The following is a 57,671-nucleotide window of genomic DNA, read 5'->3' on the forward strand; positions in this document are numbered from 1 at the left end:
TCATTCGCCGCGAGTTCGACTTCAGCGAAGGCGATGCCTTCAACCAGGAAATGATCACGCGGGCCAAGCGTCGCCTCGAGGCACTCGGTTACTTCACCTCCGTCAACGTCACGACGCAGCAGGGCAGCTCGCCCGACCGTGTTGTCATCGTCGTCGATGTCGAGGATCAGTCGACCGGTTCGTTCGGTATCGGTGCCGGTTACTCGGCCGGTGGCGACGGGTTGATCCTCGAGACCTCAGTGGAGGAAAAGAATTTCCTCGGACGCGGCCAATTTCTTCGAATTGCGGTGGGCGGAGGGCTCAACAATGCCCGTACCTATTCGCTGTCGTTCACCGAGCCTTATTTCCTCGGTTATCGTCTGGCGGCCGGTTTCGACATCTTTCGTAACGAAACGTCTGCGAACACTGACTACAGATATTCAGAGCAGGGGATCACGTTGCGCGTGGCGGCTCCGATCACCGAAGATCTGGCAACGACACTCCGCTACACTTACAAGGAGATCCAATACAGTAACGACGGTGCATATGGAGCTGATGGCCATCCATTCACAGCCGACGACAGATTGTCGGCGCCGTATGTCAATCTGATCGACCATGGCAGATACGTGCAGTCATCTGTTTCCCAGACGCTGACCTACAATACGCTCGACAGCCAGTCCCTGCCGCATGAGGGGACTTATGCAAGCTTCACACACGAGTTTGCGGGCCTCGGCGGGGATTCCCAGTTCTACAAATTGTCCGGCCGCGCCCGTTACTTCCATACGCTGTCGACCGAAGCCGACCTGATCGGGTCGCTGGCCGTCGGCGCCGGTCATGTCATGGGCACGGGCGACAACCTCAACGTCTTCGATCAGTTCACCATCGGCGGTCGCCAGATCCGTGGTTTCAAGAATGACGGCATAGGTCCACGTACCAGCGATCATGGAGACGCGCTGGGCGGTACGACCTACTTCAACGCTTCGGCTGAACTGTCTATGCCGATGCCGGCCGTTCCGCAGGATATCGGTCTTCGTCTGGCAGCCTTTGCCGATGCCGGTACGCTTTACGGCAACGATGTCGACAAGCTCGGCTCGGCGGTCGAAGGCACGGGCATGTCCCTGCGTGCGTCGGTCGGTGCGGGTGTGATGTGGGCTTCGCCGTTCGGTAACCTGCGCTTCGATTACGCAATTCCTGTCGTCAAGGAAGACTTCGACAAACCTCAACAATTCCACTTCAGCATGGCGAACCAGTTCTAACAGTGTCTTGTCTTAGTTCGGCGCGTCAATCCTGTTCACCAGATAAGCACGCTTGCCCCGTTTTGCCTCCGGGTTGATCCGTAACTCAACGAGGCCATCGGCGACGAGCTCGTTTATCGCCCGATAGGTCAAGGTATCGGATATCCCGGTTTTGTTCGCTATTTCGGGAATGCGGGAGCCGTTGCCGCCCCGCTTAAGGTATCCGATCACCCTTTGCTGTCGAACTTCCGACGGGTGCAGCGCGCGGGGAAGCTGCCGACCGGCATCCGTTGCAACATATCGCCCTTCAGACGATCGCTGAACAAGGCCTCCAAGTTCAAGGACACGCATGGTCGAGCGGTCACTGCCGGTTGGCCTGAATCCATTGGCCGCCCGTGAAAGCTGCAGAAGCTTTTCCTGTCTTCGCGTGATCACGCCCGGAGCACCTTTTCGTCATCTTGGGTGGTCACGCCGGTCAGAAGTGCAGCGCGACGCCGAGATTGACGGCATTTGTCAAAATCCGGGTTTTCAACGTATCGCCACTGTCGATGGATACGTCGTTTACAAAGCTGTAGTTGCCCTTGTACTCGACAAAGGTCGACCACCGCTTGCTGATCCGGTAATCTATGCCAGCTTGTGCCTGCAGGGTCAGGCCGCCAAATTCGTAGTCCGATGTATTGCCGGATGAACGGGTCACTTCGACATGCGGGATATTGATGCCGGCACCGGCCCCCAGATAAGGGGTCCATCGCCGACTGGTGTCCTGGAAACGGTACAAGCCGTTTACCGTCAAAAGGTTGAGGCCGTCGGTAAACTCGAAATGGCTCCAGCCCGGCGTATTGCCCAGTTTGCCGTAGACCTTTGCATGGGTATAATCCAGGCTTATTCCCCAGTTGGATTTCGCAAAATCATCCAGCCAGTAGGTCGCGCGGAAACCATAATAAGGGGGGCTGGCAAACGACTTGCCTTGCCAAACCGGATCGAAATCTGCTCCGTCAGAGGTCTTTACATTGCTTCCTGTAGCACCCTGCACGCCGCCGTAGATCGAAAGCTGCGTTTCGGCCGATGCTTCGCCGGCAATTGCCAAGGCGGATGAGATGATCATCGACGCCAGAAACCCGCGTAGTGACACGATCATGAAAATAGCCTTCTGAACATATTCAGGTTGAAGCCATTTCTTGGTTTCCTGACAGGAAACTTAACGCTCGACGGTGTCGACGAATTTTCCCTTGGGTACAGAATATCGGCGCGACAGGTGCGGTAAGTCCGACACAGTTACAGATACCTGTTCGCCAAATGGCTTGCAGTTTCACCCGGACAAGGATCGTTGCTATCTGAAGCTTCGGCATGGGGTGGCCGACTTCATCCTCTCAGAAATCTCGTCATTGGCGCCGATAACCCGGAGCCGGTATCATCGACGCTGATGACAATCCCGGTCGGCGTATTGCTGACCGTGAGATTTCCAGTCTCCTTCCGGTCTAAATTCAGACTGTGGTCGATCAGTTGCCGTCGCCTCGAAAACAAGGCTGGGATCTCCGGATATAATCGGCATCACGTTCAGCTTGAGCGAAAGCTGCCGTGATGATCATGCGACGACGGCCGAAGCGCTGAAATAGCCACCCCATGGCAAAACTGCGGCCAGGCCGACCGGTGAACCGGCGATGCTGATCGTAAATCCGGGCATCGCGCCACGCGCTAAAATTTCCGATTTTTCTTTCGGACGGATGCGTAAAATTGATTAAGGCGACGGAGGGACTTCGTCGATCGATCTGCACTCACTGTCGATAGCCCAAGCACGATTGTCTCGAGATACATCATTATGGCTCCATGAAGCGGAAACCGGTCTGCTCGCCCGCGGGGCGCCAAGATTGTTATCGCCGCTGCGTCCCTGAAAGCAGGAGCTTTGGTTGCGGATAGCAAGATGATCGGCACATTCAGCCTGATTGCCTCATTCACAGCAGTCGCCCCTTCCCGGTGGGCACTACCTTGGACCATCATGATCATTACGTCGCCTTGCTGCATGGAGAGAAGCTGTTCTCCTATGCCAATGCCGGTCTTGTTTAGACAATAGGATGGAAAACCACTGCGCTCGAGGAGGCGCGCCGCGTATTCGGCGAGGATTCCGGAAGCGCCTATGCCGAAAACCGCGATGCGATTTGCTGCACGAAGAATGCCGACAGCTGCAACGATTGATGCACGCCCTTCGTCGCTTATCAGGCACTGCGTTGCTTCGGTATGGCTTTCGGCGACATAGGATATCGCAGCGTCAAGATCTGTATTGAGATCCTGGGTGGTTGCCTCCATCTTGTCCGCCGAAGACAGCGTTTCCACTCCCGCAGCGCGCAATTCCGCCTTGAGGTCGCGTAACCCTTCAAAGCCGAGAGCTTGCACCGCACGGATGACGGTAGCATCCGATGTATCGGTCTGCGCGGCGATTTCGAGCGCAGATAGGGATAACACGTGTTCACTGTTGTCTTTGATGTAGAGAGCTACCGCCTTCAATCCGGGGGAAAGCTGTTCGAGACGAGCCGAAAGACGTTCACCGAGACGATCCAACGGTCTTTTTGCAATTCGCTTCATTGCCGCCCTGTTTGCCTGTCGGTCCAAAAGAATCTGTCGCCTGCCTGGCTTGCAAGGCGACAGAAATGTGTAGCGCGGACAGACCGTTACTAGAAGTCCATGCGCACTGAAAGCGATGCTTCGAATGGTTCGCCGATCTGGTTGCCGAGGTTTGAGGCATAGATCGATGAAGTGTAGTAGGTCTTGTTGAAGATATTCTTCAGGTTGAGCTGGAACGTCACCGGCCGCTCCGCCTGTATCGTATAGGCCGCAAAAGCGTCCGCCAGCACATAACCAGGGAGGAAATATGCGTTGCTGTAAACACCTGCCCGTTTGCTCCTGCCGCGCACGCCGCCGCCAACCTTGAGCGTGTTTTCTGTTCCGAAGACCTCGCCGAAATCATAGGTGAGATAGAGAGATGCGGTGTGTCTGGCGACATTGACCGGCCGCTTGCCGGCGTATTCAACATCTTCGATGATCTTCGCGTCGGTATAACCGTAGCTGGCGATCATGCTCAAATTATCGGTCAGCGAGCCGGCAACATCGAATTCAAAACCCTGCGAACGGACATGGCCTGCGGTACGGGCGATCGTTTCGCCGGCTGGATCGATCTCGTTATAAAGCACGTTTTTCTTGTCGATACGGAACAGGGCAGCTGTCGCGGTAACCCCGCCAAACAGCTCGAACTTGGTGCCGATTTCGTACGACACGCCCTCTTCCGGCGGCAGTTCGCCGATATAGGAGGCAATCGATGTCTGCGGCATGAAGGACGTCGCCACGTTGCCGTAGAGCGACCATGTCGGGCTCATCTTGTAGACGATGCCGGCACGCGGGGTGACCTCGAAACCATTGGCATCTGTGCCAACCTTGAAGGGGCGGCCTCTGCCGGCATATTGCGTGTAATATTGAAACGTCATGCCGCCAACCAGGATCAGATCGTCGGTCAGATGGAGGGAGTCCTGCGCGTAGGCTGTGTAGAGTTTCTGCTGGATGGTCTGATCGCTGTCCGATGCGACAACCGTCGTGCATTTCGGCAGTGTGCCGTAGACGGGGTCGTAGATATTGATGGAGTCCTCCACCGTTTTGCATCGTATCATGTCCGAGCGCAGGAGATCGTAGTAGCTGTAGCTGGCGCCGAGCAATATCTCGTTCTTGTAGCCGGCGATGTCGACATCTCCGACCACATCGGCCCGCAACGCGTGCTGGAACTGTACCGAGCCGTCAGTCGCGTCTGCCCGCCGATCGACATTGCCGGAGACCGGATCGTAGGACATGATGCGGGCCTGATTGTCCGAATATCTGTCTCGGCTGTAATTGTAATCGAAGCGCAGCTTCCAATCGTCGCTGAGATTGTGTTCGACATTGAGGCTGACGAGGTCCGAATCGCCCTTTGTGACATTGTAGGGCTCAGTGAACTGGATCTCAGGATCCGTCGTCACGGCGTGACCGGTGGTCAGATCGAAAATCTGACCACGATCGAACGGCTGTATATAACTGCGATGGCTATACATCAGATTGACGGTGGTGTCTTCGCCGTACCATGCAAGCGACGGGGAAAGCAGCCATTGCTCGGTCTTGCCGTAATTTCGCCAGTAGTCGACATTTTCGTATGATCCGATGAGTCGATAGGCGAAGTCCGTGTCGCCGATTGGCCCGGTCAAGTCGAGCTGCGTCGATCCGCCGCCGAAGCTGGAGCCCGTTGTCGATACAGAGCCGCCGAATTCCTGTTTTGGCCGCTTGGTGATGACATTGATCACACCGCCCGGCTCCTGGATGCCGTAGAGGGCTGACGACGGGCCTTTGAGGACTTCGACACGATCCGTCGTGGCGTTGAAACTGCGTGGCAGAACCGTGCGCAGGCCGTTGGTCAATACCGATCCGTCGCGGTTGTCGCCGAAGCCGCGTCGGATGAAGGCATCCTGCGAGCCTGCAAGCGTATTCGTCTGGTTGATGTTGCTGACATTGTTCAGCACGTCGTCGAGCGATTTGGCGCTCTGATCCTTTATCACTTCGCCACTGACCACGTTGACGGCCTGGGGAATATCCAGGATCGGCGCGGTGCCGCGCATGGCCGAGCTGTTTTCAACCGGCTGATAGCCGTTTGTCTCTCCGTCTCCAGACGTCGTTATGACAATCGGCGTAAGTGCCGTATCCGATGCGGCGGCCTTTGCCTTTTGATCTTGGTCGACGGATTGCGCTGTTGCGCTTTCCTGCCCGGTCGCGTTGCCCGTCCCCATCGCGAGCCCGATCATCACGGCTGACGCCAGCGTGCCGTATTTGTCGAAGCGCCTGCCCCTGTTCTTATCCATTGAAGTGCCCCCTAGATGCGACAAGAATGTAGTTGAAGCAAATAGACAAACATGAATGTAGTAGTCAACTTAAGATTTTTTGATGCGCTGAAATGCACGGATACGAGTATCCGACTGAAGTGCCGGTGTAATCCTGAATAAGTTTTTTGCATGAATTCGGCGTAGAACCCTATCGTCAGTGGATCACCCATGTCTTGGCGATGGAGATGTGCCGATTTGGAAACTGGTTGTCACAATTCGACGTTTGCTACATTATCTGTGAGTGTAGTGGCGTAAAGCGGCATGACAGTGGGCGCCGATATTTTCTCTCGCGCCGTGTTGCGAGTGAGGGAGAGCTTTACCGACAACGGAAAAATGCCGCAGTGAAGACTGCGGCAGCAATTTTTACAGGTTGAGGGAACAGTCCCCCGCCACAAATCCGGCCTGAACCTCAGAACGACATCTTCACTGACAATGAGGCCTCGAACGGATTGCCGATCTGGTTTCCAAGATAGGCGCCGGCCGTATACAAAGATGATGTGTAATAGGTTTTGTTGAAAAGGTTCTTCAGGTTCAACTGGAAGGCGATCGGACGCTTTGTCTGAAGCGTATAAGTCGCGAAGGCATCAGCCGCCACGTAGCCGGGCAGGTAATAGTCGTTGCCGTAATTGCCCGGAGCCTTGCTGCGTCCGCGAACGCCCGCGCCAACCTTGAGCGTATTGTCGCCAAATACCTCGCCAAAATCATACGTGAGATAAAGCGATCCGGTATGTCGCGCGACATTGGCAAGGTTTTTGCCCTGATACTGTGCGTCCTCGACCACTTCGTTGTCGTTATAGCTGTAGCTGGCAATCATGCTCAGATTGTCGGTTAGCGAGCCGGCAATGTCGAATTCGAAGCCCTGCGACATGACTTTGCCCGAGGTATTCGAAATGCTGGTCGTGGTGCCATCCGCGTTGTTTATCGTCTCGTTGTAGAGAACGTTTTTCTTGTCGATGCGATAAAGCGCGGCTGTGGCCGTGAGCCCGCCAAACAGTTCGAATTTGGCGCCGACCTCATAGGATTTGCCGGTTTCAGGCGGAAGCTCTCCGATCACGTCGGCAATGGATGATTGCGGCATGAAGGAGCTTGCATAGGTCGCATAGAGCGACACATCAGGCGTGATCTTGTAGACGACGCCTAGGCGCGGGGTGACTTCAAAACCTTCGGCATCGGTTGCGACGATGAACGGGCGTCCCTTGCCCGCATACTGATTGTAGTGCTGCAGCGTCAGGCCGCCGATCAGAATCCACTGATCGTTGAGATGCAGTGCATCCTGGACATATGCGGTAAGTGATTTTTGCTGGATTGTCTGATCGCTGTCTGCCGCGCTGACGGTCGTGCATTTCGGCAATGTGCCGTAGACCGGGTCATAGATGTTGAAGCCGCTGACGGCCTTGCAGCGGATCATGTCCGACCTCAACAGATCGTAGTCGGTGTAGTTGGCGCCGATGAGAAGATCGTTTTCGAAGCCGGCAATTTCCACATCGCCCTGTAGATCCATCCTTACTGCATGCTGCTTCTGCGTGGAATCGTTGGTCGAGTCCGCCCTGCGGCTCAAATCACCCGTTTCCGGATCATAAGACATGATGCGTGCTTGATTGTCGGAATAGACATCCTGGCTGTAATTATAGTCCAGCCGAAGCTTCCATTCGTTCGAAAGATCGCGTTCCACATTGACGCTGAAAAGGTCGGAGCGTCCGTCGGTGATGTTGTAGTCTTCTGTGAACTGGGTTTCGGGGTCGGTAGTAACCGGCTTGCCCGTGTTTTTATCGAAAATCTGTCCGCGATCGAACGGCAACAGATAGTCGCGATGCGTGTAGGAGATGTTGACCGAGGTATCCTCTCCTTTCCAGGAAAGCGATGGCGAAATCAGCCACTGTTTGGTTTTGCCGTAATTGCGCCAGTAATCGACGTGTTCGTAGGAGCCGATCAGGCGATAGGCGAAGTCGGTGCCTTCGATCGGGCCGGTCACGTCGAGCTGGGTCGAACCACCGCCGAAACTGGAGCCCGTCGCTGTGATGGAGCCGCCGAATGTCTGCTGCGGCTTCTTGGTGATGACGTTGATGACGCCACCGGGCTCCTGAATGCCGTAAAGCGCCGAGGATGGCCCTTTCAGAACTTCGACGCGATCGGTTGTCGCGTTGACGCTGCGCGGCAGAACGGTGCGAAGGCCATCGGTCAGCACCGAGCCGTCGATTTTTTCACCGAAACCACGACGCATGACCGCATCCTGCGTGCCGCCCAGAGTGTTGGCCTGGTTGATGCTGCTGACATTGTTCAGAACGTCGTCCAGCGTCTTGGCAGCCTGGTCCTCGATAACCTTGTCGCTGACGATATTGATGGCTTGCGGGATATCCAGAAGTGGCAGGTTGGTGCGGGTGGCCGAAGTATTGGCGAGAGGCTGATAGCCCTTGGTTTCGTCGTCGCCGCTGCCAGATACGACGATCGGCGCGAGTGTAGTATTCGACGATGTTGCTTCTGTCGTTGCGCGACCCGTTTTGACAACCTGTTTCGGTTTGGCGTCAATGTTTTGTTCTTGAGCGGCCGCCGCAGTCGCCAATCCGATAACGACCAGCGTGGCAAGCATGCTCGACCCCTGGAGCAGGCGGCGTTTGGTGGCATTCATAATATGGACCCCGATGCACTGAAAATGTAGCGAGGTCATAATCAAACATGAATGTAGTAGTAAACTTTATTTCACGGCTCCGAATTTCATCACTATGAATTTGCAACTCAAGCGACAGAACCGCAACCACGCAAAGCCGGAATTGGTCCGTGTTTGGCGAAAACTGTTGCAGGCCTGCCGCAATAAGCGTTTTTCGACGGACGTGGATGCTCTGCTGCGAAATTACCGTCCACACCAAAACTTGACTACTACATTCAATAAAACGATGTAATGGGCGGACATCGCGACAACTAGCACGGATCGCGATACTGAAAGCATGTAAAGGTCATCAGGCCATGACGCCCCAAGACAATCATGGCGACAATGATGTGACATTTTCGATGTCGTCCGCTCTCACCATGGACAACATCAGCGCTGGCTACGGAACCAATGTTGTCCTGGAAAACATCTGCGCCTCTCTGCCGCGTGGTGGAATGCTGGCGCTTGTCGGGCCCAATGGCTCAGGAAAGTCGACCTTGCTGGCGACCATCGCGCGATTGATCAAGCCGACTGGCGGGCAAGTTCTCCTCGACGGCAAGTCCGTCCATCGTCTTGCTACCCGAGAACTGGCGCGCAGGCTTGGTATCCTGCCGCAAAACCCGACCTTGCCGGAGGGGCTACGGGTTTTCGACCTGGTCGCGCGTGGCCGGTTTCCACACCAGGGCCTCTTCAAGCAATGGAGCGAAGCGGACGAAGCGGCGATCGAGGCGGCAATGCGCATGACCGACACGCTGCAGTTCGCGGACCGGCAGGTCGACGATCTTTCCGGCGGCCAGCGGCAGCGCTGCTGGATCGCCATGGCAATGGCGCAGGAAACCGAGATCATCCTTCTAGACGAGCCGACGGCTTTTCTGGATATGCGCTACCAGGTCGAAATCCTCGATCTTCTGCACCGCCTCACGCGCGAAAATGGCCGTACGGTGGTGGTGGTGCTGCATGACCTGAATTGCGCGATCACCTATGCCGACCAGATATTGTTCCTCAAACAGGGGCGTCTCGCCTCCGATGCGCTTGCCCCTGCCAACTGCACGCCAGCACTTATTTCGGATGTTTTCGATGTCGAGGTTGTGGTCGCGCAGCATCCGCAGACCGGGCGTCCCTTTGTGATGCCGGTCAGCGCCCGGACGGAAAAACCGCGATGAGAAGCGTTTCCATCCGCAGCGGAATTCGCGAATCCTCGATGTTGCGCCGAATCGCGACGGCCTTCGTGGGGACAACGCTCCTGCTTGTTGTGCTGGCCATCGTCCATATCGGGGTAGGGGCCAAATTTGTGGGGCCGCAGACGGTGGTGTCGGCTCTGTTTTCCTATGACCCTACCAACCTCACACACAAGATCATTGTCGATCTGCGCCTGCTGCGCTTGCTGAGCGGTATCACTGTCGGTGCAGCCCTTGGTGTTGCGGGTGCGCTGCTCCAATCCATCGCCCGCAATCCTATGGGAGAGCCGCACATTCTCGGTCTCAATGCAGGCGCCGCATTTGCAGTGGTGCTGGTGACTGCGCTTGGAAGCACGATGCTTACGGGGCCGCTTGCCCGTCCGCTGGTTGCTGCGATCGGCGCGGCCACGGTGTTCTGCCTCGTCGTTTCCATGGCATCCGCTGGCCGCAGCGGCCTGACGCCAATCAACGCAACACTCTGCGGTATCGCCTTTTCCGCCTTCGCATCGTCCCTGACAGCCGCCGTCCTCATCATGGACGAGCAGACACTCATGGAGTTGAGGATCTGGCTTGCGGGCGATCTTGCCGGGTTGACCTATCAGGCGCTTGCCTATGCGGCCGGATCGGTCGTGGTGGGGTTTGCCGCCTCGATGCTGCTTGCACCCTATCTGAATGTTCTGGCACTTGGAGACAAGGTGGCGACCGGGCTCGGGGTATCCGTCGCGATGGTGCGGGCCGGTGGTCTGGTCTGTGCCGCGTTGCTGTCGGGGGCAGCCGTCTCGCTCGCCGGACCGGTCGGGTTCATCGGTCTCGTGGTTCCGCACATCCTGCGTCCCGTCGTCGGCAACGATATCCGTGTCCTGCTGCCGCTCTGCGCCATCGGGGGGGCCGCACTTCTTCTGGCCGCCGATATCGCAGCCCGCACACTCGTGGCTCCGCAGGAATTGGCGACCGGCGTGATGACGGCCATCGCCGGAGCGCCGGTCTTCATCTATCTGGCAAGCCGGAGCTACCGATGAGTGATCTGTTGCAGAAAGTCGGCTATCGCAGCGTCTCGATCGCCGGTGCCTCGTTCCTGCTGCGGCCGCGTATCCTGCTTGCCTGCCTGCTGCTGGCGATGGTTGTGCTCGCCGTGGCGCTCGCATCGCTGCCTGGCGGCAGTTTCGATCTGCCACTGCCCGATCTTGTCCGCACTGTCTTCGAGCCCGACGCTGCGAGTGCGCAACATCGCTATATTGTCTGGGATATTCGTCTGCCGCGTATTCTGATTGCCATTTTAAGCGGTGCCATGCTCGGCCTGTCCGGTGCCGCCATGCAATCCATCACCCGTAACGGGCTCGCTGATCCGGGCCTTATCGGCGTGAAGGAAGGGACGGCCGTCATGGTGCTGTCCCTCATCATTCTGTTTCCTCAGAGCGCGGTACTGTGGCGCCCTGTCGCTGGCATGCTGGGCGGGCTGTTCGTGGCGGTCCTAGTCATCGCGCTTGCCAGGGACATGTCGAAGGTGCGCTTCATCCTGATCGGCATCGGTGTCTCGTGGTTCTTTTCGGCAGGGCTTGCCGTCTTCATGACGACCGCAAACATCCGTGATGTGCAGACGGCGATGGTCTGGCTTTCAGGTAGCCTGCATTCAGCCACCTGGCCGTTGGTGATGGTCGCCTTTACCTGGTTGATCGTTGGCGCGACGCTGCTTTATGGCACTTCCCGCGCTTCCGATGTCGTGCTGCTCGGCAGCGAGACAGCGGTCGGTCTCGGTGTGCGGCTGAGGACCATTTCCTTCGTTCGCTTCGCAGGTCCGGTGCTCCTGACGGCCGCGAGTGTTTCCTGCGTCGGCAGCCTGGGTTTCGTCGGGCTGATCGCTCCGCACATGGCCCGTTTCCTGATCGGCGGAAACCAGGCGGCGCTGCTGACATCAAGCGCGTTGACGGGATCGGCCCTCGTCCTGATCGCCGACACGATCGGCCGGTTGGCTTTCGCGCCACTGCAGATACCGGCCGGCATCGTCATGTCGGTTCTGGGTGTTCCGTTTTTCCTCCTGCTCCTGTGGCAAAGGAGGGATCGGCTCTGATGATTTTGAAACCCCGTATCAATGTGAGAGAAATCATGAGGGTATCCCGCTTCAGCCTCGCGCTTGCCGCTCTGATGCTCCTGTCCGGTCTCGGGCCGGTCGCAGCAGAGGAGATGCGCAGCTTCGTTGACGATCTTGGTCGCGACGTGCAGGTTCCGGTCCATCCAAAACGCATCGTCTCCCTGCACGATCTAGACATAACCATCCCGCTGATCGAGCTGGGTGTGCCGCCTGTCGCGAGCCACGGCCGCACTGCACTTGACGGGCGCCATTTCCTGCGGTCGAGCGCGCTCCTGACAGGGGTCGATTTCGACAATTCCGACATCAAGTTCATCGGCACCGCGAATATCGATATCGAGGCGCTTGTCGCGGCTAAGCCGGACCTGATCATCACCGAACCGTCGCGGGATACCCCGATCGAGCAACTGGAAAAGATCGCCCCGACAGTCAGCATAGACCATCTGATCGGTAGTGCGCCGCGTATCTATGCCAGGCTTGCCGAACTCACCGATACGCAGGACAGGCTGGCGATCCTGGAACGACGCTACAAGGAGCAGATCGAACAGCTCAAGCATGTCGTGGATACAGGATCGACGACCGTCTCGGTCATCCAGGCCACGAAGGGCAAGGTCACGGTCCACCATACGTACCGAACGCTTGGCCGGGTACTGCGCGATGCAGGTTTCAAATTTCCCGAGCTCGTCGACAGCATTCCTGACGGAGAGCGCATGGACGTCAGCGCCGAGCGGCTGCCCGAACTTGATGCGGATTTCGTGTTTGATACCTATCGCTCCGACGGCGGCGGCAAACCGGCGGATGAGATTGCGGAAATGGAGAAAGTCCTGCCTGGCTACTGCCAGTTCCTCAAGGCATGCCGGGAAGGTCGTTATATCCTTCTTTCACGCGAGGAGACGATCACCAACTCCTTCGGTGCGTTGAGCCTGATGGTCTCGGCGGTCCAATCGCATATAGGTGGTCGGCCGATGCCTGAAGCCAAGCGATGAGCGACAGCGTCGAAGATCGTTCGGCATTGGCGATTGGCGTCCGATCAGGCCGCGGATGGCGCGTTTCGCCGCGCAGAGCGATTTTCCTCGTTCATTGGTTGCTTGGCATAAGCCTCGGCCTCGTACTCGCATTCATGGGCGTGACCGGCGCGACGATGAGTTTCGAGGACGAAATCATGAATGCGCTGAGCCCGCACGCGCGGGTGACTGTTGCTGCCGAAGCGCCGTTGTCGGTGGACGAGCTGCTTGCGATCGTGCGCGACCGCCTGCCGAACGACAGGGTTAGCGCATTGCAGGTCGAGGGCGAGCCGGCCCATGCCTATACGATCACGGTTCTTCGCCGCCCGGCAGATGGCGGCCGAAATCCGCGTATCTTCGTCAACCCATATACTGGCGAGCTGTTGGGAGAGGCGACCGGAGCGGAGTTTTTTGCCCGCATACGCACGCTGCACCGCTATCTGACGGGGTCAGGCACGAGTAATGATGTCGGCCGCCATATTACCGGTGCAGCTGCCATCGCCGTTGTTTTCTTCGCCGTTTCCGGCCTCTATCTGCGCTGGCCGAAGCGACCGCTCGACTGGCGCTCATGGTTCCGGCTCGACTTCAGCTTGCGCGGTCGCGCCCTGTTTCGCGGCCTTCACAGCATTATCGGCAGTTGGCTGGCGATCTTCTACGTCACTAGCGCGCTTTCCGGTCTCTGGTGGTCCTATGACTGGTATCGCAGCGGCGTAATCTGGCTGCTCTCCAACGACACCGAGCAGACAGAACCCAGGAGGCCGAAGCCCGCCGATCCCCGCGCGGCGGGAACAGAGGAAAAAGCAAAGCAGCAGCAGGATCCGATATCCCTGCAAATTTCCTTAAACGCTGTTCGCAGCCTGTATGGTGATCAGCTTTCCAGCGTGATCCTGATCATTCCCCAGCCGGGAAAGCAGGTTCGTGCCCGCGTTCTGACCCAGAATGCCCCGAATGACCGGGCTCTTGACGACCTGCAGATCGAGCCGAAATCGGGCAAGGTCATCACGCGCACGTTATATGATGACCTGAATGTTGGCGAATGGATCATTGCCAGCATGGATCCTATCCATACGGGCATTGCCTTCGGTCCGCTCTGGCGGGTCATGAGCCTGATTGCAGCGCTGGGTCTGCCATTTTTTGCCGTGACCGGCATCATTCTCTATATCGACCGCCGCAGAAGTGCGAAGGTCAGCATCGCTTTCGCGGCGCCGCTGGAAAGCCGTAATCAGCCAAGCCTTGCAGGGCCGTTGATCGTCTATGCGTCGCAAACGGGGGCCGCAGAGCGGCTGGCCAGAAATGCGTTTGATGATTTTCGCGCTGCTGGCGTGGACGCGCGGCTGGCGGCGATCGGCGAAATCGATCTCGACAGGCTTGCTGCTGAAAGGCAGGTTCTCTTTGTCGCCAGCACCTGTGGTGACGGACATGCGCCTGATGGAGCACGTCGTTTCGAACGGCAGGTCATGACTGCGGCGCGTCGTTTTTCCGACCTTGACTACGGCGTTCTCGCGCTTGGAGATCGTCGCCATGCGGATTATTGCGCCTTCGGAAGAAGGCTGGATGCGTGGCTGTACGAGAGCGGTGGACGCGCGATTTTCGATCGCATTGACGTTGATGCCCATGATCCGGGATCGCTTTCTCTCTGGCAACGCCACATCGAAACACTCGGCGCTGCGTGCCGTGCTGTCGACATCAGTCGTAAGGGATTTCTAACTTTTCTGCTGACCGGACGCTGTCACTTGAACCCTGGAAGCGCCGGCTTGCCGGTATTTCGCATCCGTCTTTCGCCTGAAAGCGGCAGATGCGGATGGATGCCCGGCGACATCGCAGAGATCGTACCGGGCACGGCGGCCGCAGCCCATGCCGACGATGCACCCTTGCGCGAATATTCGATCGCATCGATCAAAGAGAGCGGTACGCTCGACCTCGTCGTGCGGCAGGTGCGTGATCCGTCGGGCGGGCTCGGAATAGGATCCGGCTGGCTGACAGAGGAGCTCGTCATGGGCGATGCCATCCATCTTCGCATTCGCCGGAACGGCAATTTCCATCCGCCACCGCTCGACCGGCCGATGGTCCTCATCGGCAATGGCACCGGCATCGCGAGCTTGTATGCCCATATCGCCCATCGCGCAGCCGAACAGGCGGCGGAAAGCTGGCTGTTTTTCGGCGAGCGCAATCACGATGCCGACTTCCTGCTTCGGGATGATCTGGAGAGGCTGCGTGCGGAAGGCGCACTCGCGAGGATCACAACTGCGTTCTCGCGCGATCAGCAGCAACGGATCTATGTGCAGCAGCGCCTTCGACAGCACGCTGAAGAGCTGTGCGGCTGGGTTGATCGCGGGGCGGCGATCTATGTCTGCGGCAGCAGCGACACAATGGCTCCGGCCGTCGACGAAACGCTTCGAAGCGTACTCGGCGAGCCCCGCATGACGTTACTTCACGCGCAGGGCCTCTATCGGCGAGACATTTACTGAATTTGAAACAGGAGATCTCTTTGGAACATCTTGCCCCATCATCGGCTCATCGACAGGAGCATTGGGCGGCGCGGCCGGTCGATCCTCTCATTCCCCGATATCGGCCGCAGACGGTCCCCATGCCGACCGCCGCAAGCTGGCTGACGGATTTGGGTGCCGCCCGCATCAGTGGCTCAGATCATGGGCGCTGGATCATCGAAGGCTGTTGTGCAGCGTTTCGCGAACTGCATCCGGAAGCAGCCTTCCATGTGGATCTGCGCGGAACGCCTTCGGCCATGGCCTTTCTGATGAGCGGCCGGTCGATGCTCAGCGTGATGGGGCGCGAGATCACGCCAGTCGAGACTATCCCTTACCGAAAGCTGATCGGCGCTCCGCCGGTCGCAATTCGCGTCGCTCACACGGCGGAAGAGACCTCGCAACATCTGGCGACGTCGCTTGCGGTCTATGTGCACCGTTCCAACCCGCTGAAGCGGATCACGACGGCGCAGTTGGCGCAGATATTCTCGGTCGGCAATCCGCAAGGCGATTATTCTCGTTGGGGGCAACTCCAACTCGGCGGCGAATGGGCAAGGCGCCAGATACACCCTTTCGGAACCCCCGAATATACGGGGTTCGGTACCTATATGCAGGCGCATCATCTTGAGGGGCGTCCCTTGAGCCCTATCTATGAGCGCTATGTCGGCACTGATGATGTTCTTCTTCGGCTGACAAGCGATCCGAGCGGGATTGCCGTCGCTGCGATCGGCCGTGAGACGGATGATATCCGCCTTTTGCCCATCGCCGTGGACGAAGACGGGGCCTATTCGCATGGCTCCAGTGATGACGTTCAGAATGACCGATATGCCTTCGGCCGGTTCCTTTATTTCTACCTGCCCCAGAAGCTGGGAGAGCCGGTGGATCCGTTTACGGCGGAATATCTGCGTTATGTTCTGTCCTTCGAAGGCCAGAGCATCCTGGCCTCGCAGCCGCGCGGCTATATTCCGCTGCGTGCTGACGAAGTCGTCGTGGAACGGGCGAAGCTAGACCATATCCTTTCCAGCGGGAGCAATTGACATGACCGATCCATCCGTCCGAACCGCCTGTGATGCCGAAGAGGACGCGACTTTCGTCATTTCGATTGCCGGCAATGACGGTATGCAGCCGTTGATCGAGAAGCTCTGCCAGCGTTTCCGCCAGAAGCATCCGAATGTGGACTTTCGCCTGACGATGGCCGGATCATCAACGGCTTTTCCGGCGCTGGCGAGCGATAGCTGCATGATTGCGCCGATGGCGCGCACTCCCTGGGCCGCCGACCGGACATCGTTCAAATCCGCCAAGGGATATGCCGCCAGTGTTGTCCATATCGGCTATGCGGGACACGGTCCGCGCCGCGATGCGAAGACGCCGCCTTCGATCTATATACACGCAAGCAATCCCCTCGAAGGGCTTGCAATGCCGGATCTGGTCCGTGTCTTCACCTCGGGATCGCCCGAAGGAGATCTCGGCTTCTGGCGCCAATTGGGGCTTGGCGGAAAATGGGCCGAACGGCGCATCCATCTTTACGGTTTGCGGGATGATGGGAAATACGCGTCCGGCTTCCGCACCACGCATCTGGAGGGTAGGGATTATGCCGGCCGTTACGAACCCTTGCCGGATCGGACGGCTGTGCTGGAGGCGGTGGCCGATGATCCTTACGGAATGGGAGCGGTTGGCTGGTATGATGCGGCCGGATTCGCAGAAGAGGTTCGCATATTGCCTCTGTCCAGGCAGCGGGGCGACGCGTTCCGGTTGCCGAGCCACGAGGATGTATCAGCCGGTGCCTACCCGCTTTCCTCGCCTCTCGGCCTCTATTTCGACCGCGCTCCGGACGCGCCTCTTTCCCCAGAACTGAAGGCATATCTCGAGCTTGCGCTTTCTGAGGAAGGACAGGCGATCGTCGACGAGTTTAGCGCCGTGCAGCAGGGCTACATTCCTTTATGCGGCAAGGATCTGTTCGTTGAGCGAGAGCGACTGTCGGAATTGTAGCGTGGCCGTAGCATTGTCCGTTTGATGAATGTCATCCGGCATATCTCCGTCGGCGTGAAGCCGACGGGTTTTTTGCTGGAATAGAACATGCCAGCATTGAACTGCGGCAGGTTCTGCCACGTTTCGTGGGTTCATCCGACATTTGTGGTGATCGTCAGAACCCCGTCATATTGGCCGGTAGTGATAGGTCGCCAACGGCCTCTACACGGGCTCGCGGAACATTGCTTCGGTGATCAGGGCCTCCGGAAAGATCGCCTCGGTACCTGCCGAAACATTCTCCGCCGTGTTCTGAGGTATTGAACGGAAAAGTCCTGAGATCGGTTTGCTGCATGAATGGAGCTGTCCAAGGCCTTCCAAGGTGAATTTTCTCACATGTGGGATTGTCGCTGGAGCCAGCGTGCGACCTGATTGCGTTTGGATTCGAGATGACGCTTGAGGATCGCGCCGAGCCGGGGGCCATCCCGCGCCTCAAGTGCGACAATCATCTCCTCGTGTTCGCTGATTGCTGTCTGCCATTCGTCTTCGGCGATCCGTGCAATGAAACGTAATTTGATGATACGGGTGAAAATGATGCGGCGCATTTCCTTCAGCGGTCCGTTATTGGCCACGTCGAAAATGGCATCGTGTATCTGCCGATTGTAAACATAGTAGCCATCGAGATCATCGGCAGTGCGACAGTCCAGCATTGAGGAATGCATCGCGCGGATAGCATTCAACTGCGCGTCGGTTATGCGGGGAGCTGCGAGTTCGCCGGCAAGCCCCTCCAGCGCGCCGATAACGGCATAGCTATCAAGTATCTGCTCTTCAGTGATCGTCGCAACACTTGCTCCGCGATTGGGTGTCAATAACACCAATCCCTCGGCAGCCAGCGCACGGATGGCTTCCCGCATGGGCGTGCGTGACACATCAAAGCTCTGGCACAGATTCTTTTCGATCAGCTTGGATCCGGGCGCCAATTCGCCGCGTTCGATCATTTCGCGCAAACGGTCCACAATCTCCAAATGCAGGCTTCGCCGCTCTATTGGCCTAACATTGTGCAAGAAATGATGTCCTCGTGCAAAAAATAATCGGCCACTGCTTAGGTTTTGGACGTCAGGCATGCTTCGCTTGATTTATCTCATAAACATCCGCAATCACCCTTTACAAAATTATGTATACAAAATTAAGTTGGCCCCAATTGCATAAAATGCACACGAAGAAACTTCTTCAAGGGGACACATATGAAACGACTTCTAGGCTGCGCGACCGCAATCATGCTGGTATGGGGTGGATCGCCGGCAGCGGCTGGGCCTGATGACAATTCGCTTGTTTGGGCGTCGGATAGCATGCCGTCGAGCATCGATTTCTATACGCATACTATCCGCGAAGGGATCGTGCTCGGGCACCATATCTGGGACACGCTGATCTACCGCAACAACAAGACCAATCAGATCGAACCTCATCTGGCGGAATCGTTCAAGTGGATCGACGACACGACACTTGAATTCAAATTGCGCCATGGCATCAAGTTCCATGATGGCAGCGATTTCACGGCGGATGATGTCGTCGGTACTGTCGACTACGTCACCACCCATACGACGGTCCAGTCGATCTTCTTCCTCGCAGGGGCCGAAAAGGTCGACGACTACACCGTGCGACTGAAGACCAAGGGAAAGTTCCCGGCGGTCCTCGAATATCTCGCCAACGTTCTGCCGATTTATCCCTCCGACTATTACGCCAAGGTGGGCCCGGAGGGCATGTCGCGCAAGCCGATTGGCACAGGCCCCTACCGTGTCACTGAGATTGTCCCCGGTGAAAGCATCAAGATGGAGGCGTTTCCGGATTATTTCGGCGGTGTGAAGGGCAAGCCTTCGATCCAGAAACTTGAATTCCGCCGGGTATCCGAGTTCAACACCCAGGCGATCGAGCTCATGACAGGCAATCTTGACTGGATCTGGCGCGTTCCACCGGACGCGGTTCAGCAATTCTCGGGCCAGTCGCAATTGAAGGTCGAGTCCGGCGATACCTTGAGGATCGGTTTCATAGGCATGGATGCGGGCGGTCGCACCGGTGACGGCCCATTGAAGAATGTGGAAGTCCGTCGGGCGATCAACCACGCGATCAACAGGGATGGCATCCGCGAAGCGCTGATTGGTCCCGGCTCGCAAACCATCAATGCTGTTTGTGCACCGCCGCAGTTCGGCTGCGTCAGTACGGACGTCAAGGCTTATGACTATGACCCTGCAAAGGCAAAGCAGATGCTTGCCGCCGCCGGCTATGCAAACGGCTTTTCCATTGATTTCTACGGATATCGGGATCGGCCCATCGTCGAAGCCATCATCGGTGATCTGGCAAATGTCGGGATCACCGCAAATCTCACCATGCTTCAGGCCTCAGCAATTGCAAAGGCCAGAACCGAAGGCCGCACACCGATGTGGTTCCAGGCGTGGGGATCGTCTTCCATTCTCGACGTGAGCGCGGGCCCCGGGTACTGGTTTGACGGCTCGACCGTCGACTATGCGAAAGACGAAGAGACTACGGCGCTCCTCAATCAGGGCAATACGACCATTGATCCGGACGCCCGCAAAGCCGCTTATGCCAAGGCGCTCACGCGAATTTCGGATCAGGCCTTCACCGTTCCAATTTTCACCTACTCGCTCAACTACGTCTACAACAAGCAGTTGAATTTCACGCCGGTGCCGGACGAGACACCGCGCTTCTTTGAAGCAAGCTGGAATAAGTGACTGTTCTGTCCCGCGCTGCAAGTGGCGCGGGACCCTCCAATATCCGGTGAGACATGCTGCGCTATCTGATGCAGAGGATCGGTCTGGCGCTGCTTGTCTGCGTAGCCGTTTCGCTTCTGGCCTTTACTCTCTTGAATGCTTCTGGCGATGTCGCAATCGCGATTGCCGGCGAAGAAGCCACCGCCGCACAAGTCGATGCGATACGCGAACAAATGGGCCTCAACCGGCCATTGTTGGTCCGCTATGGTGAGTGGCTGGGAAATGCAGTCCAGGGTGATTTCGGCAATTCCCTGTTCTTTCACCAGCCGGTCGGGGAACTGATCGCAGATCGACTGCCGAAGACAATGACGCTTGCCCTGATGTCGCTTGCGGTCATGCTTTTACTGTCGGTTCCGCTAGGGGTTATCGCCGCGTTGAAGCCCAATAGCGTCTTTGACCGGGCGGCGCTTCTCATCGCGGTGCTTGGCCAGGCGATGCCGAACTTCTGGTTCGCCTTGGTGCTGATCGTGATCTTTTCACTGACGCTGGGAGTAATGCCGCCTTCCGGTTCAGCAACCCTCAAACATTATGTGCTGCCGGCCATAGCGCTTGGCTATTATTCAACACCACCGATGATGCGTCTCATCCGCCAGGGCATGATCGAAGCGCTGTCGTCGGATTATATCCGCACGGCCAGGGCCAAAGGGATCGGCACCATCAAGATACTTTTCAAGCATGCGCTGCGTAACGCCGTCATTCCGGTCGTTTCGCTCTCTGCCGTTCAGTTCGGCAACATGCTGGGCGGGTCGGTCGTCATCGAAGCAGTGTTCGGCATCCATGGGCTGGGCTTTCTCGCCTGGGAATCGATCTCCCGCATGGATCTGCCGGTCGTGCAAGCCGTGTTGCTGATCGTTGCCATCTTCTACATCGTCATCGTCCTCATGGCAGACTTCATCAATGCCTGGCTCGACCCAAGGATTCGTATCCAATGACCAGCCTCGAACTCTCATTGCCCAAGCCGGGTACCGTCCGGCGCAAGGGATTTTTGTCGCGGGCCATGGCAAACCCTGGTTTCCTGTTCGGAGCCATCCTGCTGGGGCTGATCGTGATCATGGCTATCCTGGCACCTCTGCTCGCACCCTATGATCCGCTGGCGCAGAACATGATCAAGCGGACCGTGTCACCGTTCTGGATGTCGGATGGCAGCTGGGCTCATCCTCTGGGCACCGACGGGCTAGGGCGAGACTATCTGAGCCGCATCATCTACGGCGCACGGATTTCACTACTGATCGGGATATTCACCATCATCTGCTCGGGGATCATCGGCACGGTGATGGGCGTGCTGGCCGGCTATTTCGGCGGATGGGTAGATCTGGTGATCAACTTTTTCATCATGACTCGACTGACACTGCCTGTCGTGATGGTGGCGCTGGCGGTGGTTGCGCTGTTCGGCGGGTCACTGATCGTCGTGGTGCTGGTGCTGGGTTTGCTGTTGTGGGATCGCTTCGCCGTCGTCATGCGCTCGGCCGTCATGCAGATCCGCAATCAGGAATATATCCAGGCAGCGCAGTCTATGGGCTACTCCACGCCCAGGCTGCTGTTGAAGGAGCTTCTGCCAAACATATTCGACCGGCTCGCCGTTATTGCGACTTTCGAAATGGCACATGCAATCCTGTTGGAAGCGTCACTGTCGTTTCTTGGATTGGGTGTGCAGCCGCCAACGCCATCATGGGGCCTGATGGTCGCAGAGGGACGACAATATCTGCTGTTCGACAGCTGGTTGATCATGATCCCGGGCATAGCGATCTGCGCGCTGGTGCTCGCAATCAACATGATGGGCGACGGTCTTCGTGACGCAATGGCCCCTGAAACAAGAAACTGAGAGACTGACATGACCCGCTTGAACGTAATTGCCAATGCCGGTGCCTATGTAAGTGACGGCGCATTCGTTGCCGACCTGCAGGCACGCCTCTCGATCCCATCCGAGAGCCCGCGCGAAGATAGCGGTCCGGATCATCTTCGTTATCTGAACGAACAGATGCGGCCCCTGCTCGAAGGCATGGGATTTAGCTGCCGGATCCTGCCTAACCCGAAGCTTGAACGCATTCCCGCACTATTTGCCGAGAGGATCGAGGATCCGGCTTTGCCGACAGTCCTGACCTATGGGCACGGGGATGTCTTGTGGGGCATGGCCGGGGACTGGAAAGAAGGACGCAGCCCGTGGGATGCGACGCTTGCAGGAGACCGGATCTACGGTCGAGGCACTGTCGACAACAAGGGGCAGCACACGATCAATCTCGCGGCTCTCGATCTCGTCCTGAAGGAGCGCGGCACGCTCGGCTTCAACGTCAAGGTTCTGATCGAGATGGGTGAGGAAAGCGGATCACCGGGTTTGGCAGAAATGGCCGAGGAACACCGCGATCTTTTGAAGGCAGATGTGCTGATTGCCTCGGATGGTCCGCGTGTTTCAACGCATGTCCCGACCGTGTTTCTTGGTGCCAGAGGCGGGCACGGGTTTCATTTGATCTGCGACCTTCGCGAGGGAGCGCATCATTCCGGCAATTGGGGCGGACTTTTGCCGAACGCCGGCATCCGCCTTGCGCACGCCCTCGCAACGATCACAGATGCAAAGGGACGCATCGCCGTCCGTGAATGGACACCCGGGAAAATTCCGGAAAATGTCCACACCGCATTGAAGAAGATCGAGCTGGAATTTGGGCCGGATGATCCGAAGACAGACCCATCATGGGGCGAGCCGGATCTCGTGGGCGCCGAGCAGGTTTTTGGATGGTGCAGTTTCGAGGTGCTCGCCTACACGTGCGGTCGTCCGGAAGCGCCGGTGAATGCCATTCCCGGAACGGCGAAAGCGACCTGCCAGCTTCGTTATGTCGTTGGCGTCGATCGCGAGCGGATACTGCCAGCCCTGCGCGAACATCTCGACGCCCACGGTTTCGGCGACGTTCGGATCGAGCCGATGGCCCGCGGTTTCTTCCGCGCGACACGCACCGACCCGGATAATGCCTGGACCCGCCTGGTTGTCGCGTCGATTAAGGAGACCACCGGCAGAGAACCGGCATTGCCCCCGAATTTCGGTGGCTCCCTCCCAAATGAGGTGTTTGCCGAAACGCTTGGTTTGCCGACGATCTGGATCCCGCATTCGCATCCGTCCTGCTCGCAGCATGCGCCGGACGAGCATATGATGGTCAGCGTTGCGAAGGAATCTGCCCAGATCATGGCAGGCCTGTTCTGGGACATCGGGGAGGGGAAGCTGCAGAAATGACGGAAGCCCTTCTCTCGGTTCGAAATCTGGCGGTGGATCTGCCCAAGAGCGGCGATCGCCCGCACGCCGTCAGCGGCTTGTCCTTCGACATTCATCCGAACGAGATCGTCTGCGTGGTGGGAGAGAGCGGTTCGGGCAAATCCGTTACCGCCTTTACCGCTATGGGATTATTGCCAAAGGCCTTGAAGGTGTCCGGCGGCGAGATGCTGTTTGAGGGACGCGATCTCTTGAAGATGCCGCGCAGAGAACATGCACGTCTGCGCGGCAGGCGGATCTCGATGGTCTTCCAGGAGCCGATGACAGCACTCAATCCGTGCTTTACCGTTGGCGACCAGATCGAGGAGATCTTCCGGACACACACGAAACTTTCAGGCGCCGAATGCAAGGGGCGGACGATGGCGCTGCTTGAGGAAGTGCGACTTCCAGATGCGCCGCGGGTCTACGCAAGTTATCCGCACCAGCTGTCCGGTGGACAGCGTCAGCGTATCGTCATAGCCATGGCGCTGGCGATGGACCCCAAGCTGTTGATCGCGGACGAGCCGACAACCGCGCTGGACGTTACCACGCAGGCGCAGATCCTGTCGCTGTTCAAGACACTGAAGACGACCCACAATGCGGGCATTCTGTTCGTTACACATGATTTCGATGTGGTTGCCGAGATTGCCGACCGTGTTGTCGTCATGCAAAGCGGCATTGTCGTTGAGCAAGGGAATGTCGACGACGTCCTGAATAATCCGCAACACCCCTACACGCGCAAACTGATCGCGGCTGTGCCGCGCAAGCGCGAGGAGGCTTCTCCGCCACTGGCAGAAGAAATCGCGCTTCAGGTAAAGGGGTTGAGCAAGACTTATCATGTCGCTCGTACTCTGACGCGTAGCGCGCGAATCGTGCATGCGCTCCACCCGGCGGATTTCACGGTGCGCAGAGGCGAGACGCTTGGCATCGTTGGAGAAAGCGGCAGTGGGAAGACCACCCTGGTGCGCTGCCTGATCCGGCTTCTCGATCCTGACGGTGGCGAAATCTGGATCGGAGACCGCAACTTTGCGCAAGGGTCGCGCGGGAGCCTGCGCGCAGCGCGCAAGGATATCCAGATCGTCTTCCAGGATCCTTATGGGTCGCTTAATCCTCGCCGGTCGATCGGCGAGCAGCTGATTGGAGCGCCGATGAATTTTGGCGTGTCACGTTCCATCGCATGGGAGCGGGCTAAACGGCTGATGAAGATCGTGAAACTGGAGGAGGATGCACTCTATCGCTTTCCTTCACAGTTTTCGGGTGGTCAACGTCAGCGCATCTGCATAGCGCGGGCGTTGATGGTCGAACCGAAGGTCCTGATCGCCGATGAAGCCGTCTCGGCGCTGGATGTATCGGTGCAAAAGGAAGTGCTCCAGCTTCTCGCCGACATCAAACGCGAAATGGGCCTGACGATCCTGTTTATTACGCATGATTTGCGCGTCGCATCGCAGATATGCGATAATCTGATCGTCATGAGCCAAGGCCGGATCGTCGAACGCGGCACGGTCGATCAGGTGTTTGGTGATCCCAAGGATGCCTATACGCGGCAGCTTCTGTCTGCCATGCCCGGACGCGGCTGGGATGTGCCAGAGGTAGCTCTGCAAATCTAACGATTTGAGTTGATTGTAATTTCACCCTGATTTCGGTCTGTATGCCAAATTTGGCGAAGCAAGGCTGGAGAATCTTCTTTGTCGGTGCGCTCGGCGGGTGATTGCCAAGCGACAGGAAATAATTAACAGCGAGTATAAGCTGACAGCCGTGCGGCAGGCCAGTCTTCTCGGGTTCGGCCGATGCCCGCATTCATCTCTTGGCTGGCGAACGTCGGGTCAACCTTTCTTCAAAGCGCTGACGCCGATAATGGCGGCAGCATAGTCGAGGCCGAAGCCCACTTCGCAAAATTCCCCAAACTGATCAGGCAGACCGCACCTGCCGTGCTCCCGGCGGGCTCCGTCAAGTCGGGCCGTCCGTTTCAGGCTGCCACAAAATCACTGAGCTTTCTGATAAGCAGTGTACCGACCGTTGCTCCGGCATCCTGTAGGCCAACCGTCTTTTCCTGGAAAGCTGCAGCCTTGCCGTGCTGGGCGACCAGGGTCTTGGTTCTTTCGAGCGCCTCTTCGGCAGACGTTGCCGCCGCCGCGAGAGCCGTAGGAAGAGGGGCGTTGGCTGCAGCCTGTTCTTCTAGCGTGCGCGCGACGGGATCGAGAACGTCGACGATTGTCTTGTCGCCGACCTTTGCCTTGCCGCGTTCCGCGATCCCGTCACGATACGCCACCCAGAACAGGGCCATTTCGGCAGTGCCGAGAGCAGTCGCGGTGTCCACCGCCTTGCTGGCGCGCAGGAAGCCCGTTGCGGTCAGGGTGCCCATGGTGGAAGGTGCCGTCCGCGCCATGATGGCGCCGGCGGTGCGCAGAAGCTTGGCGATGCCAGCAGCCTCGCCTTCGGCTGCAACGGCTTCGGCCGCTGCAGCGAAGGATTTGGCCATGGTGATGCCGAGATCGCTATCGCCGACCTTGCCGTCGAGAGCGATCAGGAATTCGCGCTGTTCGGCAAAAAGCTGCTTCCAGGCATCGAACAGGCGGATCAGATCGGCAGCTGTAATGGCGTCCATGATCATGGTCCTCAGGCTGAGAAATGTTTGAAGAAGGGGGTGTGGGCCGGTGCCGCGACGAGGCGGTCCAGTTCCGCATCGAGATGCAGGATCGAGACGGATGCGCCCGCCATCTCCATCGACGTGGCGAATTCGCCGACCCACACATGCTTGGCCTTGACCCCCCGCCCTTCGAGCAACTGCGCGACGCGGCGGAAAAGGATGTAGAGCTCTTCCAGCGGCGTGCCGCCGAGGCCGTTCATCAGGACTGCGACCTCATCGCCGGACTTGTAGTCCTGCTCGGCAAAGATGCGTTCCATCATCTCGTCGATGACGGCATCTGCGGTGCCGAGCGTCTTGCGGCTGATGCCCGGTTCGCCATGAATGCCCATGCCGATCTCCATCTCGTCGTCACCGATCGAGAAGGTCGCATGGCCGATTTCAGGCACCACGCAACTCGAAAGCGCAACGCCCATGGTGCGGGTACGCAGACGCGCCTTTTCGGCCAGCCGGTGAACTTCGTCGAGAGACAGGCCCTCGGCGGCTGCGGCCCCTGCCGCCTTGTAGACGAAATAGATACCTGCCACGCCGCGGCGCTTGTGTTCCTCGCCGACCTTGGACGAGGCGACGTCGTCATTGCCGACGCATTGCTTGACCTGGATGCCGTCGAGATCGGCAAGTTCGGCGGCCATGTCGAAGTTGATGATGTCGCCGCTGTAATTGCCGTAGATGTAGAGAACGCCAGCGCCCTGATCGATCGCCTTGGTGACCTGATACATCTGTTCTGAGCTTGGCGACTGGAAGACGCCGCCGACGGCTGCGCCGTCCAGCATGCCGTCACCGACATAACCGAGGAAAAGCGGCAGATGGCCGGAGCCGCCGCCGGTCGCGATGCCGACCTTGCCGGTCTTCGGTCTGGAGGTGACCATGCAGCGCTTGTCGTCTGCCGTATATGTCACGTCCGGATGGGCGCGGTAGATGCCCTCGAGCATCTCATCGACGAAGTTTACGGGATCGTTCAGAAATTTTTTCATGGGTTCCTCCGGAAAAGCTTATTTCTTGCGCTGGCGCGTCACGAAGAACGCTGCTGCCAGCAGGATGAAGATGCCAACCACGAGCCGCTGCCAAGTGCTGGGAATACCGACCAGCACGAGCACGCTGTTGATGACGACGATCAGAAGCACGCCGAGAATGGTGCCGAGCACCGTGCCGGTGCCACCGGTGATCTTGGCGCCGCCGAGCACGACCGCGGCGATGACGTTGATCTCGGTGCCGACCAGATCGAAGGGATTGGCCTGGCGGTTGGCGCAGACATGGATGATACCGGCAAGCCCCGCGAGTGCGCCGGCATAACCGAAGATGAAGATGTGCAGTTTCTTCAGATCGTAACCCAGCCGGCTGGCAATATTGGCATTGCCGCCCATGGCAAAGATCGCGCGGCCCATCAAGGTGCGGTTGAGGATCAGCCAGGTAACGAAGGCGGCGATCGGCAGAACCAGGAAATAGAAGGGCAGGGTAATCGTTGCGCCATTGGCGGATTCGAACTGCAGAAGCGGAAGGCGACCGAAGGCGCCCATCTGCGGCGGCAGCGACATGATCCAGACCGTGCCGATAAATGATAGAAGAAAGCCGCGGAACAGATATTGCGTGCCGATCGTGACGATCAGCGACGGCACCTTGAGATGATGCACGAGCAGGCCGTTGATGACGCCGAGCAGCGCCCCGCCAACCGTCGCGATCAACAGGATCACGGCAATCGGCAGGCCGGGCAGATAGTTCTGCACCAGCACGGTCAGCGAATACATGGTGAAGGCCGCGATCGCGGTGAATGACACGTCGATGCCACCGGCCGCGAGAATGACGAGGACGCCAAGCGCAAACAGCCCCATCACCACGCTGGCGCGGCCGATATCGACCAAAGTCGACGGCTGCAGGAAGGCCGGATTGGCGATCGCCACGATGATGCAGATCGCGACAAGCAATGTGGCGGTTATCGTTTCCGGCCGCCGACGTATCAGTTCCCCGATGCTGAAGGGCTGGCGCTCGGTCTGGCTTTGCTGCAGTTCTTCCAGTCGCGAACTATTCATTGTGTCGTCTCCAGCTTGGACATCAGCATGGCGTGATAAAGCTGGTCCTCGGTCGCCTTTTCCGCGTCGAATTCGGCAACCACCTTGCCGCCGTTCATCACCAGAATGCGGTCGGCGTTCTGCAGCAGTTCGGGAAGGTCGTCGCTGACAATGATCAGCCCGATACCCCGTTCGGCAAGCGCCTGTATGGCCCGGTAGATCGTATCCTTGGAGCCGACATCCACGCCGACGGTCGGGCCATGCAGCACAAGCAGCTTCGGTTCGATGCTGAGCCAGCGGCCGATCAATACGCGCTGCTGGTTGCCGCCTGAAAGAGCACCGACCGGCAGATCGAGATCCTTGGTGTTGAGGCGCATTTCTTCCGATAGCCTGGCGGCGGTCTCGCGCCCGGCTTTCTTGTCGATGACGCCGAAACGGTTGCTGAGCCGCGTCAGGATCAGCGCGATCTCGTTTTCGAGGATGGACTTGTCGAGGAAAAGCCCTTCCGCTAACCGGTCCTCCGGCACGTAACCGATGCCGTGATCGATCGCATCCGCGGGCCGGCGGATCGTCACCTGCCTGCCATCCAATGTGAGCGTGCCGGATCGTGCCGGCGCCACGCCGGTGATCGCCATCGCCAGTTCGTTTCTGCCGGAATCCGCCAGACCGGTAATGCCGAGGATCTCGCCCTTGCGCAGGCTGAAATCCAGCCGTTCAACGCCGGCGGCACTCAGGCCTTTGACGGAAAAGAGTTCGCCATTCATGGGTTTTGCCGTGCGATAACGAGCGGAATCGATCGTCCGGCCGGTCATGAGTTCGGCAATCTGTGTCTTCGTGTAGTTTTCGATCGGCCCCTGGGCAACGCATTGACCGTCGCGGAACACGACTGCATTGCCGCCGATGCGATAACATTCGTCCAGCTTGTGGGTGACGAACAGCACGGCGACGTTTTCCTGCCGCAACCTGTCGACGACGCGAATGAGATTATCGACCTCGCGGCGGGTGAGCGAGGTGGTGGGCTCGTCCATGATCACCAGCTTGGCGCGCGTGGCTATGGCGCGGGCGATCGCCACCAGCTGGCGTGCCGCCAGCGGCAGATCGGACACGATCGTGTTGAGAAATGTGCGGTTGTTCGGCAAGCCGACGGTCGTCAGCGCCTTTTCGGCAGTTTCCTTCAGCCGCTTGCGATCGAAGAAACGACCGAGCCGGCCTTGGCCGGACACCAGTTGTTCGTTCAGCGCAACATTTTCCGCCACCGTCAGGTTGGGCAGCAGCGAAAGGTCCTGATAGACGGTCTCGATCCCGGCGCTCAGCGACCGGATCGGCGTCATCCTCGAATGGGTTTCGCCCTCCAGAATGATCTCGCCGGCACTTGGCGGGATTGCGCCGGACATGATCTTGATGACCGTGCTTTTGCCGCAGCCGTTTTCACCGAGCAGGTGATAGGCCTGGCCGAGATCGAGCGTCAGGTCGATGCCGCGCAACGCATGCACTCCGCCGAACCATTTCTGGATATTGCGAAGTTCCAGAAACCGGCCCGATGTCTGTTGGGTGTTGGAAGTCGCCGACAATGGAAAGTCCTCTTTCATTGCGCATCGCCGCTGAGGGCGCGCCTGGTCCGGCCGGCACGTGGATCGCGCCGGCCGGTATTGTCTGGAGGATTAGAACAGGTGTTCCTTGTAGGTCGCCTTGTCAGCGAGAACCATGCCATTGCCGATGATCAGCAGGCCGTCGCCGGCACCCTTCTTGACGCTGACTTTTTCATAGCCCGGTACGCCAAGGTCGGTACCTTCCTTGACTTCCTTCTTCTCGAGCAGAAGCTTGGCAACGGCATTCATCGCCATGCCGGCCTTTTGCGGATCCCAGAAGCCGATCGCGGTGATTGCGCCGGATTCGAGCAGGTCGGCCGACGGGTTCGGCAGGCCGGTGCCGACCAGGCACACCTTGCCCGAAAGGCCGGCTTCGTCGATGGCGCGGCCGACGCCCAGAACGTCGTTCCCGGCGGATGTCTGGAAACCCTTGATGTCGGGATGCTTGCGCAGGATTTCCTTGGCCTTTTCATAGGTGCCGTTGGCATCGTCGAAGGATTCGTTGTTCGGATCGACGAGCTGCATGTCCGGATGTTTCTTGGCGTTTTCTTCGCCGGCCGTGACCCACTGGATATGAGTGCGGCTACCGAGGGAACCCACGAAGGTCGTCCACTTGCCCTTGTTGCCCATGCATTCGGAAAGACGAACGTTGAGAGCCGTGCCGTAATCACTGTTGTCGAAAGCCTCGACGTCGGCCTGGGTGTTCTTCTGGTTGTCGGCCTCATGGGTGACGACGACGATGCCGCGATCCATGGCGCGCTTCAGCGTGCCCTCGATGACGGCCGGATCCATCGGAACGACGGCCAGAGCGTTGACGCCCTTGGCGATCAGATCCTGGATGATCTGCAGCTGCTGGGCCGCATCGGCGGTTGCCGGGCCGCTCTGGGTGGCAACGACATCCGGGTTGGCCTTCTGGTAGGCCTCGACACCGGTGTTCATGCGGTCGAACCACGGAATGCCGCTGATCTTGACGACAGTCGCGATGACCGGCTTCTGCTGGGCCATCAACGTGCCGGCTGTGCCAGAGAGAAGGGCAGCGACTGCGACGCCGCCGATCAGAAGATGTTTCGATACTGCTTTCATTTTCTCCTCCACGAGATCCCTCAGTTGTTTGGCTTCGGTGCCTGAGGGCCGGGCGCCGAAGATTTTGGGTGTCCTTTGAAAGGCATCAGGAAGCCAACGACGTCGTAGCGACCAACGGCCAGGAAGGTGAGCAGCAGCAGGCCCCAGGCGAAATCACGCACGAAGTTGGACAGGCCGCCGAAATTCAGGAGGCTCGACATCAGCTGCAGAGCGATGGCGCTCAGCACAACACAGACGATCCGACCGTAACCACCTTCCGGCTTTACCCCGGCCATGACCACGATCAGGATCGCGATCAGCAGATAGGAACTGCCATAGTCGAACTTCACGTTGACGTTGCGGGCAGCGATGATCATTCCGGCGGTGCCGGACAGCATGCCGCTGAGCGCATAGGTTCCGACGATGATGCCCGTGCGCGGGAAGCCGGCATAAACGGCAGCCTTCGGATTGGTACCCATCAGCATCAGCCAGAGCCCGTAAGGGGTGAATTTCAGCACGGCTGCAATCACGGCTGCGACAACGGCGAAGATCAGGAAGCTGATCGGCATGCCCAGGAACATGTCGTTGCCGATGCGCGACAACAGATCCGGGCTGCCGACAGTCGTCGCCCTGCCGCCGGACACCACCACCGCAAGCCCCATGAATGCCATCTGCGTGCCGAGCGTGCAGAGGATCGGCGTGATGTTGAGCTTCGAGATCAGCAGGCCGTTGATCATTCCGCCGACAAGGCCGACGCCGACAGTCATGGCTATGAATGCCAGGCTGAAGGCCGTTTCGCTGTTGGTGCTCGACAGGAAGGAGGACACGACGACCGCGGACAGGACGCCGGAAAGGTTGGCAAGCGCAATGCCGGACAGGTCGATGCCGCCATTGCCGGCACACATGGCCAATGTCACGCCGATTGCCAGCAGGCCGATCTCCGGGACCTGGCTCGCCATGGACTGAAGATTGAACACAGAAAGAAACGTACCGCCCGAAATTGCGGCACCCACTGCGAGCAGAACGCAGTTGATCACGACAAGCATGACCAGCTGCTCGCCGGTTTTATGCATGGTCTCCTCCCATGTTTAGTAAACAAGCGCGAGCTTTACTAAATGGCTACCAAAGCATTTTTCGCTTAGCAAGTGGTTTTTTCGTCAATTTTTGCCGTTGCACGGCGCTTTGAATTGTCATAACCGTCAAGTATGCAGTTGGAGTGTTTACTAAACAGATTTCAACGTTTGAACCGATTTAGGGGTCCCTAAAGCGCATGAAGCCGACGAAGAGACTGACAATTCGGGATATTGCGGACGCTGCCGGCGTTTCGCCGGCGACCGTCTCTCTGGTGCTGAACGGCAAGGGCGATATTTCGGGCGTGACTCGTGCCCGGGTGCTGGAAGCGGTTGCTCGGCTCAATTATGTCCCGCGCAATCTCAAAGGCGGCAATGAAGGTAGCGGCGAGACGCTGCGTTTCCTCAAGATTTCCAAACATGGTCACACCGTAAATCGCGATCACAGCGTTTTCATTTCGGACTACATCGACGGAATGTCGGCAGAAGCGACCCGGCGGAACTACACGCTGGAAGTTGTCAGTTTCGAAGGACAACCGATCAGTACGGTAGCGGAATCGCTTGCCGGCGCGCCGATCAGCGGGGTGATCGCACTCGGAACCGAGCTTACTGAGGATGACATAAGGCTTATCCAGGGCATCGGCTTTCCGACCGTTTTCATCGATACGTTCTACGATGTCGTCGATGCCAATTTCGTCGACATGAACAATGAGGATGCCGTCTATAAAGTGCTGTCACGTTTTCGCAGCCACGGCTTCGAACGGATCGGTTTCGTCGCCAGTCACGTCGACACGACGAATTTCCGGCTGAGGCAGGATGCGTTTTTCAAGAACATGGCACGGCTTGGCCTCAAGGTGCGCGAAAGCGATGTTTTGTCGATCGAATCGACCCATGACGGCGCATATGAAGATACTCGTGTCTTGATGGAAGGTGGGCTGGATCTTGCCGACTGTTATTTCTGCACCAACGACATCATCGCCTATGGGTTCATGAAGGCGCTGAAGGAATTCGGCGTCCGGGTTCCTGCCGATGTTTCGATCATCGGCTTCGACAACTTGCCGCAAAGTGCCACGACCGAGCCGTCGCTGACAACGATCGAGGTCTCCAAGCGTAAGATCGGTTATCTCGCGGTGACGATCCTCGACGATCTCATCAACGCTGCCGAAAGCCAACCTTCGGTGAAGATGCTGGTGGGGGCGGATCTGGTATTGCGGGCCAGCGACGGTCAGGATGCTGCGCAATCGGCGCCGGTGCAGCAGCGACTGCGTGCGGCAAGGAGGCAGCCGGCGGAATAACGGTCTTTCGGCCCACGGGTGGAGGCTCGTGGGCATGGATTTTTCAACAGTCTTATTGGGAGGAGACGATGGAATATCGCGTTCTGGGAAAGTCCGGGCTGAAGGTCTCGGCGATTTCGATGGGAACCTTTTCCTTCGGTGGGGTCGGGGCGTTTGCCCGGGTTGCTGATCAGGGCGTCGATGATGCCCGGCGGCTGATCGATGTCTGTATCGATGGCGGCGTGAACCTGTTCGATACGGCAAACATGTATTCGCTCGGACGCTCCGAGGAAATTCTCGGTGAAGCACTGAAAGGTCGGCGCGACCGCACACTGATCTCGTCCAAGGCGCGTATGCGGATCGGCAACGGACCGAATGACGAGGGTGTGTCGCGCTTCCATCTGATCCGCGAATGTGAGCGGAGCCTGAAGCGGCTGCAGACGGACCATATCGATATCTATCACATGCATGAATGGGATGGCGTGACGCCAGTGGAAGAGATGCTGTCGGCGCTCGACAGCCTCGTTCAGGCTGGCAAGATCCGCTATATCGGTTGCTCGAACTATTCCGGCTGGCATTTGATGAAGGCGCTTGCTGTTTCCGACCAGCGGCATCTGCCGCGGTTCGTCACGCAACAGATCCATTACACTCTGGAGGCGCGCGAGGCCGAATACGAACTCCTGCCGATTTCGGTCGATCAGGGGCTTGGTGTGATGGTCTGGAGCCCTCTCGCCGCCGGTCTTCTATCCGGTGCATTCGGTAGAAACCGTATTCCGGAGGGGTCACGGCAGGCTGCGGGCTGGTCCGAACCACCGATCCGGGATCAGGAAAAACTCTGGGCAATCATCGATGTTCTTGACGATATAGCCGCGGCCCGCAATGTCACGGCAGCGCAGGTTTCACTCGCCTGGACGTTGACACGACCGGCGATCAGCTCGCTTGTCGTTGGCGGGCTGACGGAAAAGCATTTCCGCGACAACATTGCAGCCGTCGACCTCAAGCTGGACGCAGAAGAGCTTGAAAGGCTCAATAGGGTCAGTCGGGTAGCCTATATCTATCCCTACTGGCACCAGCATAATTTCGCTCGCGACCGGTTTAGTGCCGGAGACTGGGCGCTGCATGGCAGTTACGAAGATATCGATCTCGTTTGATTGCGCGCTCGGGCGCAGTGGTCGGGCAGCCTGGATCCCCCACAATCGTCCGCCCGAGTATGTTTCCGAAAGCCAACCTCATCAACTCAACGTCTGATGAGCCGAGATTGCGGATTCTTGGGATCCGACATTGTGTTTCGTTTGACGCAAATAGCCGCTCAAACGCCCATGCAAATCGGGTTGGCGGCAATGAGGGCAAGACTGACAGATCGTGAGTTTGTGTTATTCGGGGTATCGGAGGCCCATCGCCATCAATTCCTTCGAACTTTTCTTGCCGTCAACCGGATTTCAGGGCGCCGGTAAAACATCCGCAAGGCCCCGGTCCCAACGGGGCTCGGAGCCGAAGCCGGCCACCAGGAAATCGATGAAGGCCCTCACCTTGGCCGGCGGGCGGCGGTTGGCGGCGTAGACGACAAAGACGCCCGGCAGTTCGGTCGGCGGATGATCGAGCTGCAGCGTGACGAGCCGTCCGGCGCGGATTTCGTCGCCGATCAGGAAGGTCGGCTGATAGACGATGCCGTGCCCGGCGACCGCCGCCGCCACCAGCGCATCGCCGTTATTGGCGTGGAAATTCCCCGAGATCGGCATGATGATCGCGCCATCAGAACCGAACCGCCAGCGATTTGGCCCGACCGAGGTTGAGAGCGTGTAACCGAGGCAATTATGCGCCGACAGGTCCGCGACAGTCTTCGGTGCAGGATGGTTTTCGAGATAGGTGGGTGCTGCGGCGACCAGCAGCCGGCAGCGGGCGAGCTTTCGCGCCATCAGCGTCTCGTCCTCGATCTTTCCGATGCGGATGGCGATGTCCCAGCCCTCTTCGACAAGATCGACGGTGCGATCGCTGAGCCCCAGTTCGACGGTAAGCGCCGGATGCAGGTTGGAAAGCCCGGCGATCAGCGGAACGAGTTCGCGCACCCCGAAGGAGACCGGCGCATTGACCCGCAGCGTGCCGGTCACCTCCATCCGCTCGGCCGCGGCGACCGCATTGGCCTCGGCGAATTCGGCGAGGATCCGCTCCACACTTTCGAGATAACGGCGGCCGGCTTCGCTCAGCGTCACCTTGCGGGTCGTCCGGTGCAAGAGCTTGACACCCAGCCGATCCTCAAGGGCGGCCATATGTTTGGTCGCCATGGTCTGCGACATGCCGAGCGCCCGCGCCGCGCCCGAAAGGCTGCCGACCGAGGCAATCTTGGCGAAAACTTCCAGTCCCGCAACGCGATCCAGCATGGTTACCTCACTCTCACGGTGTGAGCTGTATTCATCGGATGCCGGATTATCACATCCGGCGGCAGGATGCACAGTGCCGTTCATCGCACCCGACGATCGACACCTGTCTTTTCGTCCAGGCGCTTCAACGACGATCCGAGTGGAGAGCAGCGTGCTCGTAGATGGCAAGTGGACAGAGGACTGGCAGCCGGTCCAGGCAAAGGATGCCAAGGGCGGTTTCGTGCGCCAGACCTCGAGTTTCCGCAACTGGATCACCTCGGATGGTTCGGCCGGTCCGACAGGGACGGGCGGTTTTGCGGCGGAAAAGGACCGTTATCATCTCTATGTCGCGCTGATCTGCCCCTGGGCCTCGCGCACGCTGATCGGCCGCAAGATCAAGAAGCTCGATGAGGTGATCTCGGTGTCGGTCGTCGAACCGCAGCTGACCAAACAGGGCTGGCGTTTCGGCACCTATCCCGGAGCGAGCGAAGACGTCGTCAACGGCGCCCATTACATGCATGAGATCTACACGAAGGTCGATCCGCATATCACCGGCCGCGCCACGGTGCCGGTTCTGTGGGACAAAAGGACCAGCACGATCGTCAACAACGAATCGGCCGATATCCTGCGCATGCTCAACAGCGGTTTTGGCGCCTTGGCCGACGACGGCGTCGATCTTTATCCCGAACATCTGCGCGAGGAGATCGACGGGCTCAACGAGCGGATCTATCCGCGCCTCAACAACGGCGTCTACCGCGCCGGTTTCGCCACCACCCAGGTCGCCTATGAGGAAGCCTTTGCCGACGTGTTTTCGATGCTCGACGAGCTGGAAGCGCGGCTTGAGGGCAAAACCTATCTGGCTGGCGAACGTCTGACGGAGGCCGATATCCGCCTCTTCGTCACGCTGGTGCGTTTCGATGCGGCCTATCACGGCCTGTTCAAGTGCAACCTGCGCCGGATCGCCGATTACCCCAACCTGTCGGCCTATCTGCGCCGCATCCTCTCCGTGCCGGGCGTCGCTGAAACCGTCAGCATCGATCATATCAAGCACGGTTATTATTCGATCGCCAGCCTCAACCCGGCCGGCATCGTACCGGTCGGCCCGGCTCTTAACTTTGACGACCTGCTGGCCTCCACGAAAGGCTGAAGACGGCGCTTCGCCGCCTGTTTGGCGCAGCGCTTCCGTTTGGTGACCATCCAGGATTTTTGCAGACCATGTTGACCCAGATCTTTCTCACCACCGTCCTTCTGCCACTCGTTTTCGGCATCGTCATCGCGCTTGCCGGCAAGGGTGGTACGTCGCGGGCACTGGTGCTGACCGCGCTGCTGATCCCGATTGCTGCCGCGATCGCCAATATCACGATCGAAGGTGTGCCGCCCTTTCCGCCGATTGCCGCCAAGCAGAAACTGCCAGTCCTGCTGTTTGCCGGCGGCGTGGTTGCGGCGGTTCTGGCGGTGTTGCTGCGTCAGTCGCTGACACGCTGGATTACCGCCATCGTCAGCATCGTGTCGCTGGCCATCCCGGCTTGGTGGCTGGGACGCAACGTGATCATGGCCAATCCAACAAAGGTGACGACGCTTGTCATCGTCCTCGTCATTCTTGCGGTCGAAATGATCGCTGTCGTCAGCCGCCGGGCAAACCGGCCGGCCGGCGCTCCGCTTCCCGCGGCGTTGCTTGCCACCGCCATCGGCACGGCGCTTGCCGCCGTCACCGGCGGTTACATCGGCATGGCGCAGATGAACGGCGCGCTGGCCGCATTGTTCGGCGGCTGGCTGCTTATCCGCTACATCGCCTATCTGCGCGGCAATGACGATGCCTTCGCGCTTCAGGGTTTTGCCGCCCTGTCTTTCATCTGGACGGCCGCCATCGGCGTGGCGATGACGGTCTTGTTCACCCCCAATGCCAAGCCGGCGGCACTGGTGCTTTCGGTTCTGCCGGTCGCCGTCTTCCTCGTGTTTTGCAGGATTGGCGGGCGTTTTGCCGCCCTGCCGCGCTTCGCCCAGCCGCTCGTCTTCGGCATCCTGTCGGGACTTCCCGCCATCATCGCCATTCTCGTCGCCTTCCTCTGACGGCGCCGGATACGTCCGCACTGCATTTCAGCCCTTCATTCTCATCCATCCGCTGTTGCGGACAACATCGCCCCCTTAGCCAAATTCCAAAGGAGAAACCATGAAACGTCTCGCTCTCGCCACTGCCTTTGCCGGCCTGCTGATGACCGGTTCCGTCTTCGCCGCCGACAGCTATGCGATCGACCCGACCCACGCCTGGGTTGGCTTCAAGACCAACCACGGCGGCTGGTCCAATGCCCATGGCGCCTTCAAGACGGTTGCCGGCACGATCTCCTTCGACAAGGCCGACGTTACCAAGAGCAGCGTCGAGATCACCCTCGACACGGCAAGCCTCGACACCAATAACGAACAGCGCGACCACGACCTGAAGAGCCCCGACTTCCTCAATGCAGAGGAATTCCCACAGGTCACCTTCAAGAGCACGTCGATCGAAAAGACCGGCGACAAGACCGCCAAGGTCACCGGCGATCTCACCCTGCTTGGCACGTCCAAGCCGATCACGCTGACTGTCACCTGGGGTGCAGAAGCGCCGCTGCCGTGGGACAAGAACACGATCAAGACCGGCTTCTCCGCCACCGGTTCCTTTAACGCCGTCGATTTCGGCATCTCCAAGATGACAGCTTTCGGTCTCGGCCCGAATGTCGCGCTCGACATCGACGTCGAAGCCATCAAGAAGTAATCATCGGCGAAGGGGCCAAGGCCCCTCGGTCGCAGCATATCGATAAACGGCTGGTCGCTTGCGGCCGGCCGTTTTCCGTTCTGATGAGCCATAGCGCGACTTGCAATAACTCACAAAATCGCGCATTTGTGAGTTATAGAAAAGGAGCCTATGCCTCATGCCGTGGAACTGGCAGCATCCAGACTGGCCGAATTTCACCTATGACAGCGAAGCCATCGCGCCGCTGGAGCAAAAATTTCTCCAGTCGTCGGGTGAGGTGATCGGCGCGGTCCGACATTTCAGCGAGGATGACAGCAGCCAGCTGCGGATCGAACTGCTCAGCGACGAGGCGGTCAAGACCTCGCAGATCGAAGGCGAGTTTCTCGACCGGGCAAGCGTCCAGTCGTCGCTGCGCCGGCAATTCGGCCTCAACAGCGATGATCGTCCGGTCCGCCCGCAGGAGCGCGGCATCGCCGAGATGATGGCGGATGTCTATCGCAACTGGTCCGGCGCGCTCGATCAACAGCAACTTTTCCAATGGCATTCGATGCTCATGGCTGGAAACCGTTATATCGAAACGATCGGCGCCTATCGCCGCCACGATGACGCGATGCAGATCGTCTCGGGCCGGCTGGACAAACCGGTGATCCATTTCGAAGCGCCGCCATCCTTGAAGGTCGCGCCGGAAATGGCGCGTTTCATCGACTGGTTCAACGGTTCGGCGCCGGGCGGGCAGGGGCCGATCGCAGCACTTACCCGTGCCGCCATCGGCCATCTCTATTTCGAAAGCATCCATCCTTTCGAAGATGGCAATGGCAGGCTGGGGCGTGCCTTGGCGGAAAAGTCGCTGGCGCAGAATATCGGGCAGCCGAGCCTGATCTCGCTCGCCTTCACCATCGAGCGCGACCGGAAATCCTATTATTCGGAACTGGAGCGCCACCAGCGGCAACTCGATATCAACGGCTGGATCGCCTATTTTTCGCAGACCGTTCTCGATGCCCAGCAGGCGACCATCGAACGCATCGGTTTCTTCATCCGCAAGACGAAATTCCACGATCGGTTTCGCGGCCGGTTTAACGAGCGCCAGGAAAAGGTCATCGCCCGCATTTTTCGCGAGGGCATTACCGGCTTCAAGGGTGGCCTGAGCGCGGAGAACTATATTTCCATCACCGCCACATCGCGGGCAACCGCGACACGCGATTTGCAGCACCTCGTCGAGATCGGCGCCCTGACCCGCACCGGAGAACGGCGGCATACCCGTTATGCCCTGCACCTGCAGGACTGACGGGCCTATTGGGGCGCTCGCATTTGAGGCCTGCCGCCGTCGCGGAACCGTTTCGGAGAGCAACCGACGATCCGGGTGAATGCGGTGCTGAAGGCGCTTGGGGACTGGAAGCCGACCTGCAGGCCGACCTCGCCAATCGTCAGGTTGCTCGATCGCAGCGCATCCTTTGCCAGCGCTATCCTCCACTCTTGAAGATATTCGATCGCACCGATTCCCATGATGCTGCCAAACCGATGGGCAAAGCTCGATCGTGACAGGCCGCACAGCCGCGCCAGGGCCGTCACCGTCCATGGGTGCAACGGATCGGCGTGAATGGACGTGAGTGCCGGCGCAATCTTCGGGTCTGCCAGACCGGCAAGCAGGCCGGTCCGCTGCGCGTCCATATCGATCGTCACCTGCCGTAGTGCTTCGAGCAGGATCAGTTCCATCAAGCGTGCGACGAAAAGCTGGCTGCCGAATGCCTGAGACCTGCTTTCCTCTTCGTTCATCGTCAGCAGCGCCTTCAAATGCCCGGAGGATCGCGGATCGGCCGAATTCAGCCGGACGACCTGCGGCAGAAGTGTCGTCACCAGCGCCTCGTTGGCCGTATCGAAGACGAACCGGCCGCCGCGGAGAACCGTGGGTGTCGCGCCCGTGCCATCGCCAATGGTCATTGCCGAAAGCCCGGTCGCGGCGATGATCTCGTCACTGCCGACCGGTTCCGCGCCGGGATCGGAGGCAAGCGTGAAGGGCGTGGATGTCCGCACGAAGGCGAAATCATGCTGTCTCAGCGTCATGGGCTCGGCGCCGGGCCGCAGCAGATGACAATCCCCGCTTTCGACCCAGCAGAACAACAGATCGTCGCGCTGACAGAAGCTTACACCCCATTGCCCATGAGCGTCGATGCGCGCCCAGAGGGTCGTTTTTGGCCGAAGGAGACGGATCAGGTCCGAAAGCGGATCGCCCTTATATTGGACGATCGATAAACGATCTCGGCCTTTCAATTATCGACTGTGCTCCGATTGGCACCTAGCTTGCGGACATCACTCTAACGCAACGGAGACCGTCATGACAGCGGATATTCAAACGCTCTGGGCCATCTATTCGGATGCCTGGCGCCATCTTTCCCCACAGGATCGTGCCACCATGCTTGCGGCAAGTGTCGCGGACGGCGTCACGTTCACGGCACCCGGCGCCAACGGCCAGGGTGTTGCCGATCTCACGACCATGCTGGAGGAATTCCAGCACACATATCCCGGTGCCTATTTCGACACATCGGAGCTGATCGTCCAGAACAACCAGTCGCTTGCAAGCTGGTCGATGCTCGACCAGAGCGGCGCGGTGATCCTGACGGGCAACAGTTATGCCCGTTACGGCGACGAGGGGCGTATCGTCCATCTTGCCGGCTTCTGGCAGAGTTGACGGCAACTGCGCTCTACAGGCAAGCCGGCCGGGCGATCGGCTCTATCCCGATGTAACCCGGAAACTCTCGCGATAGCGCAGCGGCGTGGTTCCGAGTTTGCGTTGAAACGCATTGCGCATCTGGTCGGTGCTGGCAAAACCGCACTCGAAGGCGATGACCTTGAGTGCCTTTTCGGTTGCCTCCAGCAGATTGCGCGCCTGATCGATACGGATGCCTTCGACGAAATCGTGTGGCGTGATGTCCAGTTCCTGGACGAACAGCCGGGCGATGCTGCGCGGGCTGACGCCGGCAATGCCGGCCAGACGTTCCACCGGAAACGCCTCGCCGATATGCTCCATGACATAGGCCTGAACCTTGCCGAGCGGGGTCTCCGTTTCGCTGGGCGGCAGGAGCAGCGGACTGAACTGGGACTGACCGCCCTGGCGCTGCGCCACGACGACCAGACCCTTGGCGCAGGCAAGCGATACCGCCGATCCATGGTCCTCGCCGACAAGCGCGAGGCTCAGATCGATGCCGGCCGTCACACCGGCCGATGTCACGAGGCGATCGTCGCGCGCATAGATCCGGTCGTGCTCGACACGCGCGGTCGGGAATTTTTCCGCCAGCGCTGCCGAGCATAACCAGTGGGTGGTCACCGTCCGGCCATCGAGTAGGCCTGCATGCCCGAGCGCGAATGTGCCGTTGCAGATCGAGCCATATCGTCTCGCCAATACGCCCCAGTCGCGCAGCCATTCCGACATCGTCTCGTCCGCTTCGCGGTCAGGCAGGCCCGGCCCGCCGGCAACAAGCACCGTGTCGAACCGGCGGCTGGCCTCTTCAAAGCTCAGGTCGGGCGTCATCCACATTCCGTTCGAACTGCGAACCGGCGCGGTGTCTCCAGCCACCAGCAGGCAACGATACCGCTCGTCCTCCGGCAGGAAGCCATTGGCCGCCGCAAACACATCCAGAGGCCCGGCAACATCCAGCGCCTGAACGCCGTCGTGGATGACCACGGCTATATCTCTGGAAGCCATCAGCGTCTTTTCCTTCTCAGCGCCGGTTGACAGGGCGGCTCCAGCCGGTCGGTTTTTCGACCGCAGACAGGAGCCCGGCAGTTTATCGCGCCAGGTTGGCAGTTTCCCGGCGTATGCCGGCATTGCCGCCGGCCCGCATTCTTGCGATCAAGAAGGGGCAGGACGCAAGGCCGATCGGCCCCGTTCCAAGCGTCAAATTCAACGAATTAACATGAACCAACGGATCCCCCTTTTAGGGGCGGCCGATGCACGTCCATCGACAGGAAGACACTGACATGGCACAGGAAAATCGCTTGACCGTAACGGACGCCCTGTTTTCGGCTTCCAGCATCGACGGGGTTTCCATTCCCGACAGCGCGCTCTGCCGCGCCATCACCGAATTCGTTCGCGATACCGAAACCGAACTGCTCTTTAACCATTCGAGCCGGGTATATTTTTTCGGTGCGATCGCCGGTCGGCAGCGTGGCCTCAGCGTCAACCGCGAACTTCTCTACGCCGCAACGATGTTTCACGACATCGGCCTGATGCCGTCGCATAGCAGCGCGGATCTGCGTTTCGAGGTCGATGGCGCAAACGCCGCACGCGATTTCCTGAAAGGTCACGGCGTCGATCCGTCCGACATCGAGAAAGTCTGGACCGGCATTGCGCTGCACACCACGCCCGGCGTGCCGGAATTCATGCATCCGGTGATCGCCCTGACCACCGCGGGCGTCGAGATGGATGTGCTGGGCCTGACCTATGACCTTTATGCCGCAGATATCCGGGAGGCGGTGGTCGCCGCCTTCCCGCGCACGCTGCAGTTCAAGGAAGACATCATCCAGGCCTTCTACGACGGCATCAAACACAAACCTCAGACAACCTTCGGCAACGTCAAGGCGGACGTCATCTCCGACAAGGAGCCGCATTTCTGCCGCGGCAATTTCTGCTCCGTCATTCGATGCTCGGGCTGGATGGCCTGACCACCTCGTTCACACCCCTATACCCCAAAGGAGAAAGACAATGATTTCCAATATTATTCTGGTTCACGGCGCATGGGCAGACGGTTCCTGCTGGTCCAAGGTCATCCCGATGCTGGCCGCAAGCGGCATGGCAGTGACCGCCGTCCAGCTTCCGCTCTCCAGCTTCGAAAACGACGTTGCCGCAGTGCGCCGGGCGATCGCGCTTGTCGAGGGCGATGTCGTTCTGGTCGGACACAGCTATTCCGGTGCCGTCATCGGCGAGGCCGGCAACGATCCGAAAGTGTCGCGTCTCGTCTATATCGACGCCTTTGCCCCCGACGCGGGTGAATCCGCCGGATCGCTGTTTGCCCAGTTCGAATCCGCGCCGCTCAACGCCGAAATCCGCCCGGATGCGGAGGGTTTCCTCAAGCTCACGCCAACCGGCATTTCCACCCTCTTCGCCCAGGACCTGAGCGAAACCGAAAAGGCCGTACTTTACGCCACGCAGGGGCCGATCAACGGTGCGGCACTCGGCGGAACCCTGACACAGGCGGCATGGCATACACGGCCGACCTATTACCTTATCGGCAATCTGGATCAGGCGATCCTGCAGGCCGATCAGGAACGCATGGCCGCCCGGATGAACGCCATGATCGAACATGTGGATTCGAGCCATGTGCCGATGCTGTCGCATCCGGATGTCGTGACCCGCTTCATCCTCAAGGCCGCAGCCTGAGCGGCATTTGATCGGCCGCCGCTATCGCGACCCGGCAATAAAGGATTGCTTCAAATGAAGATCACATCGAACGGCATAGACCTTCATGTCGAGGACAGGGGAGGGGGAGCGCCCGCTCTCCTTTTCCTGCACTATTGGGGTGGCTCGTCGTACACCTGGCGGCATGTGACAGCCGCCTTGCCGGATGATTTCCGCACCGTCGCGATGGACCAGCGCGGCTGGGGCCGGTCCGACAAGCCGGAAAGCGGTTATGATCTGGCAAGCCTTGCCGACGATGCGCAGGCCGTGATCGACGGCCTGGGACTGGACCACTATGTCGTCGTCGGCCATTCCATGGGTGGAAAGGTCGGGCAGCTTTTCGCCTCGCGCCGACCATCGGGCCTGGCGGGGCTAATTCTGGTGGCGCCATCGCCGCCCTCGCCCATGGCGCTGCCGCTTGAGGTTCGGCAGTCCATGGTTGGCGCCTATACGAGCCGTGAGACCATCATTGCGACGGTCGAGCAGGTGCTTGCCGGACGTCCGCTTGAGCCGGAAGATCTCGAAGGCGTCGTCGCCGACAGCCTGCGAGGCGCCCCGGCGGCAAAGCTTGCATGGCCGCTTGCCGCAAGCCAGGAGGGTATCACGGCAGCCGTCGCAGATATCGCCATTCCCACCACCCTCGTCATTTCCGGCGATGAAGATCGCGTCGATCCGCCATCGACCTTGCGGCAGGAATTGCTGCCGCGAATCCCGCAGGCGAGAATGCATCTGCTTCAGGGCGTCGGCCACCTTTCCCCGCTGGAGGCGCCGGCGGAATTGGCGGCCCTGATCCGCTCCTTTGCCGGGCCTCTCCTTGGGAGGACCTGAGGATCTCTTCGGCTTCGATCTGATTGATTGGGAAAACCAATGTCTGGCGTCAAGAAATCCTGATTGGACAGCGCCGATATCTGCTCCAAATATCCCCCTGGAGGATGTGGAGGAGAATGGGACGGCCGGCGACGGGGCATAACTGTCCGCGCTCGCGATGGGTGCATCCCGACTATCACCAAAAACACTTTCCGCCGAACTGCGCCCGGGATTTGGAGAGGGTGCGGTCGGTCTTGCCTTGTTCGGTCGTTTATTGGGATCATGGGAGGATACCCGATGCTTAATCTCTTTTTCAGGCGCAGTTGCCGGCAGACATTTTTTCTCGCGGCAATCGCCGCGATGACGCCGCTCACCATTGGCATCCATCCGGCAGCTGCCGACCAATTTGTCGCATCGACGGCAAAAACCGTGGTCGAGACCAACAAGGGCAGCCTTGTCGGCGCCGTCGATGGCGACGTCTACAGTTATCTCGGCGTGCCTTACGCGCGTGCCGATCGCTTCATGCCGGCAGAAGAGGTCAAACCCTGGCAGGGCGTGCGACCGGCGGTGACATATGGCGAAAACTGCTTCATTCCGCAGATGACGTCGGTGGCCGGCGATGAGCTGTTCAATCCGCATCGCTACATGCCGATGAGCGAGAATTGCCAGTTCCTCAATGTCTGGACGCCGGGGATCAAGGACAAGAAGAAGCGCCCGGTCATGGTGTGGATCCATGGCGGCGGCTTCACCAACGGATCGGGCATCGAGCTCACCTCCTATGATGGCCATAACCTCAGCAAGCAGGGCGATGTCGTCGTGGTGACGCTGAACCACCGGCTTAACGCGCTCGGGTTCCTCGATCTGTCGGCATATGGCGAAAAATACAAATATTCCGGCAATGCCAGCATCAGCGATCTCGTCGCGGCGCTGAAATGGGTCAACCAGAATATCGAGGCTTTCGGCGGCGATCCCGGCAATGTGACGATCTTCGGTCAGTCGGGCGGCGGTTACAAGGTGAGGGCACTGATGGGCACGCCCTCGGCCAAGGGCCTGTTCGAAAAGGCGATCGTCCAGAGCGGATCGCGGGTGGATTCGGTGACCGACCAGGCGTCTTCGCGCAAGGTGGCCGAACTGACGCTTGCCAATCTCGGCCTCAAGCCCGATGAGGTCGGCAAGCTTGCGGATATCGATTATTCCAGGCTGATCGCCGCCTCGGACAAGGCGATCAAGGACGCGACGGCGCAAGGGGCGAAGGATGCCCGTTACGCACCGGTCGAGGATGGTGATTTCATCCCGGCAAACCCCGTCGGCAAGAGCTGGGTCGATCAGGCCCGTGACATTCCGCTGATGGTCGGCAACACGCTCAACGAGTTCGAGACCGTCATCCGCAACAAGCCCGCTGACCTTCTGGCCGACAATAGAGACGGCTGGGACGATGCCAAGGTCGCGGCGAAGCTGAAACAGCGTTTCGGCGGCAAGGCGGATGCGGTGGCGAAAGCCTTTGCAGTGGCCTATCCGGAAAAGAAGCCGGGCGATGCGTTTTTCATCGACACCTATTTCCGCCCCGGTGCGATCCGCGATCTCGACCTGAAGGCGAAGCAGGCTGGCGCGCCGGTCTATTCCTACATGTTCGCTTATGAATCGCCGGTTCTCGACGGCATTGCCATGTCCTGGCATTGCTCGGAACTGCCTTATGTGTTCGCCAATGCCGGACTGGCGAAGACGTCGACGGGCGGCGGCAAGCAGGCGCTCGCTCTTTCCAAAAAGATGAGCCAGGCCTGGATCAATTTCGCCCGCACCGGCAAACCGAGCGCCAAGGGCCTTCCCGAGTGGCCCGCCTATACGACGGATCACCCCGCAACCATGGTCTTCGACAGGAAGTCGCGTGTCGCCGTCGATCTCGACCGTAAGGTGCTGCAGGCAGCCGGCGCGCTGTGATCTCGCCAATTGCGGGCATGCCGTCACAGTATGCCCGGTTCTGCCGCATGTCGGCATCGATGTCATGGAGGAATGATAAAATGCGCACGATCGATCGCACCCACCGTCGAGGCATGGGCCGATTTCGGCTGCTCCTCGGTTTTTGCCTGTTCACGGCGCTCGCGAGCCCGGTGCTCGCGCAAACCGTATCTGCTCCGGTTGGAGAGATAGAAGGCGCAAAACAGGGCGACCTTGTCCTCTATCAGGGTATTCCCTATGCAAAGCCGCCGGTCGGCAAGCTGCGCTGGGCCGCACCGGAACCGGTAGACGCCTTCAAGCAGCCATTCCAGGCAAATGCGGCAGGCAATGAATGTGTGCAGAAGGCGATCTACTGGCGGCCGGACAAACCGGCAAGCTGGACGGAGGATTGCCTGACGCTCACCGTTTATGCACCCGCATCCGGCGGGAAGGGACTGCCGGTATTCGTCGGGTTTCATGGCGGCGGCTCGGTCAATGGCGCCAAGACGGATTGGGACCCTCGCGAACTGGCCGAGGCCGGCAATATCGTCGTGACCATCAACTACCGGCTCGGCGCGCTCGGCTTTCTCGCACTTCCCGAACTGAATGCGGAATCGAAGGATGGCCAGAGCAGCGGCAATTTCGGCGATCTGGACAAGCTTCAGTCGCTTCGCTGGGTCAAGCAGAACATTACAGCCTTTGGCGGCAACCCGGACCGGGTGACGATTGCCGGCCAGTCTGCCGGGGCGCGCGGCGTCTGTTTCGCTCTGGCGTCGCCCGAAGCGAAGGGTCTTTTTGAGGGTGCGGTCATCGAGAGCGGCCGCGATTGCCCCGCCATATCGAATGCCGAGGCGGTCAAGTCCGGCGAGAAATTCGCCGAGGCAATCGGCTGCAAGGACGGGCAGGATCGCCTGGCCTGCCTGCGGTCCAAGACATCCTCTGAAATTCTCGATGCCCAGACCAAGTCGAAAATGACGATTGCAACAGTCTTTGGTGGATATGCCCAGCCGAAGACGGCGATGGAGGCTTTCAGGAGCGGCGATTTCAACCGCGTGCCGTTGATCGTCGGCAATACGCGGGATGAAACCCGGATCTTCGTTTATGAGGCCAACGACCTTCTCGATCAGCCGGTCGACAAGGCCCAGTGGGAAAACGAGGTGAAGACACGCATGGGACCGAAGGCGGATGCCGCCTTTGCGATCTATGCCGATGCCGCCAAGTCCAGTCCGGGCCTTGCACTCGGAAGCCTGGATGCGGAACAGAAATACATCTGCCCGACAAGTCTCGCGCTCGATGCTTTGTCCAAATGGACATCCGTTCATGCCTATGAGTTTGCCGATGTCACGGCGCCGATCCGCCCCTATGCCAGCGTGCCGTCTTCCTTCGATCTCGGCGTGCCGCACAGTGCCGAACTTCCCTATGTCTGGGGTGAAAACACCGTTCCGAACGGTCTGAACGATCAGCAGAAGAAGCTTGCGACAATGATGCGGGCATTCTGGATCAGCCTTGCTTCGCCGCAAGGCGTGACGGGATCGGCGCAATGGCCGGCCTTCACGCCCGACGCCCCACAACGGATCGTGTTCCGGAAGGGTGGCCAGACGGAGGTCATTTCGGACATCGACTATCGAAAGGCACGCCATTGCGACCTGTTCACGGCCGTCAATTGAAAGACTTCGGATCACTCCGGGCTTTGAAAAACGAAACCCGGCTATTGCATCAGACGGAAAGAGGAGGTTCCATGTTCATATTCATGAGTAAGGGTGTATCGCGATTGTTGGGAACGGTGGCATTAGCCGCGACGCTCGCATCGCTTGGCGCCACGGCTGGTTTTGCGGCAGGCAAGATCGGCGTCGTGTCCGTCGAGGGCGGCAAGGTCAGTGGTGTCGAGACGGATGTTTCCGGCGTGGAAGTGTTCAAGGGCATTCCGTTCGCCGGCCCGACCGGTGGTGAAAATCGCTTCAGGCCACCGCAGCCCGTCGTCAAATGGGACGGCGTGAAAAAGGCGGATACCTGGGGCGATCAGGCCCTGCAGGATATAAACGGCAACCCGACCGGCCAGTTCTGGGGCGACGAGTTTTATTTCGACCCCGCTTTCCTTCCGAAGGCGAGCGAAAACGGCCTTAACCTCAATGTCTGGACGCCCGCCCGCCGCAAGGGCGAGAAGCTGCCGGTCTATGTCTGGATCCATGGTGGCGGCAACCATCACGGTTACGCCTCGGAAATGGAGTTTTACGCCTCGAAACTGGCGGCCAAGGGCATCGTCGTGGTGGCGATCCAGTATCGCACCGGTGCGCCGGGTTTCCTGACGCTGCCGGAACTGTCTGCCGAGAGCCCCAACAAGGTTTCCGGCAATTACGCCATCCTTGACCAGATCAAGGCGCTGAAATGGGTGCGCGACAATATCAGTGGTTTCGGCGGTGATCCGAAGACTGTCACGATCGGCGGCCAGTCGGCCGGCGCCCGCAACTCAACCATGCTGTTGCGTTCGCCGCTTGCCAAGGGCCTGTTCCACCGCGCCGTGATCGAAAGCGGCTTTACCGGCCTCCTGCCGTCGGCGATGAAACCGCTCAAGGAAAGCGAACAGGCGAATGCCAAGGCGATCGAGCAGGTGTTCGGCAAGCCGATGAGCCTTGCGGACCTGCGCGCCATCCCGACCGACGATTTTATCGGTAAGACCGCGGCGGACGGCAAGACGCAGCTTTACGAGGCGCTGCACAAGGCGACGAATATCCCGGCCCAGCACGCCATCGACGGTTACGTGTTTACCGACAAGTCGATTGACCTCTTGCGCCCGCATGCGCTCGACGGCATCGACATCATGATGGGCGGCGCATCGGATGAATATACGTCGCTGATGGGCGGCCCGGACAAGACGTTAAGCGATGCGGACTTTGCCGCCGCAATGAAGACGCTCGGTTACGACGACGCCTGGAAACAGGTCTATCGCCCGTCCAACCCGCTCGAAGCCTATCGCATGAGCCTGCGCGCCAAGTCGGATTACAACCTGCAGGCCTATATCCTGTCGGCCGAGACCGCCAAGAAACGCAACAAGGACTTCAATATCTACGCCTATTATTTCAACAACGCGCCTCCCGGCCGAAACTCTGAATTTTACGGGTCCTTCCACTCTTCCGACCTGTGGTATTTCTTCGATTCGCTGCGCAACACGGAAGGTCAGCGCTTTTGGACCGGCGCCGATTTCCGCATGGCCGACACGATGTCTTCCTATCTCGCGAATTTCGTGAAGACCGGCAATCCGAACGGCAAGGGGCTGACGAAGTGGCCGCAGGCCTCCACCGCCCATGACGGTTCGTTCATGCGCTTCCATGACGGTTACGCCACGGTGGCGCAGGGCACGCCCTATCCGGAACGCGACAAGCTGAACCGCGACACGATCCTGCGCGTCAACAAGCTGAAGGACCCGGCTGCCGGCAAATAGGCGACGGCTTTGACATAAAAATGCCGGCAGGGTGACCTGCCGGCATTTACGCGGGGTTCTGCGCTTCGAAAGTTCCGCACCGCAGCCCGAGGGGGTATTTCCGGGCGGGATCAGGCCCGGATCGTCCGCTGTTCCGTCGTATAGGCTTCGAGGTCGGCAGGCCTGATGTCGATGCCGAGGCCGGGCCGGTCGGGGATCGAAACCATGCCGTTGCCGTCCAGCTGCGGCCGGCCGGCGAGATCGAGCAACGGGTTCGGCCCGACATCGAATTCGATATAGGGATAAGGGTCCTTGCCGCCGGCGCGGTGCGGCGGCAGCGTGGCGATTAGATGCAATGCGGCGTGGAAATTGACCGTGCTTCCCCAGACATGCGGGATGACGGGCCGAAGATGCATGGCCGCCAGCGTCGCAACCTGTGAAACGCCGGTCAGGCCGCCGCAGATCGCGATATCCGGCTGCAGCACATCCATCGAACCATCGGCGAGGAACGGCAGGAAGCCGGCGGGATTGAAGATCGCCTCGCCGCCGGCGATCGCGGTCTTGATGTGACTGGATGCCAGGCGATAGCCGGCGAGATCCGTCGGCCGCACCGGTTCCTCGACCCAGAGGAGCCGCGCGTCCTCCATCTCGGCCGCCGTGGCGATCGAACGCCGCGGCGTGCAGGACTGGTTGAAGTCGATCATCAGGTCGGCATCGTCGCCGATCTGGCGACGGGCATTGATCACCGCCGTCACATCGTCCTTGGGATCGTAGCCGCTTCTCAGCTTGAAGGCCTGGAAACCCTGTTCGAGATAGTCATCCAGCTCGCGGCCGAAATCGCGATAGGGATGGCCGCCGGGCTTGAAGAAGGGACCGCTCGCATAGGCACGCACCTTGTCGCGCCTTGCGCCGCCGAGGAGCTTCCACAGGGGCAGGTCCCAGGCGCGTGCGGTGAGGTCATGCAGCGCCATGTCGACGGCAGCGATGGCCGGCATCACGGCATCACCCTCGTTTGCTTCGCGCATCTGCTGCCAAAGCGCGCCGATCTGGGTCGGGTCCTTGCCGATCAGGTGTCGCGAGAGCTGATATTCGATCGTCGCGGCAGCCGTTGCCGGTCCGACCCAGGCCTCGCCCCAGCCGGACAGGCCGTCCGCAACGATTTCCACCAAGAGGGTCTGGCGGCTGGCGAAAAACACCAGCGCATTGCCGATCGCCTCGTCCAGCGGCGCGGTCAGCAGGTAGAGGCGGATTTCGGTAATCTTCATGATGATATTCCGTTCAGGCGTGAGTCTGGGTCTTGGGCCGGATCATGTCGCGCATGGCGTGGCCGAGGATGAAGATCGCAATCGCGGTAATGGCCATGGCGATGGCGAGGAAGATCAACGCCCCCTGGAAACCGCCGGTCGTATCACGCACCCAACCGATGATCGTCGGGCCGAAGAAACCGCCGGTGCTGCCGACCGAGTTGATCAGCGCGATGCCGGCTGCAGCCGCCGTGCCCGTCAGAAGCGTCGAGGGGAAGATCCAGATGGTTGGCGATGCGCCGCCGATCCCCGCCGCGCCGATCGTCAGGCCGATGACGCCAAGCACCGGGCTTGAGGAGAAGGCGGCGATCAGGAAACCGCAGGCACTGACCAGAAAGGGGCCGGCCGTGTGCCAGACGCGCTCGCCCGTCTTGTCCGAATGCCGGCCGACGGTGATCATCGTGATGGCCATGAAGATAAACGGGATGGCCGCGACAAGGCTGGTCTGCATTGTCGAAAGGCCGAATTGCTTGATGAACTGCGGCATCCAGATGGCGATGCCGGTCGTTCCGATGACGAGGCCGACGGCAATCAGGCACATCAGTAGGACGCGGGGATCGACCAGCGCCCGGCCGACGGAAAAATGCTCGACCTTTTCCCGCTCGGAGCGCTCGGCGGCAATCCGGTCAGACAGCCAGCGGCGTTCACCCTCGTCGAGGAAGGTGGCAGAGGCCGGATTGTCCTTGAGATAGAAGAACACGACAAAGCCCATGATGATCGCCGGCAGGCCCTCGATCAGGAACATCCACTGCCAGCCATGCAGGCCCCAGACGCCTTCGAAACCCTGCAGGATGAGGCCGGAAACCGGCGCGCCGATGACCGATGCCAGGGGAACCGCGACGTTGAAGGTCGAAAACATCTGGCCGCGATAGGCCTTCGGGAACCACAACGTCATGTAGAAGATCATGCCGGGGAAGAAACCGGCTTCGGCTGCGCCAAGCAGGATGCGGACGGTATAGAAGCTCGCCGGGTTCCAGACGAAGGCGGTGAGCGCCGACAGAATGCCCCAGCTGATCAGGATACGGGCGATCCACAGCCGCGCACCGACACGTGCCAGCATCAGGTTGCTCGGCAGTTCGCACAGAACATAACCGAGGAAAAAGATGCCGGCGCCGAAACCGAAGGCAGAGGCCGAGAAGCCGAGATCGGCATTCATGGTGAGTGCTGCAAAACCGATATTCACGCGGTCGAGAAAGGCCGCCAGGTAACACAGCATCAGGATCGGCAGGATGCGCCTGGCAGTCTTGTGGATGATGTCGGGTCTGTCGTTCATGAATTTCCTCCCAGTATCGGCCGCTGCGGGCCGGAAGCTCAGCGGCTTCTCAAATTGCTTGCGAGACCTGAAATCGTGTCTTCGCGGATGAGGCCCAGCGCACCGGCGACATGCCACCAGCCATGGTCGGCCTGGCGGACGATCATGCATTCGGTGCTGACCCCCATATGATTGCCTTCGAACGAGTGGCCGACGGCGATATGCGCCACCTCGTCCGGCAGGCCGACGACAAGACAGACATGCATGCCGAAGACCGAATGGCGGAAGGTGGGCGCGCCGGCCTGGGCGGGCGCGGCCGCCCACCTCTCACGGTTGCTTTCGTCGAATTCATAGGGTTTGCCGACATCATGGCAGGCAGCACCGGCGAGCAGGATGTCCCAGTCGATCGAAACCTGCGGATAGGTCTCCTCGAATTCTCGGGCAATGGCGCGGGCATAGCGCAGCACTCCGCGAACATGGTCCGCCTGGGTCCCGGTCTTCAGCACCGGGGAACCCGGATTGCCGTCCGGCGGGATGTCGGTCAGGCGGGCGAAATTGGAGCAGCACAGAGCGTAGCTCCAGGCTTCGATCACTTTTTGCCGAAGATCAGGGTTCTGGATCAGCGCGATTTCCGGGAAATCCTCGCTTACCCAAAGCCTGGTTTCCTCGGTGATCGGCCGCCGCAACGTCGCGTAGTGATATGTCATGCTCGAACCATGTCCTTTGGTAGAGAAGCCGCATCGGTGGTGGGATCGAATTCCGGCTCGATCGGTTTGCGGGTCATTGTCAGGGTGGCGATAGCGCCGACCACCAGCAGCACCGCTGCAACACCGAAGGCCCCGGAGTAACCGCCTGTGGCGGCGACGACGTAACCGGTGATGATCGGCGCGATCAGGCCGAACAGGTTGCCGCCAAGTGCGGTGATGGCGATGACGCGCGACACATCGGCCGGATTGCGCAGCAGGTCGCTTGCCAGCGTGAAGTTGAGGCCGGCGCCGGTGGTCGAGCCGGTCAGAACCAGGGTCAGCACCAGTAGCAGTTCCCAGAGATCGCTGACGACGGGCGCAAGCAGGATGAGCAGCGACAGGATCGCCATGGCAGCGATGAAATTCCGCCGACGGCCGGCCCGCACGCTTTGCGACGACAGGATCCGGTCGCTCGCCCAGGCGATCGTCACGCCGAGCACGATGGTGATCAGGTAGGGGATGGCGGTGAGATAACCGGTGTTCATCGTCGACAGTTCGCGGGTCGATTGCAGGAAGCTCGGAAGCCAGGTCAGGAACAGATAGGCGGTGTAGACGAGGCAGGCCTGGGTGATGACCAGACCCCAGATGCTTCTCTGCGACAGAAGATATTTGAGTGTCGAAGGCCGTGCGGTGGCGAGTGGAGCCGCCTGTGCCTCTTCGCCATTGCGTTCGCGGATGATCTTCTGGCGTTCCTCTTCGGATAGCCATGTCGCCTTTTCAGGCGATGCGAACCAGTAAAGCCAGGCCATCAGCCAGATGTAGCCGACGATACCAAGCACCACGAAGGCCGACCGCCAGCCGGCATATTCGACAAGCCCGGCAGTGGCGATGGCACCGATTGCGGGACCGGCCGAGGAGCCGCCGTTGAACAGCGTCGTCACCAGGCCACGTTCCTTTTGCGGAAACCAGTCGCGGATGATCCGGCCACAGGCCGGGAAGGTGGAGGCTTCGCTGGCGCCCATCACCAGCCGGGCCAGGAAGATCGAGGCAAAACCGCCGGTCGCCGCAGTCAGCACGGTCGCGGCCGACCAGATCGCGATGCCGCCGCCGACCATGCGCTTCGGCCCGACGCGTTCGACCAGCAGGCCAAGCGGGATAAGGCAGACCACATAGGTCCACAGGAAGCCGGAAAACAGATATCCCATCTGCACCGGGCTGAAGCCGAATTCGGCGGCGATGGGTTTTGATGCGATCGACAGGGCAATGCGATCGACATAATTGATGACCACCGCCGAAAAGATCAGCAGTGCAATCCAAATGCGTCGTCTGTTCATTCGAGACCTCCCTCCTCTTGAAACAACCAACCGTCAGGCATAATCCTTCCATAAATTCAATTCGTCCAATTGGTTTGAATTGTCCGCTTAGATAGGATTTTCCAATGAGTCGTCCGTCGGTGCCGCAGCTTGAAGCCTTCTTCTGGACTGCCGAGCTTGGAAGCGTTCAGCGGGCCGCGGAAATGCTGAACGTCACGCAGCCGACGCTGTCGCTGCGATTGAAGCAGATCGAGGCGACCGTCCGCTCGCCGCTTCTGGAACGGCATGGGCGTGGGCTTCGGGTGACGCGGCACGGCCAGGCCTATCTGGCGCGGGTCAAGATCGTGCTCGACGCCTATAATGCGCTGATCACCCGCTCTGACGTTCCCGATATCGGCGGTGCGATGCGGATCGGCGTTGCCGAAGGTTTTGCCGTCGCCTGCATGGCCGCCATGGTCGAGGACCTGCAGCGGGACTTTCCGCTTCTGCGCCCGGAATGGGTCGTTGCGACAAGCGCGGGCCTCGAACAATCATTGTCGGACGGGCATCTGGACCTGGCAATCCTGGTGGACCCGCTGAGCCTGCGCGGCATCCGTCTGTCGGCACTTGGCGCGCAGCCTAATGGCTGGGCTGCGCCCGCATCCTTCGGAGAGATGGAAGCAACGCCCCGTGGCCTTGCCAAATACACCATCGTCACCACCCCGCCGCAAACGGCGATGTATCGCGCCACCTTCGCCTGGTTTGCCGAGGACAAGATCTCGCCGGACAAGGTCTGTGTCTGCTCAAGCCTGAATGCTGCTCTGCAACTGGTCGCCGCCGGCCTTGGCGTGGGAATCTTTCCGGCCAAGGCGATCGATTTTTATCCGCAGCGATCCGCACTTCAAAGACTGGCGCCTCAGCCGGAATTGCGCACCGGCCATGTCTATCTCGCCGACCGCGTTACCGCCGACGAGGCAAGAAGTTCGGCCCTGCTGCGAACGATCGAGCGGACCTGCGAAAAACTTCAGTATTTCGATCGGAATTGAGGTGCCGAGAAAGGGCATGCCGGATTGCTCGGCCGCTCCGTGGTCATCACTTCTAGAAACGGGATCACGTTCGGGGCAGAGCGACAAACCGACACCCGTCGGGCCGTTGTGAGCGTCTACTTGCCAGAAACGTCTGCGACGAGAGGCATTGCGTCCTCTGGAACGACACCACGGAGATGTAACTGCATTTGGTGCAGCAAATGCTCACGGCATCTGGTGGCCAGCGATTTTGCGACTTCGGAAAGTGCACCTGGACGAATGACGAGATTGATCGGCCGCGTGGGCACTGGCTTGGGTAGAGCGAACACGTCGATATCCTTCTCTTCGAACGCCCGATCAAGAAGGCTGAATGGCGAGGTTATCGCCCAGGCGCGACCGTAGCGCACGGTATCTATCACGGCTGTCGCCTGATCGACTTCGATGGAACGCACCACATTGACCATCTGCCGTGCCAGGTATCGATCAGCGATAGCGCCCAGATATCGTTGATCCGTATAATGAACGAAGGGCAGCATGCTCGCGAGCTCATCAAGGTCAAGCTCGCTCGCTGATATGGCCCTCTTCGGAGCAATCAACACGAGTGGTTCCGTTGCTATGTGATGGACCTCGAAGGTATCGGGATCGAAGTCGAGCGAGGTGATCAGCATGTCGGCCTTACCGGACAGAAAATCTTCACGGTGCCGATGCACCGCGGCTGCTCCGATCTGCATCTGTTCGACCGCGCCTTGAAGCGCCTGAGCGACCTCGTTCGACAGCGTCTTGCTGAGCGAATCCATGATACGCACCGACAGGTTGGCAAACTTGAAGCCGCGGAATTCCTGCATCGCGCGTTCGGTCGCATCCAACTCCCGGATGACGCGGCGGGCCTGATACTGGAATGTCCGCCCGGCAGGCAGAAGCCGAAAACCCCGTGTCTCTCTGTCTATGAGCTTTAGAGCGAGTGTGGCTTCCAGCCGGCTGATCTGCTGGGAGACGGCACTCTGGGAGACGCCAAGCTCTCGCGCCGCCGAACTTATTCCTCCAGCATCGCAGACGGCCAGAAATATTTCGAGGGATCGCGTATCGAAGTGCGAGCCTGTCCTCATCGGAGAATAAGCCTTTCTCGCGCGGCAATTATGATACCGAAACGATAGCGGCCCGGTTTGTGCGGTGCAATGTACCTAGACGTGTCCTGCCACATGCCGGGAAGTTTCGGCAATCATTACAAATCTGTCCAGTGCAGGGCTAGCTGTTGAGTTCTATGATGGCGTCTACCTCCACCAGGGCATTGGCCGGCAGGCTGGAAACGCAGACTGCCGTGCGGGCGTGCCGGCCCGCGTCGCCATAAAGATTGATGAACAGTTCGGAGGCGCCATCGGCGATTTTCGGGCCGTCCGTGAAACCGGCAGGGGCCGAGACGAAAGCGCCCAGTTTGAGGATCGCCGAAACGCTGTCCAGCGATCCCGTTGCTGCCCGAATGCCGAAAAGAAGGTTCAGGGCACACATTTCCGCGGCCTTTTTGGCTGTCGCGAGATCATAGTCCGGTGCGACCGGGCCGAAATATTTCGGCACGCCGTTCCATTCGCAAATCTGGCCGGCCAGGAAAAGCAGGTTGCCGCTTTTCCTGAATGGCAGGAAATTGGCGCGGGAAGGGGCGCCGTCCGGTAAAGACAGTCCCATTTGAGCAAGTCGATCCTCTATCGTGCCGCTGGCTGAAACCATCGTCCCTGCGCCCCTTTTATCCGTTGTTACTTGGCAACCGAAACATGCCATTGGGTGAGCCATGCCGCCAGACCGAAAAGGGCGGCATCCTCATCCTTGCGGCCGATGACCTGCAGTCCGAGCGGCAAGCCCTCGTCGGCAAGCAGCGGCAGGGTCAGCGCCGGCGCACCGATGATCGACGCCGGAATATTGAAGCCCGGATCACCGGTGCTGATAAGGCCGACCGGAGCCGCGCCGGTCGCCGCAAGCGTGATGGCACCGTCTGCCTTTGCGGCGATCCGGGCAAAGGCATCGCGCAGCGACTGTCGTTGTTGAAGCGCCTCGACATAGTCGTTCTGTGTCAGTGTTCTCGCCTCGTTGAAGCGTGCGGCGGTGACCGGATGGACCTTGCCTGCATCCTTGCGCAGATACCCGGCCGTCGGCCAGCGGTTTTCCCAGGACAGGATAACGTTGGACAGGGAGCGGACGTCCTCGATCATCCGCTCGAAGGCCTCGACATCGGCATCGGTGCTGCGATCGATGAGCTCGATGCCGGACGCTGCAAGTCCTTCGATGACGCTTTCGAAGGCGGCGCGAGCGCCTGATGTTACGCGGTTCCAGCCATCGGTCTGCAGCACGAGGAGA

General features: G+C 59.5%; 49 protein-coding genes and 1 pseudogene (1 of these 50 running past the window's edge). 27 read left to right on the forward strand and 23 right to left on the reverse strand.

From position 1 onward, the window contains the following. Nucleotides 1–1,235 (forward strand): outer membrane protein assembly factor BamA (bamA, locus tag AC2GXZ_RS16495; RefSeq protein ID WP_483760275.1); only part of this gene is annotated, 1,235 nt, incomplete at its 5' end. A 12-nt stretch (nt 1,236–1,247) separates the two neighbouring features. Here bamA and AC2GXZ_RS16500 read toward each other — a convergent pair. The 5 genes from AC2GXZ_RS16500 to AC2GXZ_RS16520 form a co-directional block, all read right to left on the reverse strand. Next, nucleotides 1,248–1,565: a MarR family transcriptional regulator gene (locus tag AC2GXZ_RS16500; protein WP_483760846.1), complete on the reverse strand. Its 318-nt coding sequence runs from the start codon at nt 1,563–1,565 to the stop codon at nt 1,248–1,250. A 124-nt stretch (nt 1,566–1,689) separates the two neighbouring features. After that, nucleotides 1,690–2,352 carry an outer membrane protein gene (locus AC2GXZ_RS16505; protein WP_483760276.1) on the reverse strand — a complete coding sequence of 221 codons (663 nt, stop codon included), beginning with the start codon at nt 2,350–2,352 and terminating at the stop codon, nt 1,690–1,692. 557 nt (nt 2,353–2,909) lie between these two features. Then, complete coding sequence (locus AC2GXZ_RS16510; protein WP_483760277.1) at nt 2,910–3,794, reverse strand: MurR/RpiR family transcriptional regulator; 885 nt, start codon at nt 3,792–3,794, stop codon at nt 2,910–2,912. A gap of 89 nt (nt 3,795–3,883) precedes the next feature. Then, nucleotides 3,884–6,082 carry a TonB-dependent siderophore receptor gene (locus AC2GXZ_RS16515; RefSeq protein WP_483760278.1) on the reverse strand — a complete coding sequence of 733 codons (2,199 nt, stop codon included), beginning with the start codon at nt 6,080–6,082 and terminating at the stop codon, nt 3,884–3,886. Nucleotides 6,083–6,512: 430 nt separating this feature from the next. Next, nucleotides 6,513–8,729, reverse strand: a complete 2,217-nt coding sequence (locus AC2GXZ_RS16520) for a TonB-dependent siderophore receptor (protein WP_483760279.1) — start codon at nt 8,727–8,729, stop codon at nt 6,513–6,515. Nucleotides 8,730–9,064: 335 nt separating this feature from the next. Here AC2GXZ_RS16520 and AC2GXZ_RS16525 point away from each other — a divergent pair, with 335 nt between their 5' ends. The 7 genes from AC2GXZ_RS16525 to AC2GXZ_RS16555 are packed head-to-tail and all read left to right on the forward strand — an operon-like array spanning nt 9,065 to nt 17,487. Continuing rightward, a complete protein-coding gene (locus tag AC2GXZ_RS16525) occupies nt 9,065–9,910 on the forward strand; it encodes an ABC transporter ATP-binding protein (RefSeq protein ID WP_483760280.1) in 846 nt (281 codons plus the stop codon). Continuing rightward, entirely contained in the window at nt 9,907–10,944 is a 1,038-nt protein-coding gene (locus tag AC2GXZ_RS16530) for a FecCD family ABC transporter permease (protein ID WP_483760281.1), read from the forward strand. Before AC2GXZ_RS16525 ends, AC2GXZ_RS16530 begins: the two co-directional genes overlap by 4 nt. Next, nucleotides 10,941–11,993, forward strand: coding sequence for a FecCD family ABC transporter permease (locus AC2GXZ_RS16535; RefSeq protein WP_483760282.1), 1,053 nt, complete (start codon nt 10,941–10,943; stop codon nt 11,991–11,993). Before AC2GXZ_RS16530 ends, AC2GXZ_RS16535 begins: the two co-directional genes overlap by 4 nt. A 35-nt stretch (nt 11,994–12,028) precedes the next feature. Then, nucleotides 12,029–12,997, forward strand: coding sequence for an ABC transporter substrate-binding protein (locus tag AC2GXZ_RS16540; RefSeq protein ID WP_483760283.1), 969 nt, complete (start codon nt 12,029–12,031; stop codon nt 12,995–12,997). After that, nucleotides 12,994–15,483, forward strand: coding sequence for a PepSY domain-containing protein (locus AC2GXZ_RS16545; protein WP_483760284.1), 2,490 nt, complete (start codon nt 12,994–12,996; stop codon nt 15,481–15,483). Before AC2GXZ_RS16540 ends, AC2GXZ_RS16545 begins: the two co-directional genes overlap by 4 nt. Nucleotides 15,484–15,503: 20 nt before the next feature. After that, complete coding sequence (locus AC2GXZ_RS16550; protein WP_483760285.1) at nt 15,504–16,535, forward strand: PstS family phosphate ABC transporter substrate-binding protein; 1,032 nt, start codon at nt 15,504–15,506, stop codon at nt 16,533–16,535. Between the two features lies 1 nt (nt 16,536). After that, nucleotides 16,537–17,487 carry a PstS family phosphate ABC transporter substrate-binding protein gene (locus AC2GXZ_RS16555; protein WP_483760286.1) on the forward strand — a complete coding sequence of 317 codons (951 nt, stop codon included), beginning with the start codon at nt 16,537–16,539 and terminating at the stop codon, nt 17,485–17,487. 368 nt (nt 17,488–17,855) lie between these two features. Here the strand turns inward: AC2GXZ_RS16555 and AC2GXZ_RS16560 are convergent, their stop codons facing one another. Then, complete coding sequence (locus AC2GXZ_RS16560; protein WP_483760287.1) at nt 17,856–18,587, reverse strand: GntR family transcriptional regulator; 732 nt, start codon at nt 18,585–18,587, stop codon at nt 17,856–17,858. Between the two features lie 120 nt (nt 18,588–18,707). Between AC2GXZ_RS16560 and AC2GXZ_RS16565 the strand changes: the two genes are divergently transcribed. From AC2GXZ_RS16565 to AC2GXZ_RS16585, 5 genes are read left to right on the forward strand one after another with little or no spacing between them, the layout of a single operon-like run. After that, on the forward strand, nt 18,708–20,210 hold the full coding sequence (locus AC2GXZ_RS16565; protein ID WP_483760288.1) for an ABC transporter substrate-binding protein: 1,503 nt from the start codon (nt 18,708–18,710) through the stop codon (nt 20,208–20,210). A 53-nt stretch (nt 20,211–20,263) separates the two neighbouring features. Further along, a complete protein-coding gene (locus AC2GXZ_RS16570; RefSeq protein ID WP_483760289.1) occupies nt 20,264–21,181 on the forward strand; it encodes an ABC transporter permease in 918 nt (305 codons plus the stop codon). Then, nucleotides 21,178–22,071 carry an ABC transporter permease gene (locus tag AC2GXZ_RS16575; protein WP_483760290.1) on the forward strand — a complete coding sequence of 298 codons (894 nt, stop codon included), beginning with the start codon at nt 21,178–21,180 and terminating at the stop codon, nt 22,069–22,071. The genes AC2GXZ_RS16570 and AC2GXZ_RS16575 overlap by 4 nt, the downstream gene beginning before the upstream one ends. Nucleotides 22,072–22,080: 9 nt before the next feature. After that, on the forward strand, nt 22,081–23,469 hold the full coding sequence (locus AC2GXZ_RS16580; RefSeq protein ID WP_483760291.1) for a M20 family metallopeptidase: 1,389 nt from the start codon (nt 22,081–22,083) through the stop codon (nt 23,467–23,469). Further along, on the forward strand, nt 23,466–25,091 hold the full coding sequence (locus tag AC2GXZ_RS16585; protein ID WP_483760292.1) for an ABC transporter ATP-binding protein: 1,626 nt from the start codon (nt 23,466–23,468) through the stop codon (nt 25,089–25,091). The genes AC2GXZ_RS16580 and AC2GXZ_RS16585 overlap by 4 nt, the downstream gene beginning before the upstream one ends. Before the next feature lie 359 nt (nt 25,092–25,450). On the opposite strand, the gene AC2GXZ_RS16590 is transcribed toward AC2GXZ_RS16585, so the two are convergent. The 6 genes from AC2GXZ_RS16590 to AC2GXZ_RS16615 all read right to left on the reverse strand — a co-directional run bounded on the left by AC2GXZ_RS16590 (nt 25,451) and on the right by AC2GXZ_RS16615 (nt 31,858). Further along, nucleotides 25,451–26,089, reverse strand: a complete 639-nt coding sequence (locus AC2GXZ_RS16590) for a dihydroxyacetone kinase family protein (protein ID WP_483760293.1) — start codon at nt 26,087–26,089, stop codon at nt 25,451–25,453. Between the two features lie 11 nt (nt 26,090–26,100). Continuing rightward, entirely contained in the window at nt 26,101–27,102 is a 1,002-nt protein-coding gene (locus AC2GXZ_RS16595; RefSeq protein ID WP_483760294.1) for a dihydroxyacetone kinase subunit DhaK, read from the reverse strand. A gap of 18 nt (nt 27,103–27,120) precedes the next feature. Next, complete coding sequence (locus AC2GXZ_RS16600; RefSeq protein WP_483760295.1) at nt 27,121–28,155, reverse strand: ABC transporter permease; 1,035 nt, start codon at nt 28,153–28,155, stop codon at nt 27,121–27,123. Beyond that, entirely contained in the window at nt 28,152–29,705 is a 1,554-nt protein-coding gene (locus AC2GXZ_RS16605; protein WP_483760296.1) for a sugar ABC transporter ATP-binding protein, read from the reverse strand. The genes AC2GXZ_RS16600 and AC2GXZ_RS16605 overlap by 4 nt, the downstream gene beginning before the upstream one ends. 90 nt (nt 29,706–29,795) lie before the next feature. Next, nucleotides 29,796–30,806: a substrate-binding domain-containing protein gene (locus tag AC2GXZ_RS16610; RefSeq protein ID WP_483760297.1), complete on the reverse strand. Its 1,011-nt coding sequence runs from the start codon at nt 30,804–30,806 to the stop codon at nt 29,796–29,798. Nucleotides 30,807–30,826: 20 nt separating this feature from the next. Further along, nucleotides 30,827–31,858: an ABC transporter permease gene (locus AC2GXZ_RS16615; protein WP_483760298.1), complete on the reverse strand. Its 1,032-nt coding sequence runs from the start codon at nt 31,856–31,858 to the stop codon at nt 30,827–30,829. 197 nt (nt 31,859–32,055) lie between these two features. Here AC2GXZ_RS16615 and AC2GXZ_RS16620 point away from each other — a divergent pair, with 197 nt between their 5' ends. Then, nucleotides 32,056–33,150, forward strand: coding sequence for a LacI family DNA-binding transcriptional regulator (locus AC2GXZ_RS16620; RefSeq protein ID WP_483760299.1), 1,095 nt, complete (start codon nt 32,056–32,058; stop codon nt 33,148–33,150). Between the two features lie 68 nt (nt 33,151–33,218). Beyond that, a complete protein-coding gene (locus tag AC2GXZ_RS16625; protein ID WP_483760300.1) occupies nt 33,219–34,280 on the forward strand; it encodes an aldo/keto reductase in 1,062 nt (353 codons plus the stop codon). Between the two features lie 288 nt (nt 34,281–34,568). Here AC2GXZ_RS16625 and AC2GXZ_RS16630 read toward each other — a convergent pair whose 3' ends face one another. Further along, the gene (locus AC2GXZ_RS16630) at nt 34,569–35,507 is read right to left on the reverse strand and encodes a LysR family transcriptional regulator (protein WP_483760301.1); all 939 of its coding nucleotides are present in this window, start codon (nt 35,505–35,507) and stop codon (nt 34,569–34,571) included. Between the two features lie 151 nt (nt 35,508–35,658). Between AC2GXZ_RS16630 and AC2GXZ_RS16635 the strand changes: the two genes are divergently transcribed. The 4 genes from AC2GXZ_RS16635 to AC2GXZ_RS16650 all read left to right on the forward strand — a co-directional run bounded on the left by AC2GXZ_RS16635 (nt 35,659) and on the right by AC2GXZ_RS16650 (nt 39,499). Further along, complete coding sequence (locus AC2GXZ_RS16635; protein WP_483760302.1) at nt 35,659–36,633, forward strand: glutathione S-transferase family protein; 975 nt, start codon at nt 35,659–35,661, stop codon at nt 36,631–36,633. Nucleotides 36,634–36,701: 68 nt separating this feature from the next. After that, nucleotides 36,702–37,556: a hypothetical protein gene (locus AC2GXZ_RS16640; protein WP_483760303.1), complete on the forward strand. Its 855-nt coding sequence runs from the start codon at nt 36,702–36,704 to the stop codon at nt 37,554–37,556. A gap of 100 nt (nt 37,557–37,656) precedes the next feature. Continuing rightward, complete coding sequence (locus tag AC2GXZ_RS16645; protein WP_483760304.1) at nt 37,657–38,235, forward strand: YceI family protein; 579 nt, start codon at nt 37,657–37,659, stop codon at nt 38,233–38,235. A gap of 157 nt (nt 38,236–38,392) precedes the next feature. After that, entirely contained in the window at nt 38,393–39,499 is a 1,107-nt protein-coding gene (locus AC2GXZ_RS16650; protein WP_483760305.1) for a Fic family protein, read from the forward strand. 5 nt (nt 39,500–39,504) lie between these two features. Here the strand turns inward: AC2GXZ_RS16650 and AC2GXZ_RS16655 are convergent, their stop codons facing one another. Then, complete coding sequence (locus tag AC2GXZ_RS16655) at nt 39,505–40,482, reverse strand: AraC family transcriptional regulator (protein WP_483760306.1); 978 nt, start codon at nt 40,480–40,482, stop codon at nt 39,505–39,507. A 64-nt stretch (nt 40,483–40,546) separates the two neighbouring features. On the opposite strand from AC2GXZ_RS16655, the gene AC2GXZ_RS16660 reads away from it, so the two are divergent. Next, on the forward strand, nt 40,547–40,900 hold the full coding sequence (locus tag AC2GXZ_RS16660) for a nuclear transport factor 2-like protein (protein WP_483760307.1): 354 nt from the start codon (nt 40,547–40,549) through the stop codon (nt 40,898–40,900). A 42-nt stretch (nt 40,901–40,942) separates the two neighbouring features. On the opposite strand, the gene AC2GXZ_RS16665 is transcribed toward AC2GXZ_RS16660, so the two are convergent. Next, complete coding sequence (locus tag AC2GXZ_RS16665; protein WP_483760308.1) at nt 40,943–41,914, reverse strand: GlxA family transcriptional regulator; 972 nt, start codon at nt 41,912–41,914, stop codon at nt 40,943–40,945. A gap of 293 nt (nt 41,915–42,207) precedes the next feature. Here AC2GXZ_RS16665 and AC2GXZ_RS16670 point away from each other — a divergent pair, with 293 nt between their 5' ends. The 6 genes from AC2GXZ_RS16670 (at nt 42,208) to AC2GXZ_RS16695 (ending at nt 49,787) form a co-directional block, all read left to right on the forward strand. Beyond that, nucleotides 42,208–42,873, forward strand: coding sequence for an HD domain-containing protein (locus AC2GXZ_RS16670; RefSeq protein ID WP_483760309.1), 666 nt, complete (start codon nt 42,208–42,210; stop codon nt 42,871–42,873). 40 nt (nt 42,874–42,913) lie between these two features. Next, complete coding sequence (locus tag AC2GXZ_RS16675) at nt 42,914–43,588, forward strand: alpha/beta hydrolase (protein ID WP_483760310.1); 675 nt, start codon at nt 42,914–42,916, stop codon at nt 43,586–43,588. 54 nt (nt 43,589–43,642) lie between these two features. Continuing rightward, entirely contained in the window at nt 43,643–44,434 is a 792-nt protein-coding gene (locus AC2GXZ_RS16680) for an alpha/beta fold hydrolase (protein WP_483760311.1), read from the forward strand. A 276-nt stretch (nt 44,435–44,710) separates the two neighbouring features. Beyond that, nucleotides 44,711–46,351 (forward strand): carboxylesterase/lipase family protein, encoded by a 1,641-nt coding sequence (locus AC2GXZ_RS16685; protein ID WP_483760312.1) that lies wholly within the window; start codon nt 44,711–44,713, stop codon nt 46,349–46,351. 80 nt (nt 46,352–46,431) lie between these two features. After that, nucleotides 46,432–48,015 carry a carboxylesterase/lipase family protein gene (locus AC2GXZ_RS16690; RefSeq protein ID WP_483760313.1) on the forward strand — a complete coding sequence of 528 codons (1,584 nt, stop codon included), beginning with the start codon at nt 46,432–46,434 and terminating at the stop codon, nt 48,013–48,015. 71 nt (nt 48,016–48,086) lie between these two features. Continuing rightward, nucleotides 48,087–49,787: a carboxylesterase/lipase family protein gene (locus AC2GXZ_RS16695; protein ID WP_483760314.1), complete on the forward strand. Its 1,701-nt coding sequence runs from the start codon at nt 48,087–48,089 to the stop codon at nt 49,785–49,787. Between the two features lie 110 nt (nt 49,788–49,897). Here the strand turns inward: AC2GXZ_RS16695 and AC2GXZ_RS16700 are convergent, their stop codons facing one another. Genes AC2GXZ_RS16700 through AC2GXZ_RS16715 form a run of 4 tightly spaced genes read right to left on the reverse strand, consistent with a single transcriptional unit; the run spans nt 49,898 to nt 54,342 of the window. Then, nucleotides 49,898–51,031, reverse strand: a complete 1,134-nt coding sequence (locus AC2GXZ_RS16700) for a mandelate racemase/muconate lactonizing enzyme family protein (RefSeq protein ID WP_483760315.1) — start codon at nt 51,029–51,031, stop codon at nt 49,898–49,900. Nucleotides 51,032–51,044: 13 nt separating this feature from the next. Continuing rightward, a complete protein-coding gene (locus AC2GXZ_RS16705; RefSeq protein WP_483760316.1) occupies nt 51,045–52,343 on the reverse strand; it encodes an MFS transporter in 1,299 nt (432 codons plus the stop codon). A 38-nt stretch (nt 52,344–52,381) separates the two neighbouring features. Next, nucleotides 52,382–53,029, reverse strand: coding sequence for an HD domain-containing protein (locus tag AC2GXZ_RS16710; protein WP_483760317.1), 648 nt, complete (start codon nt 53,027–53,029; stop codon nt 52,382–52,384). Next, nucleotides 53,026–54,342: an MFS transporter gene (locus AC2GXZ_RS16715; protein ID WP_483760318.1), complete on the reverse strand. Its 1,317-nt coding sequence runs from the start codon at nt 54,340–54,342 to the stop codon at nt 53,026–53,028. The genes AC2GXZ_RS16710 and AC2GXZ_RS16715 overlap by 4 nt, the downstream gene beginning before the upstream one ends. A 104-nt stretch (nt 54,343–54,446) precedes the next feature. On the opposite strand from AC2GXZ_RS16715, the gene AC2GXZ_RS16720 reads away from it, so the two are divergent. Then, nucleotides 54,447–55,346 (forward strand): LysR family transcriptional regulator, encoded by a 900-nt coding sequence (locus tag AC2GXZ_RS16720; RefSeq protein ID WP_483760319.1) that lies wholly within the window; start codon nt 54,447–54,449, stop codon nt 55,344–55,346. Between the two features lie 116 nt (nt 55,347–55,462). Here AC2GXZ_RS16720 and AC2GXZ_RS16725 read toward each other — a convergent pair whose 3' ends face one another. From AC2GXZ_RS16725 to AC2GXZ_RS16740, 4 genes and pseudogenes are all read right to left on the reverse strand, one after another. Further along, a complete protein-coding gene (locus tag AC2GXZ_RS16725; RefSeq protein ID WP_483760847.1) occupies nt 55,463–56,170 on the reverse strand; it encodes a substrate-binding domain-containing protein in 708 nt (235 codons plus the stop codon). 69 nt (nt 56,171–56,239) lie between these two features. After that, nucleotides 56,240–56,431: pseudogene (locus tag AC2GXZ_RS16730) on the reverse strand (LysR family transcriptional regulator); the annotation flags it as partial. Nucleotides 56,432–56,570: 139 nt separating this feature from the next. Continuing rightward, a complete protein-coding gene (locus AC2GXZ_RS16735) occupies nt 56,571–57,110 on the reverse strand; it encodes a RidA family protein (protein ID WP_483760320.1) in 540 nt (179 codons plus the stop codon). Next, nucleotides 57,074–57,671 carry the 3' portion of an amidase gene (locus AC2GXZ_RS16740; RefSeq protein ID WP_483760321.1) on the reverse strand. Its footprint extends 746 nt past the window's final position, so the window shows 598 of its 1,344 coding nt (coding positions 747–1,344); the start codon falls outside the window, past its right edge; its stop codon occupies nt 57,074–57,076. The genes AC2GXZ_RS16735 and AC2GXZ_RS16740 overlap by 37 nt, the downstream gene beginning before the upstream one ends.

The sequence above is a fragment of the Aliirhizobium sp. YIM B11859 genome (genome assembly GCF_057163345.1).

Excerpts from the sequence above, each read along its gene's own strand:
- AC2GXZ_RS16500 (WP_483760846.1), bottom strand. The coding sequence starts at position 1,565 with ATGCGTGTCCTTGAACTTGGAGGCCTTGTTCAGCGATCGTCTGAAGGG.
- AC2GXZ_RS16505 (WP_483760276.1), bottom strand. The coding sequence starts at position 2,352 with ATGATCGTGTCACTACGCGGGTTTCTGGCGTCGATGATCATCTCATCC.
- AC2GXZ_RS16510 (WP_483760277.1), bottom strand. The coding sequence starts at position 3,794 with ATGAAGCGAATTGCAAAAAGACCGTTGGATCGTCTCGGTGAACGTCTT.
- AC2GXZ_RS16515 (WP_483760278.1), bottom strand. The coding sequence starts at position 6,082 with ATGGATAAGAACAGGGGCAGGCGCTTCGACAAATACGGCACGCTGGCG.
- AC2GXZ_RS16520 (WP_483760279.1), bottom strand. The coding sequence starts at position 8,729 with ATGAATGCCACCAAACGCCGCCTGCTCCAGGGGTCGAGCATGCTTGCC.
- AC2GXZ_RS16525 (WP_483760280.1), top strand. The coding sequence starts at position 9,065 with ATGACGCCCCAAGACAATCATGGCGACAATGATGTGACATTTTCGATG.
- AC2GXZ_RS16530 (WP_483760281.1), top strand. The coding sequence starts at position 9,907 with ATGAGAAGCGTTTCCATCCGCAGCGGAATTCGCGAATCCTCGATGTTG.
- AC2GXZ_RS16535 (WP_483760282.1), top strand. The coding sequence starts at position 10,941 with ATGAGTGATCTGTTGCAGAAAGTCGGCTATCGCAGCGTCTCGATCGCC.
- AC2GXZ_RS16540 (WP_483760283.1), top strand. The coding sequence starts at position 12,029 with ATGAGGGTATCCCGCTTCAGCCTCGCGCTTGCCGCTCTGATGCTCCTG.
- AC2GXZ_RS16545 (WP_483760284.1), top strand. The coding sequence starts at position 12,994 with ATGAGCGACAGCGTCGAAGATCGTTCGGCATTGGCGATTGGCGTCCGA.
- AC2GXZ_RS16555 (WP_483760286.1), top strand. The coding sequence starts at position 16,537 with ATGACCGATCCATCCGTCCGAACCGCCTGTGATGCCGAAGAGGACGCG.
- AC2GXZ_RS16560 (WP_483760287.1), bottom strand. The coding sequence starts at position 18,587 with ATGCCTGACGTCCAAAACCTAAGCAGTGGCCGATTATTTTTTGCACGA.
- AC2GXZ_RS16565 (WP_483760288.1), top strand. The coding sequence starts at position 18,708 with ATGAAACGACTTCTAGGCTGCGCGACCGCAATCATGCTGGTATGGGGT.
- AC2GXZ_RS16570 (WP_483760289.1), top strand. The coding sequence starts at position 20,264 with ATGCTGCGCTATCTGATGCAGAGGATCGGTCTGGCGCTGCTTGTCTGC.
- AC2GXZ_RS16575 (WP_483760290.1), top strand. The coding sequence starts at position 21,178 with ATGACCAGCCTCGAACTCTCATTGCCCAAGCCGGGTACCGTCCGGCGC.
- AC2GXZ_RS16580 (WP_483760291.1), top strand. The coding sequence starts at position 22,081 with ATGACCCGCTTGAACGTAATTGCCAATGCCGGTGCCTATGTAAGTGAC.
- AC2GXZ_RS16585 (WP_483760292.1), top strand. The coding sequence starts at position 23,466 with ATGACGGAAGCCCTTCTCTCGGTTCGAAATCTGGCGGTGGATCTGCCC.
- AC2GXZ_RS16590 (WP_483760293.1), bottom strand. The coding sequence starts at position 26,089 with ATGGACGCCATTACAGCTGCCGATCTGATCCGCCTGTTCGATGCCTGG.
- AC2GXZ_RS16595 (WP_483760294.1), bottom strand. The coding sequence starts at position 27,102 with ATGAAAAAATTTCTGAACGATCCCGTAAACTTCGTCGATGAGATGCTC.
- AC2GXZ_RS16600 (WP_483760295.1), bottom strand. The coding sequence starts at position 28,155 with ATGAATAGTTCGCGACTGGAAGAACTGCAGCAAAGCCAGACCGAGCGC.
- AC2GXZ_RS16610 (WP_483760297.1), bottom strand. The coding sequence starts at position 30,806 with ATGAAAGCAGTATCGAAACATCTTCTGATCGGCGGCGTCGCAGTCGCT.
- AC2GXZ_RS16615 (WP_483760298.1), bottom strand. The coding sequence starts at position 31,858 with ATGCATAAAACCGGCGAGCAGCTGGTCATGCTTGTCGTGATCAACTGC.
- AC2GXZ_RS16620 (WP_483760299.1), top strand. The coding sequence starts at position 32,056 with ATGAAGCCGACGAAGAGACTGACAATTCGGGATATTGCGGACGCTGCC.
- AC2GXZ_RS16625 (WP_483760300.1), top strand. The coding sequence starts at position 33,219 with ATGGAATATCGCGTTCTGGGAAAGTCCGGGCTGAAGGTCTCGGCGATT.
- AC2GXZ_RS16630 (WP_483760301.1), bottom strand. The coding sequence starts at position 35,507 with ATGCTGGATCGCGTTGCGGGACTGGAAGTTTTCGCCAAGATTGCCTCG.
- AC2GXZ_RS16640 (WP_483760303.1), top strand. The coding sequence starts at position 36,702 with ATGTTGACCCAGATCTTTCTCACCACCGTCCTTCTGCCACTCGTTTTC.
- AC2GXZ_RS16645 (WP_483760304.1), top strand. The coding sequence starts at position 37,657 with ATGAAACGTCTCGCTCTCGCCACTGCCTTTGCCGGCCTGCTGATGACC.
- AC2GXZ_RS16650 (WP_483760305.1), top strand. The coding sequence starts at position 38,393 with ATGCCGTGGAACTGGCAGCATCCAGACTGGCCGAATTTCACCTATGAC.
- AC2GXZ_RS16660 (WP_483760307.1), top strand. The coding sequence starts at position 40,547 with ATGACAGCGGATATTCAAACGCTCTGGGCCATCTATTCGGATGCCTGG.
- AC2GXZ_RS16665 (WP_483760308.1), bottom strand. The coding sequence starts at position 41,914 with ATGGCTTCCAGAGATATAGCCGTGGTCATCCACGACGGCGTTCAGGCG.
- AC2GXZ_RS16675 (WP_483760310.1), top strand. The coding sequence starts at position 42,914 with ATGATTTCCAATATTATTCTGGTTCACGGCGCATGGGCAGACGGTTCC.
- AC2GXZ_RS16680 (WP_483760311.1), top strand. The coding sequence starts at position 43,643 with ATGAAGATCACATCGAACGGCATAGACCTTCATGTCGAGGACAGGGGA.
- AC2GXZ_RS16685 (WP_483760312.1), top strand. The coding sequence starts at position 44,711 with ATGCTTAATCTCTTTTTCAGGCGCAGTTGCCGGCAGACATTTTTTCTC.
- AC2GXZ_RS16690 (WP_483760313.1), top strand. The coding sequence starts at position 46,432 with ATGCGCACGATCGATCGCACCCACCGTCGAGGCATGGGCCGATTTCGG.
- AC2GXZ_RS16695 (WP_483760314.1), top strand. The coding sequence starts at position 48,087 with ATGTTCATATTCATGAGTAAGGGTGTATCGCGATTGTTGGGAACGGTG.
- AC2GXZ_RS16700 (WP_483760315.1), bottom strand. The coding sequence starts at position 51,031 with ATGAAGATTACCGAAATCCGCCTCTACCTGCTGACCGCGCCGCTGGAC.
- AC2GXZ_RS16705 (WP_483760316.1), bottom strand. The coding sequence starts at position 52,343 with ATGAACGACAGACCCGACATCATCCACAAGACTGCCAGGCGCATCCTG.
- AC2GXZ_RS16710 (WP_483760317.1), bottom strand. The coding sequence starts at position 53,029 with ATGACATATCACTACGCGACGTTGCGGCGGCCGATCACCGAGGAAACC.
- AC2GXZ_RS16715 (WP_483760318.1), bottom strand. The coding sequence starts at position 54,342 with ATGAACAGACGACGCATTTGGATTGCACTGCTGATCTTTTCGGCGGTG.
- AC2GXZ_RS16720 (WP_483760319.1), top strand. The coding sequence starts at position 54,447 with ATGAGTCGTCCGTCGGTGCCGCAGCTTGAAGCCTTCTTCTGGACTGCC.
- AC2GXZ_RS16725 (WP_483760847.1), bottom strand. The coding sequence starts at position 56,170 with ATGCAGGAATTCCGCGGCTTCAAGTTTGCCAACCTGTCGGTGCGTATC.
- AC2GXZ_RS16735 (WP_483760320.1), bottom strand. The coding sequence starts at position 57,110 with ATGGCTCACCCAATGGCATGTTTCGGTTGCCAAGTAACAACGGATAAA.